The sequence below is a fragment of the Paenibacillus sp. GM2FR genome, assembly GCF_002803325.1.
GTDB classification, from domain to species: Bacteria; Bacillota; Bacilli; order Paenibacillales; family Paenibacillaceae; genus Paenibacillus_AQ; species Paenibacillus_AQ lautus.
Window position 1 is genome coordinate 865,072 of record NZ_MKZM01000009.1, and the last position, 57,671, is coordinate 922,742.

At 51.3% G+C, this 57,671-nt stretch carries 50 protein-coding genes and 1 pseudogene (1 of these 51 running past the window's edge); 37 read left to right on the plus strand and 14 right to left on the minus strand.

Going from position 1 to position 57,671, the window contains the following annotated elements:
* Positions 1 to 219: 219 nt before the first annotated feature.
* Together PAEVO_RS24850 and nadE are read left to right on the plus strand one after the other, a co-directional pair.
* A complete protein-coding gene (locus tag PAEVO_RS24850; protein ID WP_100540171.1) occupies positions 220 to 654 on the plus strand; it encodes a BrxA/BrxB family bacilliredoxin in 435 nt (144 codons plus the stop codon).
* 678 nt (positions 655 to 1,332) lie between these two features.
* Positions 1,333 to 2,142: an ammonia-dependent NAD(+) synthetase gene (gene nadE / locus PAEVO_RS24855; RefSeq protein ID WP_100540172.1), complete on the plus strand. Its 810-nt coding sequence runs from the start codon at positions 1,333 to 1,335 to the stop codon at positions 2,140 to 2,142.
* A gap of 68 nt (positions 2,143 to 2,210) precedes the next feature.
* Here the strand turns inward: nadE and PAEVO_RS24860 are convergent, their stop codons facing one another.
* Entirely contained in the window at positions 2,211 to 2,762 is a 552-nt protein-coding gene (locus tag PAEVO_RS24860) for a dihydrofolate reductase family protein (protein ID WP_100540173.1), read from the minus strand.
* 190 nt (positions 2,763 to 2,952) lie between these two features.
* On the opposite strand from PAEVO_RS24860, the gene acpS reads away from it, so the two are divergent.
* Both acpS and mutY read left to right on the plus strand, forming a co-directional pair.
* Positions 2,953 to 3,348, plus strand: a complete 396-nt coding sequence (gene acpS / locus PAEVO_RS24865) for a holo-ACP synthase (RefSeq protein WP_100540174.1) — start codon at positions 2,953 to 2,955, stop codon at positions 3,346 to 3,348.
* A 24-nt stretch (positions 3,349 to 3,372) separates the two neighbouring features.
* Positions 3,373 to 4,521: an A/G-specific adenine glycosylase gene (mutY, locus tag PAEVO_RS24870; protein WP_100540175.1), complete on the plus strand. Its 1,149-nt coding sequence runs from the start codon at positions 3,373 to 3,375 to the stop codon at positions 4,519 to 4,521.
* Positions 4,522 to 4,789: 268 nt separating this feature from the next.
* On the opposite strand, the gene PAEVO_RS24875 is transcribed toward mutY, so the two are convergent.
* A complete protein-coding gene (locus tag PAEVO_RS24875) occupies positions 4,790 to 5,398 on the minus strand; it encodes a superoxide dismutase (RefSeq protein WP_100540176.1) in 609 nt (202 codons plus the stop codon).
* Positions 5,399 to 5,724: 326 nt separating this feature from the next.
* Between PAEVO_RS24875 and PAEVO_RS24880 the strand changes: the two genes are divergently transcribed.
* The 9 genes from PAEVO_RS24880 to folE all read left to right on the plus strand — a co-directional run bounded on the left by PAEVO_RS24880 (position 5,725) and on the right by folE (position 16,206).
* Positions 5,725 to 8,292 (plus strand): hypothetical protein, encoded by a 2,568-nt coding sequence (locus PAEVO_RS24880; RefSeq protein ID WP_100540177.1) that lies wholly within the window; start codon positions 5,725 to 5,727, stop codon positions 8,290 to 8,292.
* 27 nt (positions 8,293 to 8,319) lie between these two features.
* A complete protein-coding gene (locus PAEVO_RS24885) occupies positions 8,320 to 9,087 on the plus strand; it encodes an ABC transporter ATP-binding protein (protein WP_100540178.1) in 768 nt (255 codons plus the stop codon).
* A gap of 68 nt (positions 9,088 to 9,155) precedes the next feature.
* Positions 9,156 to 10,433: an ABC transporter permease gene (locus PAEVO_RS24890; RefSeq protein WP_243390922.1), complete on the plus strand. Its 1,278-nt coding sequence runs from the start codon at positions 9,156 to 9,158 to the stop codon at positions 10,431 to 10,433.
* A 33-nt stretch (positions 10,434 to 10,466) separates the two neighbouring features.
* The gene (locus tag PAEVO_RS24895; protein WP_100540180.1) at positions 10,467 to 11,555 is read left to right on the plus strand and encodes an efflux RND transporter periplasmic adaptor subunit; all 1,089 of its coding nucleotides are present in this window, start codon (positions 10,467 to 10,469) and stop codon (positions 11,553 to 11,555) included.
* Positions 11,556 to 11,991: 436 nt separating this feature from the next.
* Positions 11,992 to 12,417, plus strand: coding sequence for a GNAT family N-acetyltransferase (locus tag PAEVO_RS24900; RefSeq protein WP_100540181.1), 426 nt, complete (start codon positions 11,992 to 11,994; stop codon positions 12,415 to 12,417).
* 201 nt (positions 12,418 to 12,618) lie between these two features.
* Positions 12,619 to 13,221, plus strand: a complete 603-nt coding sequence (gene lepB, locus PAEVO_RS24905) for a signal peptidase I (RefSeq protein WP_100540182.1) — start codon at positions 12,619 to 12,621, stop codon at positions 13,219 to 13,221.
* 43 nt (positions 13,222 to 13,264) lie between these two features.
* Positions 13,265 to 15,112, plus strand: coding sequence for a tRNA epoxyqueuosine(34) reductase QueG (gene queG, locus PAEVO_RS24910; RefSeq protein ID WP_100540183.1), 1,848 nt, complete (start codon positions 13,265 to 13,267; stop codon positions 15,110 to 15,112).
* 141 nt (positions 15,113 to 15,253) lie between these two features.
* Positions 15,254 to 15,490, plus strand: coding sequence for a YneF family protein (locus PAEVO_RS24915; RefSeq protein WP_009594912.1), 237 nt, complete (start codon positions 15,254 to 15,256; stop codon positions 15,488 to 15,490).
* 122 nt (positions 15,491 to 15,612) lie between these two features.
* Positions 15,613 to 16,206, plus strand: a complete 594-nt coding sequence (folE, locus tag PAEVO_RS24920; protein ID WP_100540184.1) for a GTP cyclohydrolase I FolE — start codon at positions 15,613 to 15,615, stop codon at positions 16,204 to 16,206.
* A gap of 107 nt (positions 16,207 to 16,313) precedes the next feature.
* On the opposite strand, the gene PAEVO_RS24925 is transcribed toward folE, so the two are convergent.
* The 5 genes from PAEVO_RS24925 to PAEVO_RS24945 all read right to left on the minus strand — a co-directional run bounded on the left by PAEVO_RS24925 (position 16,314) and on the right by PAEVO_RS24945 (position 21,037).
* Entirely contained in the window at positions 16,314 to 16,586 is a 273-nt protein-coding gene (locus PAEVO_RS24925) for a hypothetical protein (RefSeq protein WP_100540185.1), read from the minus strand.
* A 33-nt stretch (positions 16,587 to 16,619) separates the two neighbouring features.
* Positions 16,620 to 17,894: a Tle-like phospholipase domain-containing protein gene (locus PAEVO_RS24930; protein ID WP_100540186.1), complete on the minus strand. Its 1,275-nt coding sequence runs from the start codon at positions 17,892 to 17,894 to the stop codon at positions 16,620 to 16,622.
* Positions 17,895 to 17,962: 68 nt separating this feature from the next.
* Positions 17,963 to 18,241: a hypothetical protein gene (locus PAEVO_RS24935; protein WP_076325901.1), complete on the minus strand. Its 279-nt coding sequence runs from the start codon at positions 18,239 to 18,241 to the stop codon at positions 17,963 to 17,965.
* Between the two features lie 466 nt (positions 18,242 to 18,707).
* Positions 18,708 to 19,883 (minus strand): Fe-Mn family superoxide dismutase, encoded by a 1,176-nt coding sequence (locus tag PAEVO_RS24940; protein ID WP_100540187.1) that lies wholly within the window; start codon positions 19,881 to 19,883, stop codon positions 18,708 to 18,710.
* Between the two features lie 161 nt (positions 19,884 to 20,044).
* Entirely contained in the window at positions 20,045 to 21,037 is a 993-nt protein-coding gene (locus PAEVO_RS24945; protein WP_100540188.1) for an alpha/beta fold hydrolase, read from the minus strand.
* A 220-nt stretch (positions 21,038 to 21,257) separates the two neighbouring features.
* Here PAEVO_RS24945 and PAEVO_RS24950 point away from each other — a divergent pair, with 220 nt between their 5' ends.
* Positions 21,258 to 21,998 carry an IclR family transcriptional regulator gene (locus tag PAEVO_RS24950; RefSeq protein ID WP_071220874.1) on the plus strand — a complete coding sequence of 247 codons (741 nt, stop codon included), beginning with the start codon at positions 21,258 to 21,260 and terminating at the stop codon, positions 21,996 to 21,998.
* 173 nt (positions 21,999 to 22,171) lie between these two features.
* Here the strand turns inward: PAEVO_RS24950 and PAEVO_RS33970 are convergent, their stop codons facing one another.
* Together PAEVO_RS33970 and acnA are read right to left on the minus strand one after the other, a co-directional pair.
* On the minus strand, positions 22,172 to 22,327 hold the full coding sequence (locus tag PAEVO_RS33970; RefSeq protein WP_165789747.1) for a hypothetical protein: 156 nt from the start codon (positions 22,325 to 22,327) through the stop codon (positions 22,172 to 22,174).
* A 183-nt stretch (positions 22,328 to 22,510) separates the two neighbouring features.
* Entirely contained in the window at positions 22,511 to 25,228 is a 2,718-nt protein-coding gene (gene acnA / locus PAEVO_RS24955; RefSeq protein WP_100540189.1) for an aconitate hydratase AcnA, read from the minus strand.
* Between the two features lie 316 nt (positions 25,229 to 25,544).
* Here acnA and PAEVO_RS24960 point away from each other — a divergent pair, with 316 nt between their 5' ends.
* The 15 genes from PAEVO_RS24960 to PAEVO_RS25030 all read left to right on the plus strand — a co-directional run bounded on the left by PAEVO_RS24960 (position 25,545) and on the right by PAEVO_RS25030 (position 41,840).
* Positions 25,545 to 26,567: an amidase domain-containing protein gene (locus PAEVO_RS24960; protein WP_100540190.1), complete on the plus strand. Its 1,023-nt coding sequence runs from the start codon at positions 25,545 to 25,547 to the stop codon at positions 26,565 to 26,567.
* Between the two features lie 45 nt (positions 26,568 to 26,612).
* Positions 26,613 to 27,707 carry a D-alanine--D-alanine ligase gene (locus PAEVO_RS24965; RefSeq protein ID WP_100540191.1) on the plus strand — a complete coding sequence of 365 codons (1,095 nt, stop codon included), beginning with the start codon at positions 26,613 to 26,615 and terminating at the stop codon, positions 27,705 to 27,707.
* A 98-nt stretch (positions 27,708 to 27,805) separates the two neighbouring features.
* A complete protein-coding gene (locus tag PAEVO_RS24970) occupies positions 27,806 to 28,123 on the plus strand; it encodes a hypothetical protein (RefSeq protein ID WP_006208215.1) in 318 nt (105 codons plus the stop codon).
* The gene (uvsE, locus tag PAEVO_RS24975) at positions 28,120 to 29,121 is read left to right on the plus strand and encodes a UV DNA damage repair endonuclease UvsE (RefSeq protein ID WP_100540192.1); all 1,002 of its coding nucleotides are present in this window, start codon (positions 28,120 to 28,122) and stop codon (positions 29,119 to 29,121) included. The genes PAEVO_RS24970 and uvsE overlap by 4 nt, the downstream gene beginning before the upstream one ends.
* Before the next feature lie 264 nt (positions 29,122 to 29,385).
* Positions 29,386 to 30,249, plus strand: coding sequence for an inositol monophosphatase family protein (locus PAEVO_RS24980; RefSeq protein WP_100540193.1), 864 nt, complete (start codon positions 29,386 to 29,388; stop codon positions 30,247 to 30,249).
* Between the two features lie 62 nt (positions 30,250 to 30,311).
* Positions 30,312 to 30,578, plus strand: a complete 267-nt coding sequence (locus PAEVO_RS24985) for a hypothetical protein (RefSeq protein WP_100540194.1) — start codon at positions 30,312 to 30,314, stop codon at positions 30,576 to 30,578.
* Between the two features lie 180 nt (positions 30,579 to 30,758).
* A complete protein-coding gene (locus PAEVO_RS24990) occupies positions 30,759 to 31,094 on the plus strand; it encodes a hypothetical protein (RefSeq protein WP_100540195.1) in 336 nt (111 codons plus the stop codon).
* Positions 31,095 to 31,168: 74 nt separating this feature from the next.
* Positions 31,169 to 32,431, plus strand: coding sequence for an SGNH/GDSL hydrolase family protein (locus PAEVO_RS24995; RefSeq protein ID WP_100540196.1), 1,263 nt, complete (start codon positions 31,169 to 31,171; stop codon positions 32,429 to 32,431).
* Positions 32,432 to 32,806: 375 nt separating this feature from the next.
* Positions 32,807 to 34,672: an SLC13 family permease gene (locus tag PAEVO_RS25000; RefSeq protein WP_100540197.1), complete on the plus strand. Its 1,866-nt coding sequence runs from the start codon at positions 32,807 to 32,809 to the stop codon at positions 34,670 to 34,672.
* A 301-nt stretch (positions 34,673 to 34,973) separates the two neighbouring features.
* Positions 34,974 to 36,806, plus strand: coding sequence for a cache domain-containing sensor histidine kinase (locus PAEVO_RS25005; protein WP_100540198.1), 1,833 nt, complete (start codon positions 34,974 to 34,976; stop codon positions 36,804 to 36,806).
* On the plus strand, positions 36,806 to 38,125 hold the full coding sequence (locus PAEVO_RS25010; protein ID WP_100540199.1) for a response regulator transcription factor: 1,320 nt from the start codon (positions 36,806 to 36,808) through the stop codon (positions 38,123 to 38,125). Before PAEVO_RS25005 ends, PAEVO_RS25010 begins: the two co-directional genes overlap by 1 nt.
* Before the next feature lie 96 nt (positions 38,126 to 38,221).
* Positions 38,222 to 39,157 (plus strand): carbohydrate ABC transporter permease, encoded by a 936-nt coding sequence (locus tag PAEVO_RS25015; protein WP_100540200.1) that lies wholly within the window; start codon positions 38,222 to 38,224, stop codon positions 39,155 to 39,157.
* 1 nt (position 39,158) lies between these two features.
* Positions 39,159 to 40,025, plus strand: coding sequence for a carbohydrate ABC transporter permease (locus PAEVO_RS25020; protein ID WP_100540201.1), 867 nt, complete (start codon positions 39,159 to 39,161; stop codon positions 40,023 to 40,025).
* A gap of 130 nt (positions 40,026 to 40,155) precedes the next feature.
* Entirely contained in the window at positions 40,156 to 41,601 is a 1,446-nt protein-coding gene (locus tag PAEVO_RS25025; protein ID WP_100540202.1) for an ABC transporter substrate-binding protein, read from the plus strand.
* 29 nt (positions 41,602 to 41,630) lie between these two features.
* Positions 41,631 to 41,840 carry a hypothetical protein gene (locus tag PAEVO_RS25030; protein ID WP_133120354.1) on the plus strand — a complete coding sequence of 70 codons (210 nt, stop codon included), beginning with the start codon at positions 41,631 to 41,633 and terminating at the stop codon, positions 41,838 to 41,840.
* A 51-nt stretch (positions 41,841 to 41,891) separates the two neighbouring features.
* On the opposite strand, the gene PAEVO_RS25035 is transcribed toward PAEVO_RS25030, so the two are convergent.
* From PAEVO_RS25035 to PAEVO_RS25055, 5 genes and pseudogenes are all read right to left on the minus strand, one after another.
* Entirely contained in the window at positions 41,892 to 42,878 is a 987-nt protein-coding gene (locus PAEVO_RS25035; protein WP_100540204.1) for a DUF4367 domain-containing protein, read from the minus strand.
* Complete coding sequence (locus PAEVO_RS25040) at positions 42,829 to 43,428, minus strand: RNA polymerase sigma factor (protein ID WP_100540205.1); 600 nt, start codon at positions 43,426 to 43,428, stop codon at positions 42,829 to 42,831. The genes PAEVO_RS25035 and PAEVO_RS25040 overlap by 50 nt, the downstream gene beginning before the upstream one ends.
* Before the next feature lie 231 nt (positions 43,429 to 43,659).
* Positions 43,660 to 44,602, minus strand: a pseudogene (locus tag PAEVO_RS25045) (aminoglycoside 6-adenylyltransferase).
* 172 nt (positions 44,603 to 44,774) lie between these two features.
* Complete coding sequence (locus PAEVO_RS25050) at positions 44,775 to 46,091, minus strand: glutamate-1-semialdehyde 2,1-aminomutase (protein ID WP_100540207.1); 1,317 nt, start codon at positions 46,089 to 46,091, stop codon at positions 44,775 to 44,777.
* Positions 46,092 to 46,172: 81 nt separating this feature from the next.
* Positions 46,173 to 47,246 (minus strand): LCP family protein, encoded by a 1,074-nt coding sequence (locus PAEVO_RS25055; protein ID WP_100540208.1) that lies wholly within the window; start codon positions 47,244 to 47,246, stop codon positions 46,173 to 46,175.
* 156 nt (positions 47,247 to 47,402) lie between these two features.
* Between PAEVO_RS25055 and bcp the strand changes: the two genes are divergently transcribed.
* The 8 genes from bcp to PAEVO_RS25100 form a co-directional block, all read left to right on the plus strand.
* Positions 47,403 to 47,858, plus strand: a complete 456-nt coding sequence (gene bcp, locus PAEVO_RS25060) for a thioredoxin-dependent thiol peroxidase (RefSeq protein ID WP_207797525.1) — start codon at positions 47,403 to 47,405, stop codon at positions 47,856 to 47,858.
* 760 nt (positions 47,859 to 48,618) lie between these two features.
* The gene (locus tag PAEVO_RS25070; RefSeq protein ID WP_100540210.1) at positions 48,619 to 49,926 is read left to right on the plus strand and encodes a polysaccharide deacetylase family protein; all 1,308 of its coding nucleotides are present in this window, start codon (positions 48,619 to 48,621) and stop codon (positions 49,924 to 49,926) included.
* A gap of 270 nt (positions 49,927 to 50,196) precedes the next feature.
* The gene (locus tag PAEVO_RS25075; protein WP_100540211.1) at positions 50,197 to 50,667 is read left to right on the plus strand and encodes a DUF1641 domain-containing protein; all 471 of its coding nucleotides are present in this window, start codon (positions 50,197 to 50,199) and stop codon (positions 50,665 to 50,667) included.
* Between the two features lie 32 nt (positions 50,668 to 50,699).
* The gene (locus PAEVO_RS25080; RefSeq protein WP_100540212.1) at positions 50,700 to 51,875 is read left to right on the plus strand and encodes an NAD(P)/FAD-dependent oxidoreductase; all 1,176 of its coding nucleotides are present in this window, start codon (positions 50,700 to 50,702) and stop codon (positions 51,873 to 51,875) included.
* Positions 51,876 to 52,191: 316 nt separating this feature from the next.
* Positions 52,192 to 53,970 carry a sensor histidine kinase gene (locus PAEVO_RS25085; RefSeq protein WP_100540213.1) on the plus strand — a complete coding sequence of 593 codons (1,779 nt, stop codon included), beginning with the start codon at positions 52,192 to 52,194 and terminating at the stop codon, positions 53,968 to 53,970.
* Positions 53,945 to 55,498 carry a response regulator gene (locus PAEVO_RS25090; protein ID WP_100540214.1) on the plus strand — a complete coding sequence of 518 codons (1,554 nt, stop codon included), beginning with the start codon at positions 53,945 to 53,947 and terminating at the stop codon, positions 55,496 to 55,498. The genes PAEVO_RS25085 and PAEVO_RS25090 overlap by 26 nt, the downstream gene beginning before the upstream one ends.
* A gap of 140 nt (positions 55,499 to 55,638) precedes the next feature.
* A complete protein-coding gene (locus PAEVO_RS25095; protein WP_100540215.1) occupies positions 55,639 to 56,961 on the plus strand; it encodes an ABC transporter substrate-binding protein in 1,323 nt (440 codons plus the stop codon).
* Positions 56,962 to 56,991: 30 nt separating this feature from the next.
* On the plus strand, positions 56,992 to 57,671 hold the 5' portion of the coding sequence (locus tag PAEVO_RS25100) for a carbohydrate ABC transporter permease (RefSeq protein WP_100540216.1). The gene runs 274 nt beyond the window's last position; only the first 680 of its 954 coding nucleotides appear in the window; its start codon is at positions 56,992 to 56,994; its stop codon lies beyond the right edge, outside the window.

Here is a 57,671-nt window from a genome sequence, read left to right on the forward strand (position 1 = left end):
GATCGCCGTGGCGAGCCTATCGTCGACAAGAAAAAAGATGGGGTAAACTATCCTGCTACCTAGTTATCCGAATGGAACAATAAAAGACGGGCGGTATCCTATTTTGTGATGCTGCTCGTTTTGTATTTTCTTGCTTTCACTCTTTAGGATTGTATAATATAGATATCGATGAGCTGTTATAATTCGAACAATCTTGTTTATATAAGGAGTGAAGCAGTTATGGGTATGTCTTTTGACCGATATATGCGCGATATGGTTCAACCGATGCGGGATGAGCTGACCAGCCTGGGAATTAAGGAACTGACGACACCAGAAGAGGTGGAGGAAGTGCTTCCAGCAGCGAAAGGCACAACGCTGGTCGTTGTAAACTCCGTATGCGGCTGCGCAGCAGGGCAAGCGCGTCCAGGAGTAGCCAAAGCGCTTGAGAACCAGGTGAAGCCGGATCATTTGTTTACCGTGTTTGCCGGACAGGATAAGGAAGCAACGGCTAAAGCCCGCGAGTATTTTGCTCCGTATCCTCCATCCTCCCCATCGATTGCTCTGCTGAAGGACGGGGAATTGGTGCACTTTATCGAGCGTCATCAAGTGGAGAATCGTTCTGCAGAAGAAATCGCGGCGGATTTGACCGACGCATTCAATCGCTACTGCCAGTAATCGGCAGTTACATAGGCCCCGAAGCATTCGGCATATTCCGAAGCCGCGGGGCTTTTGTTTTAGATATAGAATTTATAAGTTATCAGCTACGCTGATGAAATTCTATATCGCAAGAAAAACTTCCGCCAAATGCGGTCTGTCTTCTAAGAAAGTACGTCTATAGACGTTTTTGTTATAGATATAGAATTTATAAGTTATCAGCTACGCTGATGAAATTCTATATCGCAAGAAAAATTTCCGCTAAATGCGGTCTGTCTTCTAAGAAAGTACGTCGATAGACGTTTTTGTTATAGATATAGAATTTATAAGTTATCAGCTACGCTGATGAAATTCTATATCGCAAGAAAAATTTCCGCTAAATGCGGTCTGTCTTCTAAGAAAGTACGTCTATAGACGTTTTTGTTATAGATATAGAATTTATAAGTTATCAGCTACGCTGATGAAATTCTATATCGCAAGAAAAATTTCCGCTAAATGCGGTCTGTCTTCTAAGAAAGTACGTCGATAGACGTTTTTGTTATAGATATAGAATTTATAAGTTATCAGCTACGCTGATGAAATTCTATATCGCAAGAAAAACTTCCGCTAAATGCGGTCTGTCTTCTGAGAAAGTACGTCGATAGACGTATGAATGAAGTACTTCAGAAAGAGAGAACATACTGAAAGGAGTCATATATCATGAGCCTACAAGAACAAATTATCGCAGAACTGGGTGTCAAACCTACCATTAATGTGGAGGAAGAGGTACGCAAGCGCGTTGATTTTCTGAAAACCTATGTAAAGAACTCGGGCACTTCCGGACTGCTGATCGCGATTAGCGGCGGGATTGATTCCGCTGTGGCTGCCGGTCTGTGCAAGCGGGCTACTGACGAGCTTACAGAGGAGACCGGTAAGGAATACAAGACACTCGGGGTGTTCCAGCCATACGGCGAGCAGGCTGATATTTCCGACAGCTACGCGACGGCGAAAGCCTTCGATTTGAAATATACCGTCGAGACCAATATCGAGGAAGCCGTGAACGAGGTTGCTCTAGAGGTTGAGCACGGCCTGAAAAATATCGGCGTCCATAAGCATATGAGTATTCCCGGTAAAGGCAATGTGAAAGCCAGAGTGCGTATGGTGGTACAATATGCGTTGGCATTCGAACAAAATTTGATCGTTGTCGGCACGGATCATGCTTCCGAGGCGATTACCGGCTTCTATACTAAGTGGGGCGATGGAGCAGTGGATATTACGCCGCTGAGTTCCCTGAACAAGCGTCAGGTCCGTATGCTCGCATCCTATTTGGGGGTTCCGCAATCGATTCTGGACAAAGCGCCTTCTGCCGGCCTTTGGGAAGGTCAGACGGACGAGAAAGAGCTCGGAATCAGCTACGAGGATAACAGCGATTATCTGGAAGGCAAGACGATCAACCCTGATGTTCAGCAGAAGCTCGAGAGTTATTACGTCAAAACCGCGCACAAGCGCAATACGATTCCAGGCATCTAACATACGAATTCCCAAGCATAAAGCCTTCCGGAGAATCCCCTCCGGAAGGCTTTTTATTTAGCGAGGCACTAGGTATACATAATATTGTAGGTCGGTTTGAGAACGCCGTTGGCATATTGCTTCATATCGACCAGTTCGAGTCTTAGTCGCGGCTTGACACTGCCGAACAACGGAACGCCGTCACCAACCATTACCGGGTTCACCTTCAATACAAGCTGATCGATCAGTTGATGCTGAAGCAGGCTTCCTGCTAATTCTCCGCCGCCGCACAGCCACAGCTTGCCGTCCGTCTGTTGTTTGAGATTATGGATGTACGGGACGGCGTCCTCCTTGACTAGTTCAACTTCATCATTGGATTCGAATTCTAATGACCGTGAGAATATATAATGCTTGAGTCCTTTGTAACCAGGCTCCCCCGGCTTAGCACCCATCTTAAATCCAAACTCATACGTTTTACCGCCCATCAGTACAGCCTCAAACTCCTGAATGTCGGCCAAGAAGTCCGGAACATGTTCCCCGTCGAATAAAAAGAGGGTGTGGTCGATTCTTCCATCCATCATGGCTTGATCGGCGATAAAAGAGTCAAGCGAAACGGCAACGTGATAAATCAATGAACCCATAACATGATTCCCCCTTAAGTTATGCTATTTTGTACAGTCTATATGGATAAAATTTGAAATACAACAAATTTATTTAATTCATGGTGTTGTAACACCGTTGGTCTCGCGTTGACGTACATCGACTGATACAATAAGTAGGAGTATATTTTTTGGACAGGAAGACTGGATCCATGAAGGAGAGCGAACGATTGTGATCTACGGAATCGGACATGACGTGCTGGACATGAAGCGAATGGAGATGTTGATGACAGGCCCGCATGGCGAGAGGTTCATGAAGCGCGTGCTTACGCAGGACGAGCAGGTCATCGCGGCCGGCAAGGGGGCGAAACGGACGGAGTTTGTTGCCGGGCGCTTTGCTGCCAAAGAAGCGATATCCAAAGCCTTCGGCTCCGGAATCGGGGGTGTAATCGGGTTCCGTGATATCGAAGTGCTGCCAGGTGCTCTTGGCAGGCCTGAGACCCGTCTATCACGGGAAGCCTGGGACCGTCTCGGAATGGAAGAGTCCGCACATTATGCGATTCATCTGACGATTTCGCATCAGGCCACGCTGGCTTCCGCTTTCGCTGTGGTTGAGAAGATAAAGTAAGGATGACGAAGGAGATTTTTATAGATGCATAATACGGAACACAAACCATACTTCAGCCACGAGCTGCTGAATTGGTATGAGATCAACAAAAGGGATTTGCCATGGCGCAGGCATCGCGATCCCTACTATATATGGGTATCTGAAATTATGCTGCAGCAGACCCGGGTGGACACGGTAATCCCGTATTTCCACCGGTTTATCGAGCGGTTTCCAACGATTCAGTCGCTTGCGGATGCGCCGGAGGACGATGTATTGAAATGCTGGGAGGGCCTCGGCTATTATTCCCGGGCACGCAATCTTCAGGCAGCCGCAAGGCAAGTGACAGAGCAGTATGGGGGCGTTATGCCGAGCGGAAAAGATGAAGTGTCGGGACTTAAGGGCATTGGTCCTTATACCTCGGGCGCCATTCGCAGCATCGCATTCAACATTCCTGCCGCAGCAGTGGACGGCAACGTGATGCGCGTGCTGTCCCGCTATTTTTTGATTGAAGAAGATATTATGAAGGTGAAAACCCGCACCAAGATGGAGGAGCTGGTGCTGACGCTGGTTCCGGACGGTCGAGCCTCGGATTTCACCCAGGCGTTGATGGAACTGGGGGCGTTAATATGTACGCCGAAATCGCCCAAATGTCTGGTATGCCCGGTGATGGAGCATTGTACAGCGCGTCTTGAGGGCAAAGAGGAGTCTCTTCCTATTAAGACGAAGGCCAAGCCGCCGCGTCCCGAACACCGCCTTACGGCGATCGTAGAGGGCACCGGCGTGCATGAAGGGAAGATTCTGATCCGCAAGCGTCCATCGACCGGTTTATTGGCAGGGATGTGGGAGTTGCCGCATGTGATTGTATCGACCGAGGAGAGCGGCGTTCCAGCCGTGATGTCCGAGGAGACGGCAATGAGCCGCTTGAGGGATGCCTTGCTGGAAGAAGGAGTTCCGGTCCTGCCGATCGGCCATGTGATGGACGCCGAGCATACCTTTAGCCATATTCAATGGAATATGGGCGTGTACCGCTGTAAGTGGCAGGATGTGCCGCCGGCAGCCCTGCAAGCAGCCGAGAGTGCAGCGGCGTATGAGACAGGCGAAGAGAACTTTCGCTGGATTCACGTTCACGACATGGAACGCTACGCATTTCCGAATGTGTTCATTCGGATTTTGAACTCGTATTTCTCATCTTAAAGCCGTAATTTCCCATGTAATGGGGGATATAATGATGAAACGGAATGGCTCGTAAGGAGTAGTGGAGCTTTGCATAGCTGGAAGAATGCGCTTCTTTACATTTTTGGCATCGGGGTGTCGAACGCCATTATGGGTCTAACCCTGCAGCAGCGGTAAATAACACGTAACAGCATGAAATAGTGATAGAAAAAGGCTGCTTTAGCGGTAGACAGGGTCTACAGCTGAAAGCAGCCTTTTTGGTATGATATCGGTTTTTAGTTAAGCGATATTATTTCGCGTTATCGTAACGTTTGCCGACTTCTTCCCAGTTCACTACATTCCAGAATGCGGAGATGTAATCAGGGCGTTTGTTTTGATATTTCAGGTAGTAAGCATGCTCCCAAACGTCCAGGCCGAGGAGAGGAGTTTGACCTTCCATGATCGGGCTGTCTTGGTTCGGCGTGCTGGTTACTGCCAGTTTGCCGTCTTTAACAACGAGCCAAGCCCAGCCGCTGCCGAAACGAGTTGTAGCCGCTTTTGCGAAATCTTCTTTAAATTTATCGAAGCCGCCCAGCTCGCTGTTGATAGCATCAGCCAATGCGCCAGTCGGTTGTCCGCCGCCGTTTGGTCCGATAACTTCCCAGAATAGGGAGTGGTTAGCATGGCCGCCGCCGTTGTTGCGAACCGCTGTGCGGATGCTTTCCGGTACAGCGTCAAGGTTAGCGATCAGATCCTCAAGGGATTTCCCTTGAAGCTCAGGAGCGTTCTCAAGAGCAGCGTTCAAGTTGGTTACGTAGGTATTATGGTGGCGATCATGGTGGATCTCCATCGTTTGTGCGTCGATATGAGGCTCGAGCGCGTCGTTTGCGTAAGGAAGTGCTGGTAATTGAAATGCCATAGTAAAAACCTCCTGTAAATTTAGTTTTTGGTTATGATGAAAGGTCTTCCTTCATCAGGAAGTCTTTATCATCCCGGAGCAATGGAATATGTAATCCGGCTACACTACATATATTAAACCGTTTTGGGTGATTAAATCAACTTTTATGTTTGAAAAGTCCGAGAGGGCTGATTTATTGCACGATGGAAAGTTGTTTCAGCGCAATGAATAATAATGGAAAACTTTTCTGTGAAACTTGTCGTTATATATATAGTCTTGAACAAATCTATGATCGAAACGTCGATATAGAAGGGATATGTCGAGGTAGAAAGGAGTCGGTACATAACATGAATAGTACAAAGTTCAGAGTGACTGCCATTCTGATGGCTGCCATTCTGGCTGCGGCACCGCAAGTGGAAGCTGCGGCATCTAAGACGCAGCCATCGCAAATCACGAAGTCGAATGCGCAGAAGGGTGCAGCGCTGGCCTGGAGCGTGAAACTTGGCAACAACGTCACGGCAAAGCTTGACCATGCCGACGTATGGCAGCAAACCGGTACGAATGTGGCGGTATTTACACTGACTTATAAAAACGGGGGGAAAAGCGCAGCGCGTCTGGTATCTTATTTTCCCAAGGTGGTGCTTCCCGGCGGTTCCGTGACGGCAGCCAATCCCATTTCCAAGGATCTGGCCAAGAAGAAGGTAGAACCCGGGCAAAGCCTGAGTGTAACCTATTATGCGAAAACCGACAGCAGCTCCTTGTCCGGCATGAAGCTGGTGATGGATGTATGGAATCCGCAAGTCAAAGGCTACCTGCAGCGTGTCGGAACGTACAGAATGCCCGCCAACTATTCAGCAGCCGTACCATCCGGCTTGACCTCCAAACTGAATCTGGGCGGCACGCCGGTTACCGTACAGGCTGAATCGCTGGAGATCATCAAGTATGACGGCAAAGTCATCGCCAAAGTCGGGATGTATATGACGAACCATGGCGGAAAGGTATGGAATGACCGGGGGTTCGAACCGTACTTGGTGACGGCAAGCGGCAGCTCATTCCCTCTGCGTCATGAGGCAGGGGCCGAGGGTGTGCCTGTTCAGCCGAAAGAAAAGAAACTTGTTTATTACATAACGGAAGTTCCCTCCTATCTTAAAACGGCGGGTTTGCGTTTCTTGTGGACCGAAAACGATGAAACGCTGAAGCTGTCTTTGCCGGTCGCATCCTTCAAGCTCCCTGCGGCAACAGCTCCAAAGTGGGATGTCGCGGCTGGCGCGGCCAAGAAGTTGACCATCAAGGGCATTCCGGTCGATGCCAGAATCCGCCAAGCTTCGCTGCGCGCCGCCGGGGGACAGGGCATATGGAATATCGAGATGGCCTTCAAGAACAAAGGGAAAAAATCGGTGGAGGTTCCGGCCTACGAGTATGCAATTAAAGCATCCGAAGGCTCCTTCCATCCTTATACCCCGGATAACAAAGCGGGTTTGACGCTCCGTCCCGGGGAAGAGAAAACGATGGTAATGGAAATAACGCTTCCGCTTGATCTCAAGCAGGACCGGTTGAAGCTGCAAATGATCGGGGCATCTGGCCCAGTCGGCTCATCCAAACCGCCGGCGAACTCGGATGAACCTGGCGGTGAGTCGACCGTCGAGGTCCAGGAGTCGTTGACCCTGCCGATTGCATACTTTGCCATCCCTTATCAAACGGAACGCAAATCATCGATTGGCGTGGAGTACGATGCGCAGACGGCGAAAGGATTTGCATACACGCTGGAATCCATGCAGCGGCTGCCATGGCAGGATCAGGATCTGATCGTTGCGAAGCTGCGTCTGCGGAATACTCAGGAATCCAAATCGCTGCCGCTGCCTGAGCTTAAAGTGAACGTCACAGCGGACGAAAAGACAACTCTGACCGGTTCGGAGGTTATTGCAGAGGAGCAGGGTTCCCTGATTGCCCCGGGGTCATCAACCGAGGTGTATGTCATGGCTCGGATCCCATATACCAAGGATATCCGTTCGCTCCGCTTCGAGCTGTTTACGCAGCAGGATACAGCCAAAACGTCGTTCCTTACCATGACCACGTCAGGCATGACGCAGTCGATCAGCACATTGGAGAAAGGGAAGCCGTATACAGTTACCGCGATTGGTAAGCGCGCAGAGGCGCAGGAACGGCGGACGGTCATCTATGAAGGCCTGGACTCCGACATTGTCTATTCCGAGTTCTTGCTGACCAGCAATGAACAGCGCCGCGTTCAAGCAGCGGTGCTGAAGGGGTATTTCCAAAGCACGGATGGCAAGATCTATGAAGCGGAAACCATTCAGCCGGAAGCCTCGCTTCAGCCGGGGTCCAAGCAGTCGATCGTCTTTTGGGCCAGAGTGCCGAAGGGGGCTGCAAGCGAACTGGGGCTTGCTCTGGGTACGGCAATGACCGGAGGCAAGCTTGCGGAGACGGGCAAAGACGCTACCGGTGTCATGGGCGTGAAAAAATTGATGCTGAATCCGATCAGACCAGCCGTAAGCTCCGGACTGACGAACCTCGATTGGTATCCTTACCACGTTTCGGTTACGAAAGCGGTAGGACATCTGCAGGAGGGCAGTTCTTCCATTCCGCTGAATATCACGTTTGATGTGAAACGCAGCGAGAGCATCATTGCAGCGGACTCCGGCCACAAGCTGATTTTAATCATCAAGGACAGCCTCGGGCAGACACAGGAGCGTACGCTCACGCCAGGAACCGATATCCAGGTGCCAGGTACCCGGTCGGTGTCGATGGAGCTGTCGGATGAGCAATACAAAAAACTTCGCGGCGGTTGGTTTAACTTAACCCTGGTGGACGAATTCCAGAATGAGCGTATCACGCTCGGCAGCCAAAGCTACAATCTGATATTCACGCCTACCGCAGTTCCCGACGAGGAGAGTTAAATTAAGAACCGGAAAGGAATAGCGAACATGTTGCGTTTGGAAAATGTATCGCACAGCTTTAAGAACGGTAACGAAGTGTTAAAAGTGCTCCATCATATCCAGTTCGAAGTCCAGAAGGGTGAGATGATTGCCCTGCTGGGCAGTTCCGGGTCGGGCAAGTCCACGCTGCTCAACTTGATGGCAGGACTAATGAAGCCGACGGAAGGCCATATTTATATTGCCGATCAGGATATTGTCAAATACGGGGAAAACAAGCTTGCAGTCTTCCGGCGCAAGCATATCGGATTTATTTTTCAGGCCTATGAGCTGATCCCGACGCTCACGGTTCGGGAAAACGTGGAGCTTCCCCTGGTCTTTCAATCCGTTTCTCCGTCCAAGCGCCGCAAGAAAGCGATGGAGCTGCTGGAGATGACGGGGATCGGCGATAAGGCTTCATTGTACCCGTCCCAGCTGTCAGGCGGACAGCAGCAGCGCGTCAGTATTGCTCGCTCATTGATTACCGAGCCTTCCGTTATTTTTGCGGACGAGCCGACGGGCAACCTGGACACCAAGACGGAAGAGGAAATTATCCGAATCATGATGGCGCTGAACGAGTCCATGAAAACGACGTTTGTCATCGTTACCCATGAGATGGAAGTCGCTGCTCAAATGAAAAAAACGATTATGCTCCGTGACGGTTATCTGGTTCAGCCGGAGGACTATACAGCGCCAGCAGCAGGTCAACGGGGGCCAAACGCCCCCTCGCCCCTGCCTGGGGTCCCGGTTCATGCGGAGGAGGCAGGTGAGGTCAGCTGATAATTTTAGACAGCATAAGGCTGGCATGGGGACAGATTAAACGCCGTAAAGTGGTGACAGCCCTGTGCATGACCGGTATTTCGATTGGATGCGCGGCAATTATCGTAGCGATCAGCATTGGCAACGGTGCCCAGAATTATTTGGAGACGGAAATTATAGGCGGCATGAAGCTTGACGAAATTACGGTGACTCCGCAGGGCTCAAGCGGGCAAGGTGAAGGCAGCGGCCCCACGGTCGGAGCTGACCGGGGATTGCTTACGGATGATAAGGTTCAGGTGATTCAGGGCTTTGATCATGTCAAATCCGTTATAGCCACCAAGCAACTCGGGTATTTTAAAGCCATTTCGTCCGACAACCTAATCAACGACGGCTTTAACGTTGTGGCCGTGGACCTGTCAAAGCTCAAAGAGCAGGGTAACAGGTTCAAGGAAGGCGGTCCGCTTGATCAGATCGGTGCTATGGTGCTCAATTACGGAGCAACAACCGGATGGAAGGATGCAGAGACGAGCGAAAGATTGATGAATATGATCAATACCGATCCCAACAATCCGAAGATATGGGAAGAATATCAGATGTATGAGAGCACCGTATCGGAAATGAACGGTAAAAATATTCAGTTGGAGCAGATGGACGCTGACAAGAAACAGCTTAGCCCGCAGCTTTATGTTGGAGGCGTGCTGGACGTGCCTACGGGGAGAGATGCCCAGTTTGCGATCTACGATCGTCAGGCCTATATTTCCTTTGATACGGCGGAATGGCTAACAAACAGTTTGAACTTGCAAAATGGGACAGCTTCGAAACAACGGGTATACGATAATCTAACCGTCAAAGTGGATGATCTGCAGAATATTAAACCGCTCGAGGATTTGATCTCAAAGCTTGCGCTTAATGCGAGCGACAATCTGGCCATGCGTGATCAGGTCGCTTCCCAATTGGATACCTTCAAAGCGATTGCTCTCGGCATCGGCGTATTTATCCTGTTATTGGCCTCGATATCGATCATCGTAGCGATGACGATGTCTACGCATCAGCGCCGTAGACAAATCGGCATCATGAAGGTCCTGGGGGCGAATATGCCGCAAATCCGCAACATGTTCATTGTAGAAGCCAGCCTGCTCGGTTTGCTTGGCGGATTGCTTGGCATCGTATTCGCATTTTTGATCATCAAGGGGCTAAATTCATTCATTATGGCTTCGGCGGGTATGTCTGGGCTGCAAATTGCGGTTACGCTGGAGACGCTGCCGATCGGCATTGCATTCGCTGTGATGACCGGAATCTTCTCAGGGATCTATCCGGCGATCAGTGCAGCTAGAACGAATGCACTTCTGGCCATCAAGCGGGATTAGGATAATGAGTTTCGGAAAGGAAGCTAAATCGGTATGATAAAAAAAATTATAAAATGGACGGTTATCGTTGCCGTGCTGGGCTTGGTGGGATATTGGGGATATGGACAGGTGAAACCGAAAGAACCCGAGATTCCCATGATGGAAGAGCCGCAGGTCATCTCATTTCCCGTAACCGAGGAAACCATCGTCTCGACCGTGCAGGTCAAGGGAACATCCGAATATGGGCGGGAGACCAATGTCTACGCACCTTTTGAAGCGAAAGTGGAGTCATGGAACGTCGAGAACGGCCAGCAGATCAAGAAAGGCGATGCGCTTTTTAAATTGGAGCAAACGGCCATTCGCCAGCAGCTTCAGCAGAAGGAAGCCGAGCTGCAGAAGCGGAAGCTGGAGCAGGAGCTGAAGGAGTTCACGTTAAATCAGGACCTCGATAGCGCCCCGGCGTTAGCAACGGAGGCCGAGCGCCTTAAAATGCTGGCAGACCAGGAGAATGCTCGGCTGAGCAGTCAGCTGGACGAGGTTACCAACGATATTGAGCGCCAGACGCTGGCCGACTTGAATGACAGGCTGAAGAAAGCTACATACCTATCGCCTGCAACAGGCCTGTTTCTGTTCGATCCGACGCAGCAGCGGCCGCAATCCGTGACGGCGAACCAGTATATCGGGAAAATCGTCGACCTGGATTCTCTTCGATTAGTGGCATATGTCGGGGAAAACGATATATTCAGCATTAAGCCGGACATGGCGGTTGAAGTAAAGCTGCCGTCCATCAAGGATCTAAAGCTGAAGGGAAAGGTGCTGGAGGTGGCCAAATTTGCCGAGACGACGGCTCAGGAGAAGCAAACCTCCCAGACACCACAGTTTAAGGTAATCATCTCGCTGCCGAAGGAAGATCGTTTGATCGGCGGGCTGACGCTAAACGGAGATATTGTAACCAAACGGAAGGATAAGGCGGTTGTCGTTCCTAAACTTGCCGTTATGACGGACGGAGGCACCTCCTATGTCATGGTGGACAAGGGAGGCGGCCAGATTGAACGGCAGGATATTGAGACCGGCTTGCAGACGCTGGATAAAGTCGAGGTTTTGTCAGGGCTGAAAGCGGGCGACACCGTCGTTCTTCAATAAATATCATGATCGAAATACAGCGTTCCTCAAAGGCACATTGCCGAGAGGACGCTGTTGTTTTTTTGCTTGCTTTATTAACGGCGGGGCTGGGAAAGTCTGGTCGTTTTATTAAAATATAGATCTCAATCAGGAAGAAAAACCTTGGGAATTAATGGTTGTAATTTTAACAGTGTGCTAATGGTTTAGCAGCAGGAAACAAACCTATCATTCCACAAAAATATGGAATATTATCCAGCTAAAAAGATGAAAACGCTTCATATAAAGCGCTTTCAGAAGAAAACTCGTGAATTTACGAGAAAGATGTGGTTTAATGGACAAGGAAAGAGGATTTTCGGGTTTTTTGTAGTAACCTAAATGTCAGGTTTGCGTTAACGGAATACTAGATTTTTGTAAACCGGGTAAACCGCATCATGCTAACGAAAAGGGAGATTTTGAAATGCATGTTCGTTCCTTTCAGTTGAGTGACTGTAACCCCGTAACCGAGCTGCTGCAGATTGCTTTATCGGAAGAATGCTACGAAAACACGATGGAGCCCTTCTCCAGGCAGCTTGCTTGGGACTCCGATCTGATTATGGTGGCTGAAGAAAACGGTGAAATCGTTGGTGCCTTAATCGGTACGATCGAGCGCAATCATGGTTGTTATTACCGCATTGCCATTCATCCCGACTATCGCAGAAAAGGGATTGGCAAAGCCTTGATTTCGGCAATGGAACAGCGTTTTCAATCACGAAAAGTCAGTCGGATCATGGTAGCCGGAGACGAGCACAACGCCGCAGCCATGCCATTTTATGAAGCCATGGGATACGGTGCCAGCCAAATCCTGCGGTCGTTCCAGAAGCTCAGTATCCTTGGTCAATCGTAGTCATGACATAAGCGGTACATACGAGCGACGCAAACGGCGGCTTTAAGCTTCGACAGAGATAAGAAACGACATTTTTTCGATATGAAGCATATCTTTCAGCCGTTGCAAATGGGTGGGAGATATGCTTTTCTATTAATGTACCTTTTTTGAAGGTGCCGCCTTTGGTACCCGAAGGCGAAATCGAAGTAAAGTAGGTGTAGCATGGGACAAGTGATTTCTCCGGATTCAACTGAGCATGGCGAGAACAACGGACCTCAGAATCAACCTGGCAAGAAGAACGGCTGGGCTGCCGAGCTTTGGGATTGGGTAAAGACGATTGCGATTGCATTTGTTATTATGGTGCTCCTAAATATGTTTGTGTTCAATCTTTCTATGGTTAAAGGTGAATCTATGCAGCCGACGCTGGTAGCATCGGAGCGGCTGTTTATTAATAAAGTGGTATATCGCTTTTCCGAACCGAGCCATGGCGATGTCATTGTGCTTAAGGACCCGAGTGATGGCCCGGATAAGAAGGAGTTTCTTGTAAAGCGTGTCGTGGGCGTACCTGGGGACACCATTGAGGTAAAGGACCAGAAGCTGTACGTGAACGGAGTTGCACAGCAGGAAGGGTATACCGATGTTCCGATCGAGGACCCGGGCTTTGAGCCCATAACCCTGGAAGAGGGCCGCTACTTCGTTATGGGAGATAACCGCCATCTTGGAAAGAGCAAGGACAGCCGCATGTTCGGCAGCGTGAAGGAAAGCGACATCGTCGGCAGGGCGGAATTTATATTCTGGCCGTTGTCCGAGATCAAAAAGCTGTAGCTGAAAAGACAGAACATCATCCCAGGAAAGGAGGCGCTGGAGAATGACCTACACACTCGGCTCGTACGCTCCTCCGCCTTCGGTATGGGAGGAGCTCAAGCAGGAGCTCAAGGCCGTTGCGCCTGAGCTTGGCATTGATGATATTGGCTTCGCTTCGGCGGAGCCGTTCGAATCCTTGAAGAGCATTTTGCAAAATCATCGGGATAAAGGGTATGAGTCGGGCTTTGAGGAGTCGGATCTGGATAAGCGGGTTACTCCGGCCCTCCCCGGTACGGAGCCGAAGTCCCTGATCGCCATTGCCATAACGTACCACTCGAAGATGGAGAACCCGCCCAAATCGGAGCCTGGCAAGTACAGGGGGATTATGGCGCGGTCCGCTTGGGGAAGGGATTATCATCATGTGCTCCGGGAGGCCATGAGCCGTCTGGAGGAATACATTAAAGAACGCGTGCCGGATGCGAAGCTTGAAAGCATGGTGGACACGGGCGCGCTTGTCGACCGGGCGGTTTCGCAGCGAGCCGGAATTGGCTTTAGCGCCAAGAACTGCGCCATCATCTCTCCGAAGTTCGGTTCCTGGATATTCCTCGGCGAAATGGTAACCAATATTCCGTTTCCGCCGGATACGCCGGTAACCGAGGACTGCGGGGAGTGCACCAAGTGCATTGACGCTTGCCCAACCGGCGCGCTTGTCGGTCCCGGGCAGCTGAATGCCCAGCGCTGCGTTTCTTTTCTAACCCAGACCAAAGGGTTTCTGGACGAAGAAGCCATGCGCAAGATCGGTAACCGGCTGTACGGCTGTGATACCTGTCAAATTGTTTGTCCGAAGAACCGGGGCAAGAATTGGACTCATCAAGAGGACTTCAAGCCCGACCCTGAAAAAGCCAAGCCGCTGCTCCTGCCCATCCTGGATATGAGCAACCGCGAATTCAAGGAAACGTTTGGAGATACGTCCGCGGCTTGGCGCGGCCGAAAGCCGATTCAGCGCAATGCTGTCATCGCGCTTGGCAACTTTAAAGATAGTTCAGCTGTGCCGAAGCTAAGCGAGGTACTGCTGAAAGACCCGCGCCCGGAGCTGCGGGGAACCGCTGCATGGGCTCTGGGCCGTATTGGAGGCGAAGAAGCGTTGAACAACTTAGAGAAAAGCATGAAATCAGAAGGGGATTCCCAAGTACGAAATATGCTGCAGCAAGCCTTGAATAAACTGAAGTCTGAACCAAATGAGAATGAGTTATCTGCTGGAGCGCAAGCCGCCGCAGACGACAATAGCAACAAAGTGTCTGATTCTTCGAATGGGGGAACGAAAGCCCAGCCTGAAAGTCCTGTTATTCAGGGAGTTGAGCCGATGGCCATTCCTGAAGGAGGACCGGAAATTTTGTATTACGATGAAATTCAATCACCGATTGGACCTTTGACGGTCTGTGCAACGGAGAAGGGCCTTTGCCTGATTGAGTTTGGCAGCTTTTATGTGAAGGAAGCGGTCATCCAGCAGTGGTCGCGGACCTGGGCCGGTAATGGCGGTTATCAGCGCGATGAAGCAAGATTAGCTCCTATGACATCGCAGTTGAAACAGTACTTTTCCGGTGAGTTGAAGGAGTTTGACATAAAGCTGGATATGCGCGGAACGTCATTCCAATTGCAGGTATGGGAAGCTTTGAAATCCATCCCCTATGGAAATGTTTGTTCTTATAAGGATGTAGCCGAATCCATCGGTCGTCCGAAAGCCGTTCGGGCGGTAGGCGGTGCGAACAACAAAAACCCGGTGCCGATTGTGGTGCCGTGTCATCGGGTGATTGGTACTGACGGTACTTTGATCGGATATGCCGGCGGACCGGAGATCAAGCGCATCCTGCTGACCCTGGAAGGGGTTATGCCGGGACGGAATGGGCAATAAATGATCAAGGTGCATAATTGGGGCGGCTTGCTGCCATGTATCCGTTATTTTCATTTGCTGTGGCGAAAAGGACATGCTATGATAGGTTCGTGTATGCGCCATTAAATGGTAGATATTAGTATAGTAGAAGGTGGTCAAGTGATGGATATAGTCATTCCGATTATTACATTGATCGTGGGTCTGGTTGGCGGATTTTTCATCGGCGTATTTTATCTCCGCAAGCAATTGGAGAAGATGCAGAACGATCCGCAAATGCTGCAGAAGATGGCAAAACAAATGGGCTATAACATGAACAGCAAGCAAATGCAGCGCGCACAGCAAATGATGAAAAATCAGCCTATGCCGGGTAAAGGGCAAGGCCGTAAACGCAAATCATAATGAAAAAAGCCCGCTCCCGTCTAAATGAAATGACGGAGGGGCATTTCTATTTAAAAAGGCCGCTAACAGCGGCTATAAGTTAACCGTTTGCTTTTTCTATGGAACGAAAAGGGGGATGTACTGTGGCGGGTGTAAAGGATTATGTGAACAATAAAGTCGGCGCTAACCGAGAGCAGATCGAGTATCATGTAGAGCAAATATTGAAACTGATCGGTGAAGATCCCCAGCGTGAGGGGCTCCTGGAGACACCGGCCCGTGTGACACGGATGTATGAGGAGATCTTTGCGGGATACGAAGTGGATCCCAAGGATGTTCTCGGGGTTACCTTTGACGAGAATCATGAGGAATTGGTTATCGTGAAGGATATCGTATATTACAGCCAGTGCGAGCACCATATGGCGCCGTTTTTTGGGAAGGTCCATATCGGTTATGTTCCTAGCGGCAAAATCGCCGGCTTGAGCAAGCTGGCACGTCTGGTCGAGGCGGTTACCCGCCGTCTTCAGGTGCAGGAACGCATCACCTCGCAAATCGCGGACATTATGGTGGAGGCGCTGCAGCCAAACGGCGTGATGGTCGTTGTGGAAGGCGAGCATCTGTGCATGTGCGCGCGCGGTGTGAAGAAGCCGGGCAGCAAGACGGTCACGTCAGCTGTACGAGGTACCTTCCAAAGTGATTCGGCGCAGCGTTCGGAATTTCTGTCTTTGATTAAAGACTAAGCATGATCCAGAGGATCAAAAAAGGCTTCGCCCACGGAGGCGAAGCCTTTTTATGTGCTCAATAATGATTGTGAGCTCATATGATAATCGATAGGGGGAAGGGCTCCTCAAGAAGCGCCATCCACTTGTTTCATATATTGCACATACTGGATGAGTGCGTGTTTTTGCTCCTCAATATCCCGGATACGGCGGGACATCTCCATAAAGAAGGTTTCAATCTGATCGCGCAACACATTGGCAGACTGTCCCTTCCAATCCTGCAGACGTGCGTACATGACCCGTGCTTCCTGTTCGTCGGCCCGAATGGCTGCCAGCAATCCTGTCAGCTCGCGTTCGGCTTGAAGCAAATCATCCAGCTCCAGCAGAATCTCTCGACTCATCTCCATCCCTCCCGGTAGCTTTTGTATTGATCTTTACCCGCTGTTGTCTGTCCGTTCAAATAAATCCGCCTTGAATTTAATGTATTGAACGATGTCGGTGGTATGCTGCAGATGCCATTGACTCATCGACATGATGGATGTATCCAGCTGCTGGACAATCGGCTGCAGACGTCTGCTGTGGCTGGAGAACATGTATTTGGAGAGACGCTGCCGGATTCCTTGGATTTCGGCATCACTTTGATGGGCGTGTGCTCTCCATTTCTCGGCTACGCTTCGCAGCTCGGCAGGGGTCACCTGAATGGTTCCGGAGGAGCCTCCGACGGAGCCGCCCAGGGCTCCCAGCGAGCCGCCTAAACCTAAGCCTAAATGGCTCATCGGCCCACCCAGGCCGAACAAGAGACTGCCATGGGCAGGTATTCTGGGCGAATTAACGGCTTTGTCGGTAGCGCCGTCGTACAGAGGATTTGAGATGTAACCATCCTCGAATCGATAGCGGTCAAGCTGATGATAATTGGGGCCGCCCAGTGTATTATCAATTTTTTCCTTTATACTAAGCCCGTCATTGGCGTCTTTATAACTGGAGTCTATGTAATAGGTTGAACCGACGTGGCCATCGAAGCCGCCGAGCGCACCGCTGCCAATAATGTCGCCAGGATGGACGAAATTAGTGATTTGAGAGTCAAATTCCCCGTTCTCTGCCTTTCTTCTGGCTTCAGGGGAGAGGCTCCCGATGACCGACGGAGCACTGAAGGTGACAGCCGACATGCCCGTATAGGCGGCAGCATATTGTGCATTGGCTCCCCCCAGGGAGTGCCCCGTGAGGGTGAAATCAACGCCCTTGTATTTCTCCTTCATTTCCAGCGCATAATCCTCGGCTTGATACAATTGGTTGGTTCCTAATATATCCGTTTTTTTATCGATTTTCCTCGATTGTTCACCGAACCAATCCGTGACATCGTTAATCCCCGTGGCTTCTTTGACTTTGTCTACATGGTCCGCCCAAGGTGGCCGAAATTCCGGAATCTTTCTTTTGATCTCTTCAATGCCAATATCCGCATCGGCTAAATAATCGGGGAGGGCATGGGATAAGTCTTCGCCTGCCTCGGTGCCCCGGTAAGCGATAACGGCCTGATTCGTTTCCTTGTTGTAGAAAGTTACCGCATCAAAACCTGATATGCTGTTGCTCTTATAGTCCTCAAGGACCTCCCATCCAGGCAAGTCCTCAACGGTATCTTCTTTTTTCAGATCGAGATAAGCCGCTTCTGACATCAATCGGTATGTCTCGTCATCCACTTGCGGTGAACTCAATTATACTCCCTCCTTAACATTCAGCAGGATCAGAACCTGTAGCTACAGCCAAAAGGCAGCACAACCCATCACTCACCCTTAATCGCTTTTCTGAGCTCCGGGTTCATCACGAAGTTGGATGTCTCGCCTGTGTTGAAATCAACGGATATTTTAAAGGTTTGTTCAGGATGATCTACGACAAACCCTTCAAGGTTGACCTTGTCCGCTACGATAGAAGGCATCATCTCTTCCTTGGTAATCTCTACATCCAAGTTGTATTTCTCTTTAAAATGCTGAACGGCTGTGGTTTTAGCCTTCGTTATGACCTCGTCCGAGCTGTCGTCTGTAGTAGCTTGGTTATTGTTCACTGGCTGGCATCCTCCAACAATTAAAATGATAAGCACAAAAGCAAAAATAAAAATACGTGATTGGAACTTACTCTTCACACTGACCCATCCCTTCAGTGGTGATGTTCTGCTCTTACAGGCGCGCTGAATCTTGTAGTCTTACATGGAGCCATCATTTCTCTTCGTTTCGCCTTAGGCAATGCAGAGACTGCTTATCAAGCTTACTGTCATATCATAATCCAGCATATGGGAGCGTTCAACCGAATAAATAACCAGATATGTGGTAAAAAAGACCTAACAATAGGCTCGGGTTACTCCTTAGCTTGAATAATCTTGTCCAATTCGGGGCTCAAGACCAAGTGCCCGGTTCATGAGTCACCCCCTGAATATTGATAAACCCTCCTTAAACTCCATAAGGGAAGTAAGGAGGGCTATAGACATCATACCCAATATTAACCAATATGAAGCAGCCCAGCAAGGCTTTGAATTAAAAAGGCTTCCATTTCAGCTTACTGGCATGCTTGAAGCGCTCTGCAACCTCCGGCCAGTAGACCACGTTCCACCAATCCTTGATGTAGTCCTTGCGTTTACTTTGATGTTTAAGGTAGTAGGCATGTTCCCATACGTCCAGAGCCAGGAGAGGGACGACATCCCACTGGGAGAGATTCTGATGTTTCTCAGCCTGCAAAATTTCAAGTCGATGGCTGCGTGGACTCCAGACAAGGATCGCCCAGCCGCCCCCTTCCACTTTGTCTGCCGCCTCGCTAAAGTGCTTTTTAAAGCGATCGAAGCTTCCGAAATCCTTCTTGATCTGTTGGGCCAGCTCACCGCCAGGCTCGCCACCGCCCCTCGGGTTCATAATGTTCCAGAAGATCGTGTGCAGATAGTGGCCGGCACCATGAAAAGCCAGCTCGCGTTCCCAATGCTTCACCAGCTCGAAATCGCCGCTTTTTCGGGCCTCCTCCAATTTCTTCTCCGCCTTGTTCAGACCATCGACATAGCTTTGGTGATGGACGTCGTGATGAATCCGCATGGTTTTCTCGTCAATATGAGGCTCCAGTGCATTATAAGCGTAAGGCAGTGGAGGAAGGCGATGCCCGCCAATCGGTACGGCCTTGCCGCTGTCTCCCATACCTTGAATGGACAGTTCAGCCTCAGGGGGAGATGGGGGAGGGGAGGCGGCCTCGTGAAGCGTCATCGATTGCATCGGCATCTCTACATCCATGAATCTTTCCAGTGCTCCGGCGGAGTTGAGGGTCTCGAGCGTGTTCAGGAAGTATTCGGACTCTCGAATCACATGATGCACGACCGTGCCGGCGAGCGGCACTTTCCGAATGGCCTCACTATTCTCCTTCAATCCGTGGAGCTGGCGGATGAACTCTCTGGACTGCTCGCAGGAAGCGCGCAGCAGCTGCTCGACTTGGGTCAGTACTTGAGGCGAAGGAGGTCCGTCATAACGGAGAATGTGGCGCAAAAGTTCGTCTGCTGCTTTTTCCGTATCAGCGAACACCACCGCCCACTGATCCAGCATTTTGACATAGACCGGCTCCAGATCCGGCGCAATGGCTTTGATGAGCTCAGTATGCTTCCTTTCCTGATGTTTCCAATAGCGAATCTCTTCGAGTAATCGTACCGGGAGCTTCGCTCCGTAAATAAATAACATGTCCGTTCCCTCCAGTATCAGGTTCACTAAACACACTATATTCATATGGCGGCCTGTATTATGAGGGGGAAATAAAAATAACCCCGCTGCATCAAAGCAGCGGGGGAGATGGATCGTATGATGAATGGCTATTTTAATAGTGAGTGCATTTGTTAAAAATATTAGGATTCATCCGGAGTTTCGAGTTTGCCTAGAAAGGTGGATACTCTGCGCAGATATTCTTTAGGGTGCTCACGGAAGATGAGCTCATGATGCGCCTCCTCTACAATCCAGGAATCCGAATCCGTATGGGTTTGATTGGAAGCAATCTTCTCGGCGATCGGGTAAGGTGCCTTATCGTCTTTCGTTCCGTGGATGAACAAGGTCGGGAACGGATAATCGTGCTTCTTCACCTCATTGTAAGGGATCTGATCCAGACTTGTGCCGTTAAGCACCGGGAAGAGCAGCTCCAGAATCTCCAGGGAAGGATGGCGCGGGAGATTAATCTGGTTGTGAATATTGTGATAAAGCGTGTCCGGCTCCAATAAAAAGGCGCTGTCCAGAATCATGGCATCCACATCCTTGGTCTCAAGCCCTGCCTGCAGTGCGGTGCCAGCCCCCATGGAGAAGCCCCAGACGACAATTTGCTTCGCGCCGCGCTGCTTCACATGTTCAATGGCTCCAAGAAGCTGGCGTTTCTCCTCTTTGCCACCGGTCGCCACTTCCTTGCTGGTCTGGGAGGCAAAGCCGTAATCAAACATGAGCACATTAAAATTCATGTTGTGCGCGTAGTGGGCGATATCGTACATCGGTACCCAGGTTTCCTCCCGGTTGGCGCCGTAACCATGGCTGAGCACGATGGTTTTCGAAGAATTTTCGGCCGGTATATACCATCCATTTATATTTCGTTTGCCGTCAATGGAGTGGAATGTGACATTCTCGTAATTCATATCTTTAGCAAGCTTGGGATTGGAATAGAGCGGAGCAACCGTCGGATTCGACAAAACCCAAGCAATATAGGCATGAAGCGCAATAAAACAGAAAACGAGAAAAAAAACGACAGATAATAACAACGCTAATATAATATGCTTTAAACGAACCAAGCCGGTCGACAGCTCGGCCGGCGTGTCATTTAATTGGGAGAGTGGGGCGTTACTACCAGTCGTTGTGCTCATAAGTGGCCCCTCCTTACCATATAGTCTGGATATGTTTCGTTAACATGAAAGAGTTGAAATTATAATAATCGTATGCCCGGAAGCCTATAAAGTCAATGCAAATCCATAGATTGTAAGACAACTGTAAAGTCCCTGTCTCCATGGTTTACTTTTGAGAAGAATTCTCATATAATTCTTGTAACCAGGTTTCATAGAATGAAACAGGAAGGAGCTGGTCGGGATGGAAGACCGTAAATTAACGGTGCGTGCTGTAGAGCGGGCACTTGATATATTGATGTGTTTTACGAAAGACAGTGAACTTGCCCTCACAGAGATTTCTACCCTTATCGGATTACATAAAAGCACCGTCCATCGACTGCTAACAACGCTGGAAGACAAAGGATTCGTTGTGCGTAACAAAGAGACGGAGAAATATCGGCTCGGCTTGAAAATATGGGAGCTGTCCATGCATCTGTCCCAAAGCGACGACCCGGCGATTCGCCTTCTGCCCGCGATGGAAGCCTTACGGGATCGCCTTGGGGAAACGGTGAGTTTGTATTTAAGAGACGGTTCGGATCGTCTTCGGATTCAAGCGGTTCAGAGCAATCAGGGCATTCGGCGGGTCGCCCAGGTCGGAGTACGACTGCCGCTGTCCGTGGGCGCCTCCAGCAAGGTTCTGGTGGCCTTTGCGCCACCGGCCGATCAGGAGGAGCTGCTGAATGCGCCGGATTGGCCGGAATCTGTCGACCGCATCGTTTACCGGCAGCAACTGGCCGAAATATTGGAGAAGGGATACGCGATCAGCATCGAAGAGCGCGAGCCTGGGGCTGCTGCGGTATCGGTACCGATCTTCGACCGGAATGGTCAAGTGGCGGCAGCACTGTCGATGTCAGGGCCAGTCACCCGCCTGTCAGCGGAAACGCTCCGCGAACATGCGCCCATCCTGATGGAGGCGGCACGGGAAATGGGAATGATGATATAATATTCATTCTATTGCCGGAGTGCGGACAGCATCACTATAAGTTATTGAATGACCGGGCGACTCCATGTGATACAGCTTTTTAGAATCAAAAAGGACCGTTCCCTACAATCTTGGCGATTGGGGAAACGGTCCTTTTGTCGTAGCGGCTCATCTATATAATAGGTAAGCATCATTTAGGTCAGCTTCATATTCTTTTCCTCTATTTTCTGATTGAGGATCTCATGAAAGGTGAGGGGTTTATCCTTCGATTCCTCTCTTTTGGGCGCAGCCACCGGCTGCGGCCGCTGGTATTGATAATGGAACGAAGCCATCGTATGTATTTTGATCATAGGTACCTTCCTCCTAGATATAGATTTCCGTTAATGTTTTTTACCAATTAACCTCCGTGGCACCATTCGAAACGGAATATCCAATATTCAGGAGGGAAGTACCAGATCATAACAAAAATCCCCATCATCACTAGTGGATGATGGGGATTTGTTCCTAAGGCTAAAGCGCCTGTAAGGAAGACCTTATTGGTTCGATGCGATCATTTGACGCAGTACCGTTTGGAGGATACCTCCATTATGGTAGTAGTCCACGTCCACCATGCTGTCGAGACGGGCGATGGCTTGGAACTCGAATTGGGTTCCGTCTTCGCGCGTAGCGACAACCGTCAATTCCTGGCCTGGCTTCACGTCGTTGCTGAGGCCTAGAATATCGAATGTCTCGCGGCCGTTCAGACCAAGGCTCTTCCAGCCATGACCTTCCTGGAATTGGAGCGGAAGAACGCCCATGCCCACAAGGTTGGAGCGGTGAATACGCTCGAAGCTTTCAGCCAGTACAGCTTTGACGCCGAGGAGATACGTACCTTTTGCCGCCCAGTCACGGGAGCTTCCTGTGCCGTATTCTTTACCTGCGATAACGACGAGGTTCTGTCCGCCTGCTTGATAATTCATTGAAGCATCATAGATGGACATCACTTCTTCCGTTGGCAGGTAAGTGGTTACGCCGCCTTCCGTACCTGGAGCTACCTGGTTACGGATCCGGATGTTAGCGAAGGTACCGCGCATCATGACTTCGTGGTTACCACGGCGGGAGCCGTAGGAGTTGAAGTCTTTGCGTTCCACGTTGCGGTCGCTCAGATATTTGCCGGCTGGGCTGTTCGTTGCAATGTTACCCGCTGGGGAGATGTGGTCCGTTGTAACGGAATCGCCCAAGAGAGCAAGCACGCGCGCTTCCTTGATGTCCTGGATGTCGTTCAGGCCGTTGGCGAGGCTTTCAAAGAATGGCGGGTTCTGGATGTAAGTGGATTGATCGTCCCACTCGTACAGCTCGCCTTCAGGAACAGGAATCTTGTTCCAACGCTCATTGGCGGTAAACACATTCTCGTACTTCTCACGGAAAGCATCAGGGCTAACGGCTTGACCGATTGCTTCGCGGATTTCCGCGCTCGTTGGCCAGATGTCTTTCAAATATACAGGCTCATTGTTCGGATCGTAGCCGATCGGCTCGTTCTGCAGGTCGATGTTGACTGTGCCTGCCAGGGCGTAAGCTACAACCAGCGGCGGCGAAGCCAGGTAGTTGGCTTTGACTTGAGCATGCACGCGGCCTTCGAAGTTACGGTTACCCGACAATACGGCAGCGACCGTCATGTCGTTGTCGGCAATCGCTTCGCTCACTTCATCCGGCAATGGACCGGAGTTACCGATACAAGTTGCACAGCCATAGCCTGCAACATAGAAGCCGAGAGCTTCAAGGTAGTGCAAGAGACCGGACTTCTCGAGGTAGTCGGTTACGACAAGGGAACCTGGAGTCAAGCTGCTCTTCACATAGCCGGGCTTTGTCAGGCCGCGTTCAACGGCTTTCTTTGCCAGGAGACCTGCGCCGAGCATAACGCTTGGGTTTGACGTGTTCGTACAGCTGGTGATGGCTGCGATAACAACAGCACCCGTTCCCATCTCACTGGTAGAGCCGTCTTTATGATTAACTTTAACGGTTTCTGCAATTTTCTCATCGCTGAGGCCGTATCCACCTTTGTCGATTGGCGTGCGGATGATATCGTTAAAGTTTTGTTTCATGTTGGTAAGCTCGATACGGTCCTGCGGACGCTTCGGACCAGCCAAGCTCGGTACAACCGAAGCGAGATCCAATTCGATCACATCGGAGAACTCAGGGTCCGGCGTATCTGCCGTACGGAACATGTTTTGCGCTTTATAGTAGCTCTCCACGAGTTCAACCTGCTCATCGGTGCGGCCCGTGTTGCGGAGATAAGCCAGCGTTTCACTATCAACCGGGAAGAAGCCGATGGTAGCGCCGTATTCCGGAGCCATGTTGGCCACCGTGGCGCGGTCAGCCAGGCTGATGTTAGCCAGGCCAGGTCCGTAGAATTCTACGAATTTGCCTACAACGCCTTTCTTGCGGAGAAGCTCGGTTACGGTGAGGGCAAGGTCAGTCGCAGTAGCGCCTTCTGCCAGGCTGCCTGTCAGCTTGAAGCCGATAACTTCAGGCGTTACAAAATACAGCGGTTGGCCAAGCATGCCGGCTTCCGCCTCGATACCGCCTACGCCCCAGCCCACAACGCCAAGACCGTTGATCATGGTTGTATGGGAGTCCGTACCTACGAGGGAATCAGGGAAAACAAGCGTTTCGCCGTCAACCGTCTTCGTAGCTGCTACGGAAGCAAGGTATTCCAGGTTAACCTGGTGAACGATACCCGTTCCCGGAGGAACTGCGCGGAAGTTGTTGAATGCCGTTTGAGCCCAGCGGAGGAAGCGGTAACGCTCTTCGTTTCGCTCAAATTCAAGCTTCATATTTGTTTCCAGGGCTTGGTCGGTACCAAAAGCGTCAACCATGACGGAGTGGTCAATAACGAGGTCAACCGGAACGAGAGGGTTGATCTGTTTAGGATCGCCGCCGGATTTTTTAACGGTGTCACGCATAGCTGCAAGGTCTACGACAACCGGAACGCCGGTGAAGTCCTGCAATACGATACGGGCAGGAATGAACGGAATTTCCTTGTTGTTGTCGCGTCCTTCATTCCACTTGGACAAGAGTTTTACATGATCTTCGGTAATTGCGCGTCCGTCGAACTGACGCACGGCTGCTTCCAGCAGTACCCGAATGGAGAAAGGAAGCTTGGATACACTGCCGTATCCTTGCTCTTCGAGCGCCTGCAGGCTGAAATAACGGTAACTTTTACCGCCCACCTCTAGGTTGCGGGAGATGGAGAATTGATCCTTTGCTGGCATTGATGAACCTCCTTAAGTCATTTCATAAATCGAATAAAAACAGTTTGAGTTAAATCCTCTGTGGTTTCACTAGATGAAACCTAATTTCATAAATTAACTACCTTAAGTATACCGTTTTCAACTCGCTGCGTAAAGCATTTTTTATAGAAGAAAAGTATTTCAAAAAGGTGAAAACAAGCCCGTTTTTTATCCGAATGCAGTCGCTGTAATCCCGGTGTTTCTGTATTCTCTTGACCGAAGTTCATAGCCTGAACATTTTCTTCATATAGTTGTGATAGGGAACAGCGTGAAAGGCAAGGTTAGAGGAGGAGAGTAGATGAACAGTCTGAAGCAAGCAGAGAAGCCTTGGAAGCAAGCTCTATATATTTACGTCAATCAATATAACCAAAATCGCGTGGACTATTCTTCAGGCCTGAAAGAGCAGATTGTAGCGGATCTGAATTTCCTGGTAGAGAGAGGAGAAAGGCAGTTTCGGCTGCAGTCGTGGTATGCGCAGCGGGAGGTTACGCCGCTAAAGAGCGAGACTCGTGCCCGCCTCCTGCGTATTCTGAGGGAAACGGAGGATGATGTGATCGCGGACGTGCGGCTCCACAGCGTATTTTATTATGAAAAAAGAGGGATGACGCACCGGGAAGATACGGTTTTTAGGGAGCGACTGACGCTGATCCGGGACGGGGATGCGTGGTTGATCGTTGGCATCGAACGTCTGCAGGATGAACGCCATCCCCTGCAAAGAACCGATGTTCCGGCAGCAGGCGCGGATGGGGCCGGAAGAGAGCCGTCCATTCCCTTTATGAACGGCCGCGTATACGCCGCCGGAAGCAGCCCGCGGTCCGGCCGTTACGAGCGTGAAGCCGCAGCTGCTTATGCCGACCGTTGGTGGGATTCCGGGAATCCGGAGTTTGAGGAATTTGACGTGGATTGCACGAATTATATCTCCCAGTGCCTCTTTGCAGGCAAAGCTCCAATCCACTATACTGGTAAAAGAGAAACGGGATGGTGGTACAAGGGATACGTAAACAAACGGGAATGGTGGAGCTACAGCTGGGCGGTATCGAACAGCTTTGCGCATTATTTGAACGCCAGTACCTCGGGGCTGCGGGCCGAGCGGGTGGAGCGTCCCGAGCAGCTGATGCTGGGGGATGTCATCGTGTACGACTGGGACGGTGACGGCGCGTTTCAGCACAGCACCATCGTCACGGCGTTTGACGCGGGCGGCATGCCGCTGGTTAATGCGCATACGGTGTCCAGCCGTCATCGCTATTGGGACTACCGGGATTCCTACGCTTGGAACGATAACACCGAATATCGGTTTTATCATATCCCCGATTATTTTTAAGATGACAGCATGTCATGCTGCAATACGGACAAGAGAGAGGTTAACATGGGACAGGATAAATTAACGGTAGGTTTAGTATACGGGGGGAAATCCGGCGAGCATGAGGTGTCATTATCCACGGCATTCGCGGTCATGAACGCTTTTGATTTTGATAAATATGAGATTGTTCCGTTTTATATTTCCAAGCAGGGTACATGGAGAATCGGCAGCAAGCTGTCGGCTCCTCTTGCCCAGTTGGAAGAATTGAAGCTGGCTGAAGGGGATGGCACGCAAACAGCGCTGAACGCCGTGTTCAGCAGATTGTATGGCCAAGAGACGCAGACGGTGGATATTATGTTCCCGCTGCTTCACGGGACGTTCGGGGAGGACGGAACGATTCAGGGACTGTTCGAAATGGCGGACATTCCTTATGTGGGAACCGGTGTGCTTGCGTCGGCAGCGGGGATGGATAAAGTCGTGATGAAGAAGCTCTTCGCCCAGGCGGGATTACCGCAATGCGAGTACTGTTATTTCAATCGTACCCAGTGGGAGCGGAGCCAGCATGAAGTGCTGAAGGATATCGAGGACAAACTCGGATTCCCGAGCTTCGTCAAGCCGGCTAACCTGGGTTCAAGCGTTGGGATATCCAAGGCTAAGGATCGGGAGCAGCTTAAGGCGGCGATTGAATCCGCGCTTCGGTTCGATGACAAGATCATCGTTGAAGAGTTCGTGGATGCACGCGAAGTGGAGGTCAGCGTGCTCGGCAATGATGAGCCGATGGCATCCGTTCCGGGTGAAATTGTCTCTTCCAGTGAATACTACGACTATGCGGCTAAATATACGGATGGACAGTCACAAATGCAAATTCCGGCCGAAATCGAACCGGATACGGCTGATCGTCTGCGCGACCTCGCCATTACCGCGTTCAAAGCGATTGAAGGCGGCGGCATCACGCGGGCCGACTTCTTTGTCCGCCGCTCGGACGGCGCGATTTTGATCAATGAAGTGAACACGATGCCGGGCTTTACGCCGTTCAGCATGTACCCGCTCTTGTGGCGGGAAACGGGCGTATCCTACCGCGAGCTGCTTGACCGGATGATCGAGCTGGGCCTTGAGCGGTACAACCGTAAGCAATCCCTAATTTATGAGAATCAGGCGTAAGCCGTCACAATAGGATATGAAACACCAGGGGGAGTCCGCGCTATTCAATACGGCTCCCCTTGAGTCTAATATTTTGGGATGAAAGGAAGATACGTGAGATGGGATTTCAAACCGAGTTCAATTCCGTTTGTAAGTTTAAGAGTGAGCAGGAGCTCTATGAGCTGCTGGAATACGGCCGCGGCAAAATGCTGAAGGATGGCCTTCGGGTATTTCCGACAGGACAGAAGGTCATTGCTTATACGCCGGATAACCAGGCGGTGGCGATCGTCCTGATCACCGCGTGCGTATCGGAGATTAACTTCCAGGGCCGCGAGGTCACTTCGGTCGAGCTGCAGCTGATTCGCAAATTGACCGATGAGGAAGCACGCGTACAGACAGCACTCGCTCACGAAATGTTTTTTGGAGACCATGCATGATTGTTCGTTTCGGTTATGTAGCCATGTCCACGGTTGTGCAGAATGCTTCTCCTTCCAAGACGATGACCATGAAGAGTTTTATGAAGCTGAATGACCGTGAGGCCGGCCTGCACAAACTGGAGCGGATCGCGAATGAGAATCTACATAATACCCTTCGGCTTCTGAAGCATAACGCGGCTCACGATATCAAGGTGTACCGCTTCTCGTCCAAGCTGATTCCGCTGGCCACGCATCAAGATATGCAGGATTGGGATCCGTTCCCGGCTTTGCGGGAAGGCTTTCAGGGCATTGGGGATTTTGTGAAAAAATACGGGATGCGGGTATCTTTTCATCCGGATCATTTCACGGTGCTGAGCACGCCGCGTCCTGAGGTGCTGGTCAACTCGATCCGTGATCTGGAGTCGCACGTCCATATGCTGCAGGCGATGGAGCTGCCTGCTTCCATGAAAAATAACATTCACATCGGCGGCGCCTATGGAGACAAGCCTTCGGCCTCGGCCCGATTCGTGGAACACTTCCATGAGCTTGAACCGCATATTAAGGAACGGCTGACTCTTGAAAATGACGACAAAACCTTTACGGCGCAGGAAACGCTGGCCGTATGCCAGCAAACGGGGCTGCCCATGGTGCTCGATATCCACCATCAGTGGGTCAACAACGATGGCGAGGCGCCTTGGGAATTGTGGCCGGATATTCTTCGCACCTGGGAGACGCCGCTTGCGCAGGCGGATTCGGACGAGGCGCAGCCGCTGCCGCCCAAGATTCACGTATCCAGTCCCAAGAGCCCTACCGATATCCGCAGCCATGCGGATGGGGTGGATGTCGTGCCATTGCTGGCGTTTTTACGAAATATTGCGGGGGCTACGCCTAAGGTGGACGTTATGATTGAAGCAAAGATGAAGGACGGCGCTTTGTTTGATCTGATGAAGGATTTGGGAGATTATACGGCAGAGGGCGTAACCATTCTTGACGGTGCCTCCATCCAAGTGAACCCTTAACCCGATAAGATGAGCTTGTTAACACTTGCAAGTTGATGGATTTTGGGTTACGTTGGAAGTATCCAAACAGAGATTCCCCTTAACACATGACATCGGATAAAAAAGTTCGTTCTCGCCAAGCATTCAGGTGCACAGCATAGGACGGACTTTTATTGAAATAGGCGGAAATTTCGCTTAGCTGCCCTTTCGATTACTACAATGACTGAATAGGATGTAGGGATTGTCAAAAATCACTAGATTTATATAGAAAGTAGAGTGAGTGCTTTGAACGAGAATGAAAAGATTCCTTATGTTGTCAGCAGTAAGAGTTACACCGCCGTTGCCATTAATTGCGCCGCCAAAGCGGGTGAGTGGATTAAGAGCAAGCTCGGTACCGTCAAGCAGTTGAGCACCAAGTCTTCGGCACAGGATATCGTAACCGAGGTGGACAAAGGTGCCGAGCAGATGATCCGCAAGCTGATTTTGACGCACTTTCCGGATCATGCGATCCTTGGAGAAGAAGGGGTTGCCCCGGGTACCGATGCCTACGCGAAGGCACTCGAGGACGCCAAGGACGAAGAGTATCTCTGGATTATCGACCCTGTGGACGGAACGACGAACTATGTTCATGGATTTCCGTTTTACTCCGTGTCGATTGCACTGGCTAATCATGGAGAAGTCATTGTCGGCGTTATTTACGACCCTTCCCGGGACGAGTTGTTTGTTGCGGAAAAAGGAAAAGGGGCCTACGTTCACGGCAACCCTACCTATGTTTCCAAGGAAGATCAATTGTCGGACAGCTTGCTGGCCACGGGCTTCCCGCTGGACAGCACGGTCAACCTGCCGCTGAATATGGCGGAGCTGCAGGTGCTGCTGCCGATGGTCCGTAATGTAAGAGCCGGCGGATCCGCTGCGCTTCATCTTGCTTATGTGGCTGCCGGCCGGCTCAGCGGATACTGGGAGCACGGCTTGAGTGCTTGGGACGTTGCCGCAGGCGCGCTATTGGTTCAGGAGTCCGGCGGTAAAGTAACCGATACGGAAGGAAAGTCATACGACCTGTCGGTCCGTCATTTGGCGGCAACCAACGGGCTGATTCATCAGCGTTTTCTGGATACACTAAAGGACGCGGGCGAAGCTTTGGTTCGCTAAAGGCCCGGGACAACAGAGGATGCAGATCACTTACAACCGCTTGATAAAGGAGTGTGCTTACGATGAATGAGAAGTCGGATCAGGATTTGGAGCGCCAGCTCAGCGAGATGTTAACGGACGGTGAAATGCAGAAGAAGGATCGGGAGAAGGAGGAGCGCAGGCTTCTCTCTCCGAAATACGAGATCCGGATTCAGACGCAGCTCGATCCCATTGTGGAAGAGACGCAGAAATACCGCAGCATGGCGAAGGAAGTGGATGATCGCTATGACAAGTACATGGAGAAGGCAGTTAAGAAGGATAAGCCTGAGGATTCAGGTGAAGAAGCTTGATAACGCTTTAAGGGATGATTCCGAAGCGGGCGCATATCTATTCATTAAAGGCCGAATCAGGAATGGACAGCATAGAGTGAGCTGTCCATTTTTTTTATGATAACTAGCCAAGATAACAATGCTCAAGATGGCTCAAGTTGGAGTCACGAGGTTTGACCTTGTCCATAGGGGGAGAGCGCGGTGCGAGTTCGGCTTCGAATTTATCATGTTCTGGGAGGCGCATCAGGGGCAGCCTCCATGATGCTGTGGTGCATCCTGATCTTCTTCAACCCCTATTCCGATGAGATCAGCTGGAAACCGGCCTTAACTACGTTCGTCATGCTGTTTCTTCCAGCCAGTTTGGCGATGCTCGCGGTGATGTATTCATACCGATTGCTGCTGCTGGTTGCCTTTGGATGGTCGATCCTGCCAAGCCTGTATTTTGCAGCCACGCCTGGAATATTTGCTTGGTTTGGAGTTACCTCCCTCGGCTATTTATTCACTTTTCTTATCATGAAACCTTATCCTCCTGGTTGATTCGGTACCATTCGCAGGTTGCCGGTGGTAAAATAAGGCTGTATCAAGATAATTGACGTTAAGGGAGTGAAGGTATGTTCAAACAATGGAAGAAGGGGCTGGCGGCAGTAACCGGCACCTTGACGCTCGCGGTGGCACTGGTTGGACCGGGCGTTGCGCCGGCTTATGCCGATGAGATTACAGCCAAGGATACATATCATATTGTAGCGTTGGGGGACTCGCTGACCGTTGGGTATGAGCCGGGAATGGATCTGAACAGCAAGCCCTACGGTTTTGTTGACCGGCTGTATGAGCAGGGTTTGTTCCACGGCCGGACCGAGGTAACGAATCTGGGGATCGGCGGCCTGAAAACCGAGGGGCTGAATCATTACGTCAAGGCCGTCTTGGATGAACGCGCGATTACGGCGGAGGAACTGCAGCCGGGGCTCAGCGGCATCGATCCGCGCACCAAGCAGATTGGCGCTGACGCAGCGAAAGCCAAGCCGGTTATCGCCAATGCGGATCTGATTACCATTACCATCGGCGGCAATGACATGATGAGTCTGGTCAGTACCGTGGAAACATTAAGCGACGAACAGCTGAAAGCAAAGATGCAGGAACTGTTCAAGATCTATACCGATAATGTCTCATCCGTCATTACCAACTTGCAAGCCATCAATCCGGATGCCGCAATTGTGGTGGCGGACCAGTACAACCCGGTGCCCAAAGTCGCTGACGAGGTCGCATACGCTAAACTGCTTGCAGCATCTGGAGAGTTTACGAAGCTGGTGGAAGGCGTAGCTGACAGTTTTGCGTCTCAGGGCGTGGATATCAAGGTGGCCCATGTTGCGAAGGAATTCGTGGGCTCCGAGCTGACGATGACCCATATCCTAAAAGATGATATTCATCCGAACCAATATGGATACGAGACGATGGCCAGCGTGTTCGCAGAGACGATCTGGGGCAGCTACAAGAATCCCGCTGTTCAAGAACAGGGGCAGCCGATGCGTATCATCGTGAAGGGGCAGGAGCTGAACACGCCGTATAAGCCGATCCTTCGCGATAACCTGAATTACGTAGCGATACAGGATATCGTAAATGCTGTGGGGGCGACGACCAAGTGGGAAAATAAAACGTCCAGTGCAACGATTACGTTGGGAGATCAGACGGTGGTGGTGAAGATTGGCGCCAAAACCATTCAAGTTAACGGAACAGCTGTACCGATCGATACGCCGGCTTTCCTGCAAAAAGTAGGGAAAGAAGATAAAACCTACGTTCCGCTCGCCGTGATTGCATCCGGTCTAGGTTTTGATGTTCAATACAGCACCAAATTGCGTACCGCATTCATTAACCTGTAATTCCATAAGCAAGCTGCACCGGCTGGAAGGAGCCGATGCAGCTTTTTTTGTGATTACACCGGTTGCGGTGATGGCCTAGGAGAGATATCCATTTGATTTCCCCTGTTTGGTTGACGGCCCAATAGAGAACATGCTGGAGATATAGGTTTAGGGATGCACTTGCACAGCATGTGATGTTTCTAACATGAGTAACTCCAAGCAGGTGGTACAATACGACATCATTTCCTTTCATGAATGGTTTGACATCAGATCAGAAGTTGAACCCAAATCCTGACAGGATGGAAGAGTGGAGATGCGTTAAAGTGGCAGGGAAAGGGATGTTGAATGTCGAATCTTGGAAGAAACATAGATAGGGCAATATAGGGGGAACTAGGAATGAATGGACCGATGATCGTTACATTGTCTGTCTTGGCCGTGGCATCCGCATTGTTCATGTCGGGGAAAGTGCGGTCGGATTTGGTCGCGATCGGCGTGTTGATGGTACTGATGTTAACGGACATTTTAAGTCCGGCTGAAGCCCTTTCGGGCTTTTCCAATTCGGTTGTCATCATGATGATTGGTTTGTTTGTTGTGGGCGGCGGCATTTTTCAGACCGGATTAGCCAAGATGGCAAGCGGAAAGCTGCTGAAGCTTGGCGGCGGAAGCGAGACCCGGCTCTTGATTATGATCATGCTGGTGACGTCGCTCATTGGCGGATTCGTCAGTAATACCGGCACGGTAGCAGTGATGCTGCCCATTGTTGTCAGCCTGGCATTCAGCACAGAGATCAATCCGGGGCGGCTGCTGATGCCGCTTGCTTTTGCGAGCAGCCTGGGCGGCATGCTTACGTTAATCGGTACGCCGCCGAATCTCGTGATTCAGGAGACGTTGATCAACGCAGGTTACGAACGGCTGTCGTTCTTTGCTTTTTTGCCGATCGGCCTGGTGTGTTTGGCAACGGGGATCATCGCGATATTGTTCCTTCGCCGTTTTCTTCCCAGCGATGAAGAAGGGGGAGCAGGTAAACAGGGCGGGCGCTCGCTTCGAGAACTTGCCAAACAGTATCAGCTGACTCAGAACCTGTATCGGATTCAGGTTGGAGCCGATTCCTCCATTCGATCCAAGACATTGCGGGAGCTGGACATTCCGGCGAAGTTCGAGATTAACGTCATTGAAATCCGCCGTAAAATGTCGGCCAAGAATCAATTCTTCAAAACGATCAACCAGGAGATCGCAGGTCCCGAGACCGTGATTGAGGAAGACGATATTCTGTATGTGAACGGCCCGTTCGAGCGGGCCTCGGAGCTTGCGGAGACGTATGGGCTTGTCATGCTGGACCAGCGTGTACCCGAGCATCGGAAACGTGCCGAAGAGTCGCAGTACGCCACGAGTGACGTCGGCATTGCCGAGGTGATGCTGACGCCGTCCTCGCGCCTGATTGGCCGGCTCGTCAAGCATTCGGGCTTCCGCGAGAAGTATCGGGTGAACATTTTGGGAATTCAACGAAAAGAACAGTATCTTCTGCATCATCTGAAGGAAGAGAAAATGCGCTTTGGTGATGCCCTGCTCGTTCAGGGCACCTGGAAGGATATAGCACTCCTGGCTGCCGAGCAAACGGATGTCGTGGTGGTAGGGCAGCCCGTGGAGGAGTCGCGCAAATTGACGATGGACCACAAAGCGCCGATTGCGGCCGGGATCATGCTCTTGATGGTGATCCTGCTGGTGACCGAATGGATTCCGGCGGTTGCCTCCGTGATGGTTGCTGCGGTATTGATGGTGGTGTTCGGATGCGTGCGCAACATGGAGGAGGCCTATAAGACGGTCAACTGGGAGAGCATTGTGCTCATTGGCGGCATGATTCCGATGTCCATTGCCATCGAGAAGACGGGAGCCGCCACGCTGATCTCGGATATGCTGGTCCATTCGCTGGGCAGCTATGGCCCGCTTGCCCTGCTGGCAGGGGTATACTTCACCACCTCGCTGTTGACGCTGTTCATCAGCAATACGGCCTGCGCCGTATTATTCGCGCCGATTGCACTCTCGGCTGCGATCCAGATGGGAGCCAGCCCGTATCCGTTTCTGTTCGCCGTCTCCATTGGGGCGAGCATGTGCTTTGCATCACCGTTCTCCACGCCGCCGAACGCGCTCGTCATGTCGGCAGGCCGTTATAAATTCAGCCACTACGTGAAGGTCGGATTGCCGCTTCAACTGGTGATTGGCATGGTCATGATGGCGGTACTGCCGCTGTTCTTTCCCTTCTAAAGGGGATTTGCATATGAACACCTCTATGTTGGGTCCGGTAGGGTCCGACATGGGGGTGTTATTCAATTTGGCTGTAATGCATACTGGATCTTACTTACCTATCAGGCGAATTTGCTCATGGAAAGTCAGTTAACCATTGGCATGCCAGCCTTACAAGCAGGAAATCCCCCGACCCGAGGTTAATAGTTGAATTTGTGACTTCCTGCCTCATCGTAAAAATACGCATCATTTGCGTAGAAATGACTACGCTGGTGCCGCTGGATTGTTGCTATGCTTGAGAAAGCCGGAGGTGCAAGGACCGATGAAGAACCGCTTTAAAAATCCGCTGGGACGCATGAATATCAAACAGCAGATGATTCTGCTGTTCCTGGTGCTGGTCATCCCGTTGTTTGCGCTAAATGCCTACGGGAATTCCATGGCCGGTCAAATCCTGAAGCGTCATGTGACCAATGCTTATATCGAACTGAACAAGCAGAACTTCAAGCTGATTAACCGTGATATTGAAACCGTTAACAAAGTAACCTCCACGGTCATCCAAAATTCGCAGATCCAGCAGCTGGATCCCTTTGCCGAGGGCACCGTTCTGGAGCGCGTCAAAAACTACGAGCGGCTTGAAAAGATGCTGTTGTCCTTCTCCCAAGAGACGGATGAACGCGAACCGGTCTATTACTCGCTCTATGTGTACGACCCGGACAACAGCTACTTCTTTGCTCCCTATTACCCTGACCGCAGAAAAGCGGGGGTGTATTTTTTCTCCGACGAGAAGGAGAAGCCAGCATGGTTCGATGAAGCCGTGGCAATGAAAGGGAACGGGTATCTCAAGCGCATAGCGAATTTGTCACCGCCGGTACAAGGACGCCAGGATCAAGAGACCTTAAGCTATGTGCGGGCCGTTAACAATATTTATCGGGGCGGTACCATCGGCGTTTTGGTCGTAACCAATCTGGACGCGCGGATCGGCGAGTCGTTATCGACGGTATCGATACCGGATGGGGAACTGTATTTTACCGATTGGAACGACCATATCCTGACTTCGTCGGTACAAGGCATGGCAGGAAGGCTTGAATTGCCGCCTGAAGCGGATCCGGGCCATTCCACCATCGGTGTCATGGACGTGATTACGTCGGATTTTATCTATGTCATCGATTATAACTACGTGCTTCAGCAGAAGCTGGTCTACAAGGTGCCCGTCAAAACGCTGCTCGCCCAGCAAAGCGAGATGAAGCGCGTCATCCAGGTTATCTCCATCGCTTACTTTGCCGTGGGGCTCATTATCGTTTTTTACTTCTGGCAGTCGCTGATGACGCCGCTCCAGAAGCTGGCGCATTTCGTGAGAAGGTACGAACCGGGGAACGTCGTGCCGGAAACCCCCTATCGGCGCAGAAAAGATGAAGTTAGCGTCCTCATCTCTACGATCTATGACATGGCCCGCCGATTGAATGATCTGATCCACTACAAATACCGTATGGATCTGAAGCAGAAGGAAGCACAGCTGCAGCTGCTTTATCAGCAGATTAACCCCCATTTGCTGTACAACACCCTGGAAAGCATTTATTGGAAGAGCACGATGGAAGGCAATACCGAGTCAGCCAAGATGATCAAGGATTTGTCCAAATTGATGAAGATCAGTCTCAGCCGGGGCCGGGATCTTATCACGCTCGGGGAAGAGCTCGAGCATGCGGGGGCTTATATCAATCTTCAGTTGAATCGTTACGACTATCAGTTTACCGTCCGCTGGGAAGTGCCCGAGTCCTTGCTGGTGAACCATGTGCCGAAGATTACGCTGCAGCCGCTGCTGGAGAACGCGATTATTCATGGCATTAAAAATATGGGCGAGGATGGAATCATTCGGATTTCAGGACATCTAGAGGATGGACACTGCCTACTCGTCATTGAAGATAACGGCTTCCGCCCCGTTAACTACGAGTCCATCCACAGGCTGCTCCATAGTGAAGCGCCGGACCCTTCGCTGGGCTACGGCATCCGCAATATCCAGGAGCGGATCCGGCTGCATTTTGGAAGCCGCTATGGGCTGGAATATGAACCAAGAGAAGAAGGGGGAACCCGTGTGACCATTACGATCCCCCGAACAGAAGTTGCAACCATTACCGCAACCGGACAGGAGGTTTCCTGATGTATAACGTTTTGGTGGTAGATGACGAACCTTTGATCTGCAAGGGCTTAGCCGGGCTGTTAACGTCCTCGGGCCTAGCCATCGATGGGATTACTACGGCCTACAGCGGGCAGGAAGCGCTGGATTACATACGGATGGGGGATATCGATCTGCTGGTTACCGATATCCAGATGGGCGAGATGAACGGCATTGAGCTGATGCAGCAGGCAAAGATCGTAAAGCCGTGGGTTCAGACGATCATTATTTCAGCCCATGAAACATTTCAATATGCGCAGCGGGCGCTTCAGCTCGGAGCCAAGGATTATTTGATTAAACCGCTGAACAGCGAGCAGTTTCTGGATTCGGTCCGCAGCGTGCTGCTCAAGATGGAACGACCGGCACCTCAGGTGGAGCATTTTCTCATGGCCGATAATGAGCATTTTCGGATGGAGGAGCCTCCGTCCGAGCGAATAGAGCGGCTGAACCAGCGGCTCTCCACGGAGCTGGATCAGCCGGAGCTGGTCGGTCTAGACGAGTCGGAGCTGGGCTTGATCGGTCCTTATTTTGCGGTGATCAAGATGAAGCTGGGCCTAACGAAAGACAGCGGCGCTTCTTTTTCCAGGCAAGATCTACACCTGATTCAATATGCCGCGCTGAATATTGCCAAGGAGCTGCTGGAGCAAGAGCCGCACACCTTCGTATTCTATTCGCCGGAGCGGGACATCAACATCATCCTCCAATGGAGCGAGCAGGAGATGGAGGAGAATGCGAGCGGCAAGATCCACTATCTGGAGATGATTGGCCGGAGCCTGCACCACCATGTGGAGCTATACCTGAAACGAAGCTGTACCGTAGGGATCAGCCAAATATTGAGGGGGCCGGAATTTTTGAGCGTGCTTAGCCGTCAGGCGGACAAAGCGATGCTGTGGAGCGAGCAGCTGCATGATTTCCACGTGTTTTATTACGGGGATTTCAATTGGCATAACTATGCCCAGGAGACGTCGCAGGAGGTGCTCTCGAGCCAGAGCAACCGGATCGTGGAGAATACGAGACAATATATCGAGGAGCATTACCGCCAGAAGGGATTGACGATTCACGAGGTAGCCAAAAGCAATCATGTAAGCCCGAACTATTTGAGTTATCTGTTCAAAAAATATACCGGCAGCAGCCTGTGGGAGTATGTCGTGAAGCTGCGGATGGAGGAGAGCAGGTCTCTGATCCTGAGCACGGATCTCCGCCGATACGAAATCGCGGAGCGAGTCGGCTATGAATCCCCGGAGCATTTCAGCAAAATCTTCAAAAAATACTACGGCGTCAGTCCAAGCGAGCTAAAGAAGTAAGAACGGTTATACTTCACATAGTTTTAGACATGTTCGAAGACTCCCCGCCTTTTTACAATTAAAGCTGGACATTTAATAAAGGAATGAGGGAGTCAGATGGAAGAAACGGCCATGCCGCAAGGCCAGGCTCGGATCGAGCCCGGTCATCGCACCCGAAAGGAGCATAAGCGCAAGCCGCTGTGGAAGAAGTATTTATGGGGGTATTTGTTCCTCGTTCCGGCGATTGCGATCTTTATCGTCTTTTTGTGGGTGCCGATCTTTAAAGGGATCTTTTACAGCTTTTTTCATATCGATTTCGTAAAAGGAAACACCTTCGTCGGGTTTGATAATTATGCCAACGTTCTGAGCAATCCCGACCTGCTGCTTTCCGTTCGAAATACATTGTATTTCATGCTGTTAACGCTGGTCATCGGCTTCTGGGTGCCCATTGCGGCCTCCATCGCCATCTCGGAGCTGAAGCTGTTCCAGGGCTTCGCCCGGATTGCGGCGTATCTCCCGTTTGTCGTACCCGGCGTCGTGCTCTACGGCATGTGGAGGTGGATGTATGACCCGGTAGGTCCGATCAACGCCCTGTTCGGCTTCTTCGGGGCAGAACCGGTATCGTTTATTTCGGATAGCCGTTTTTCCATGGTGTCGCTTGTCGTGATGGAGACATGGCAGCAATTCGGCTCGGCGATGCTAATCTATCTGGCCGGCGTGCTCAGCATACCGAAGGATTGGTATGAAGCCGCCGAAATCGACGGTGCGGGCGTATGGGCCCGGATTAAATACATTACGCTCCCCTCGATGCGCAATTTGATTATGCTTATGCTGATTCTGCAGCTGATCGGCACTTCGCAGGCGTATCAGTCGCAGCTTGCGATGCTGGATGGCGGACCGAACAAGGCCACGCTCACCTATGCGCTTCTAACCGTAAAATACGCGTTTAACCAGCTGGATTACGGGGCAGGAACCGCTATGGGCATTTTGATGTTTCTGGTGCTGAGTTTGCTGGGCATCCTGCAATTCAAGATGAACAGGGAGGAGTACTAGGATGAAAGAGAGAGGCATACTGTCCGCTTCGGATTTGAGAAAACCGTGGAACAAGGCGGTATACGGGGTTATGGTGCTGTGCATCGCGGTGATGGTCTTTACGATGCTGTACCCGATCGGCATGACGATGTTTAACGGGCTGAAAAGCAATCAGGAGATCAACACGTTTCCGCCGCGCTTTTTTCCGTCGGAATGGCATTGGGGTAACTTCCCGAAGGGGTGGGAATACATCGATCTGCCGATGTTTCTGAAGAATACGCTGCTTATTTTTGGCGGCAATCTGCTGGTGACGATTCTGGTACTGGGCTTGGCGGCATTCAGCATATCCCGGATCCGGGTTCCCTATCACCGGGCCATCTATTTCTTTATTCTCATGACCTTGTTTATTCCGGCGTCGAGTTACATGATTCCGAACTTCGTCAATTTGAAGGAGCTTGGGCTGCTGAATTCCTATTGGGCCTTCTGGCTGCCGGCCGGAGCGAACGCATACTTCTTCCTGCTGATCAAAAACTTCTTCGATGGCATTCATCCGGAGATCTTCGAGGCAGCTCGCATTGACGGCGCTTCGGAGTTGAGCAGCTTCCTGCGGATTGCCGTTCCGCTGTCCGTTCCGATCTTCGCAACGCTGGCAATCTTTATTTTCTCCACGGCATGGAATGACTGGTTCTGGCCGTCGCTGGTCATGCAGACGCAGGACAAGTACACGCTGGCTACGGCCATCTACAAATATGTCATCAACGCAAGGAGCCTGGACAGCAGCATGAAATTCGCGATTCTGTTCATGGTCATGGTGCCGCCGATCTTCGTATTTCTGGTGTTCCAGAAATTCATTATGCGCAGCGTCAGTCTCTCGGCCGTTAAAGGATAGGGCAGCGTGTACAGCATCGTAGCCCTGCACATGATCGTCATATGAATGCACATCGTCCTTTCCGGGTTTCGATTCTATGATGGAGATAAGAAAGGACATTATTATTTCAATAAGGAAAAGGGGAGTATCCATGCGCAAGTTCTCAGCACTACTGATCTGCCTTATGCTGTTCAGCTCCTTGCTCGCCGCATGCGGCGGCAAAGCAGCGCCGGAGGTCGGCAATAAAGACGGAGGGACCGCCAATTCGGGCGGAACGACTACAACGCAGACAGAGGAACCGAAAGAGGATATCGCGGATCAAAAGATAACGATTAAGATCCACTATCCGCTGCCGGATGACACAACGCTGCGTCAGCAGGAGGATGATAAAATCGCCCGTTTCCAGGCGAAATATCCGAACGTGACCATCGTGAAGGATGACTGGCAGTACAGCGTCAACGAAATTGGGGTCAAGATGGCTTCGAACGAAGCACCGACGTTTTATAACACTTGGGCTACGGAAGCACAGCTGCTCGTGGAGCGGGGTTGGGTGGCCGACATTACGGAGTTCTGGAACGACTGGGAGTACAAGGACGACATGAACCCCGTGCTGCAGGATCAATTCATCGTGGACGGCAAGGTGTACGGCGTTACGCAGAACGGGTACATCACGTCAACGATTGTGAACAAGAAGCTCCTGGATGCGAAGGGCGTGCCCGTTCCGCCAATGGATTGGACATGGGACGACATGTATAACACAGCGAAGGGCGCCGCAGATCCGAAGGCCGGCATTTCCGGAATCGCGCCGATGGGTAAAGGCAATGAAGCGGGTTGGAACTGGACCAATTTCCTGTTTGAAGCTGGCGGGGACATTGAAGTGAACGAAGACGGTAAAGTGAAAGCGGTGTTTAACTCGGAAGCCGGCGTGAAGGCGCTGGACTTCTACAAGAAGCTGAGATGGGAAGCGAATGCCATTCCGCAGGACTGGGCCCTTGGTTGGGGCGATGCCGTCAGCTCGTTCCAGCAGGGACGTACGGCGATGGTCATTGCGGGCGCATTTGACGTGATCCAGCCGGCATTGAATGAAGGGGGCATGAAGCCTGAGGATGTGCTTGCGTATCCGATGCCTGCGATGGAGAAAGGCGGAGCACATCACGGCATTTTGGGCGGCAATTACTTGGTCATCAACCCGAATGCCATGAAGGAAGAGCAGGAAATGGCATTCCGTTACATCACGTTTGATTATTTTACGGACGATGCGCTGAAATCGGTGGAAGATACGATTAATGCCCGCAAAGCCGAAGGCAAATACTTTGTACCGACCCCGCTGGAATATTTCAGCGATGATTCCGAGTATGCCGCGAAGGTGAAAGCCATCTACGATAAGTACGACAACGTCTACAAATATGATCCGCAGCTCTTCAGCCTGTTGGAAGGCAAGCCGGAAGCGCAATTCGGCACCCAGGATTATTATGCCGCGATGTCCAATGTCGTGCAGGAATCGTTCTCGAAGGAAGGCACGGATTCCAAGAAACAGCTGGACGATACGGCCAAGTTGGTTCAGGAGAATTTCTTCGATAAGATCGAGCAGAAGTAAGGGTACTGCCCCGGATGGGATTGGGGAACATGGCAGCACAAAAGAGAGACGCCGGAGCGGCGTCTCTCTTTGCTTTGCTTTTTCATATCCTTGGTTATAGTTGCAAAAGCCGGGCGAAAGGTCAGCCCTTATCAAGCACGGCCGCTGATTCGTACCCGGATCCCGACACGAATCAGGCGGCTTTTTTGTATAATTTTTCATTTTTACAGCGTTCCTACGAAAAAGAGCCATATTGGTGATTACGATTGGCTATGATTATGACGGCCTTAAGCCAAGTGACACAACGCTGCTTACTTGGAATCCGCCTTTGGAATGATCGTCTTGGCGATGCGGATCAGCTCTTCGGCAGCGATGTCACCCGTGGTAGCGTTGAGCGAAAACATGTAGTGATGTCCGGTGGTTGGTTCTTCATAGACCCAGTCCAGCTGTGCCAGCTGCGCCGAGTTTCCGCCGTTCCACGTTTTTTGCAGCACATCCTGCCCGTTGATCTCGATTTTCCGGCTGGTCATGCCCGTGCTCTCATCCCAGTAGGAAGTCACGCTTCCGTGGTCCCCGTTATTCAGAATGGTAAGGGAGACTTTTTTATTGCCGCTGGCATAATATACCGTCGAAAGCCAGAATTGATCGGTGAACTTCACCGGCATCAGGGCGTAGTCCTTCCCGGAGGCTTTGGCTTTCTCAAGCAGCTTTTTGGCGATGTCGGCTTTTTCCTGCTCGGTCAGCGGGTTCACGTCAGTCTCGCGCTCCATGTGCACGCTGGCGTTATTGAACGTGTATGTGCCCGAACCGGAAAGCTCCTTGGCCAGCGGCAAACCGGGCACGTTCACCATGCTTTGCAGCTTGGCGAAATCCTTGACGGCATGTGGAGTGGATTTGATGTCGATGGCATGCTTCGGATTATCCGGTACGACATAAATGATGGCGGCTTCGCCCGGCTTGATCTGTTCGTCCCAGATGGTGTTCATCAGATGTATACGGTTCAGTTCCTCTTTTGAATAGTCCTTACGCGAAGGCGACTCTGCGTTCGATTTCTCCTCATAGACTACCTCTCCCTTGCCGTTGGTTAAAGAGTGGTACTTTACTGCTGCGAAACCGGTCGATGCGGTAAGCAGCATGCCGGTAATTAAGAGAATGCTCACTTTGTTTTTCACGAAAAATCGCTCCCTTTTAAGATGTTTTTCCCGAATTTGGTTCATGACGCGTTCCTGGAGGGCCGCCCCGAGCGGCTCAACCCTTTGAAAGAGTGGTTTCAGGTCCTGGTCGTTGTCCATGCTCATTCGTTTCTTCCCCCTCGGCCATGGCATAATGTTTGCGGAACTTGGCTGCGGCCCGCTGAAATTTTTTCCTAAGATAGGTCGTGCTTGATTGCAAAATAAGGCTGATCTCGTGATAGCTCTTGTCCTCGACGCAGCGCAGGATGAGCAGGCTTCGTTCCTCGGCGGTCAGCCTGGCCAGCGCACTGAGCACGGACGGATTGTAGTATTTGTGCTCGATGACCTGATCGACATGCCTGTTATCCTGATCCTTCTGATACAGAAAGGGGAGGTATCGGGATAGCTTTCGCTTGCGGAGGTAGTCGATGCACTGGTTGGAGGCGATGCGGTACAGCCAGGCTTCGAAGGGCTTGTCCGGTTCGAATTTAGATAGATTGCGATAAGCTTTCAAAAAAGCTTCCTGGGTGCAATCTTCGGCTTCGGCATAGTCGCCAAGCATATGATAGCAATAGTTGAAGATGGCTTTGTGGCAGCGGTTCATGATCAGCTCATATTTGTCGATCTCTCCCTTTAAAACATCAGCAACGATCTGATGGAATGCTGGTTCATCCAAGTGGTTTCACCCCTTTACAATTTGTATTACGCTTGGGCAAAGCACAAATGTGACAAATGGATTTAATAAATCTTGTTTGCAGGAGAGGGCATTCGGCAAAATCGAGTTGGAGTAAGCGGTGCCCTGTATGGGTTGGGGAGAATTCTGCAACAAAAAAAGAGAGACGCCGGAGCGGCGTCTCTCTTTGCTGATTCATTTTCTTAGCAATCGTGGCTTCATTTGGACCAGTGGTTAATCCTCTTCGATCCCGGCTGCCTGGATTCGATATTTGGAATCAAGGGAACCACAGCTTCCCGCAATCTTAATAGATCGCCTTAGCATCCGCCGGCAGCTGCCGGACATGCTGCAGGAAGGAGGTCACGCGCTGATCCTGCCCCATATCGTATTCGAAGCCCAGCTGTTCAGCGACATAAAGCGCGGTTCTGCGGAACAGCGCTCCCATCGTAAACAGCGCCTCCCACACCTCTTCGTAGGTTCCGCGAGGGTAGGTGGACATCAGCTCGTTCCAGCTGTCCGATGACAGGTAGTTTTTCAAGTACTTGCCGTTCTTGCCTATGCTGAGCGAGAAACCGGTCTGGGTACCTACCTGCCACCCCAGCATTTTCATCAGCATCGGACGCATGATGTTGTGAAAGTGGTCTTGGGCATACAGTATTTCTTCCCGCCACAAGCCCTTGGCTACATACGTGGATACCCACCAGAATTCATTGCAGCAATCCTCGAAAAAGGCTGCCGACGGGCGCTTTACCCAGAAATCCTCGTCGGACGGAGCAGAAACCTTAGGGAAGGTCTGGTCTTTATCCATTAAGATCTGGATCAGTTTGTCTTCTATGCAGTATTTCTCCTTCTCCTCAATGGGAATCAGGGTCATGTCAATCCGGTTGCCGTCGGTAAATAACATCAGGTACGAGAACCAGCCTCCAAGATCCGGGGGAAACAAGGCCATGTCTTCCGGCGTCTGCAGAATCAACCGTTCCCCGAAAACGTCAATCCAGTTCGGATCCTGAATAAAGCTGTCCATGTCCGTTACGTGAAAGCTGATATCGTAATCCTGGAAAATATCCTTCGGCACGTTGGGATTCGTTCTGGAGCCCTCCAGGGTCACGGCCCGAACCCGTTCGTCGCGGGCTGCGTAGCCCAATACCAAATCCATCATTTCTTGTTCGCTTCTCATGTTATCCAGCCTCCGCATTCATATTTAGATGACTCAGGTTTTGAATCGGACAGGTCAGGAGGTCCACGAATCCGGACCGTAGAAGCATGGCATGGATATGGAGCATGTTATAACTTGTTCAAGCGCTTTTTCATGGGGAAAACTCCTTTTCGTGATTTCTAATATATCTAAATTAATTCTTCATGGCCTTAAAAGATTCCTCCGCAGCTTCAAGCGTAGCCTCGATGTCGTCATCCGTATGGGCGGTGGTCATGAACCAGGCCTCGTATTTGGAAGGAGCCAGGTTCACGCCGCGGTCCAGCATATGGCGGAAGAATGCGGCAAAGGCTTCGCCGTCGGTGTCCTGCGCTTCATCATAGTTCGTGACCGGATGATCGCAGAAGTGAGTGGAGAAGGAACCCCGGATGCGGTTGATCGTGAGCGGAATGCCGTGGCGGTCAGCGGATGCCTGCAAACCTTCCGTCAGCTTGATGGTCAAGCGCTCCATTTCTTCATATACGCCTTCACCCTGCAGAACCTCCAAGCAAGCGATTCCGGCAGCGATGGAGGCGGGATTACCCGCCATAGTTCCTGCTTGATAAGCTGGGCCGAGCGGTGCGACCTGTTCCATCACGTGTTTACGGCCGCCATAGGCGCCGATAGGCAGACCGCCGCCTATGATTTTGCCAAGAGCCGTAAGATCCGGCTGAATCGCTTCATGATTGGCCAGACCCGCATAGGTTTGGGTAGATCCGTAGTGGAAGCGGAAAGCGCTGATGACTTCGTCATAGATGACCAGCGAGCCGTTGTCGTGCGTCATCTGGCATAAGCCTTCGAGGAATCCCGGTTTCGGCATCACCATGCCGAAGTTGCCAACGATGGGCTCCACCATAACGGCAGCCACATCATCGCCCCATGCGTCGAGGGCAGCGCGCAGGCCTTCCAGATCGTTGAACGGAACGGTAATGACTTCCGTTGCAATGCTTGCCGGGATCCCGGCACTGTCCGGAATGCCGAGCGTGGAAGGGCCGGAGCCTGCAGCTACGAGGACAAGATCGGAATGGCCGTGGTAGCAGCCGGCGAACTTGATGATTTTGTTGCGCTTGGTGTAGGCGCGGGCCACCCGGATCGTGGTCATGACCGCCTCGGTGCCGGAATTGACGAAACGCACCTTATCCATGGACGGGATGGCGGCCTTCAGCATTTTGGCCAAGGTGATCTCAAGCTCGGTCGGCGTCCCGTAGAGGGTACCGTTTTGAGCTGCCGACGTGATTGCAGCTGTAATATGCGGATGGGCATGTCCGGTTATGATCGGGCCGTAGGCTGCTAAATAATCGATATAGCGGTTGCCGTCCTCGTCCCAGAAGTGGGATCCGCTTGCACGTTTCATGAAAACGGGGGCACCGCCGCCTACGGCCTTGAACGAACGGGAGGGGCTGTTTACGCCGCCTACGATATGCTGCAGCGCTTCTTGATATAGAGTTTCGGAACGGTTTCTGGATGTTGACATTATAGTTAAACTTCCTTTCTTCATGAAGCAGGACAGGAAGCTAAAATGACGTAGCGCCCTGTCCTGATTGCTGTATGTGTATTAGTTACGATCCGTTGTTGCAGATGGAACAGTGGAGCTTTCAGCGTCGCTCTTCTCGGTATCGCTGTTCTCGGAATCACCTTCCGTGCCTTCGCTGCCTTCGGTCTCAGGGTCAGGCGTTGGCGGGTTCATGATATCCTGGATATACTGTTTCAGCGTATCCGGATTGCCCACCGTTAGAACGGCAGCGCCGCCGATATGTTCTTCCTTCAGGAGTTTCATCGGCGGTACCTGTTCGCTGCCGCTCATTTTACTCTTGTAGGCAACGTTCGCAAGCTTCCACATATCCTCGACATCGAGATTGGTATCAATGTACGGGCTGACGGACTTCAGAATGTCCGGAAGCTTCATGATGGACGTGGTGGTCTGCATTTTCTTGGCTACGGCCTTCAAGAGCTCGCGCTGACGCTCGGTGCGGGTAAAGTCGCCCATCGCATCGTAGCGGAACCGGACATATTGCAGCGCCGCGTTGCCATCCAGATGCTGCATGCCTTGCTTCAATTCGATGTCGTATTCGTTTTTGTCTGCTTTACTGGCATAATTCATGTCCTTCTCAACATAGAAATCAACCCCGCCGACGGAATCAACCAGCTTCATGAAACCCTGGAAATCCGTATAGACGTAGTATTGAACCGGAATGCCCAGCAGATCGCCTACCGCCTTCATCGCCGTATTCGGGCCGTGCGTGATGGCCGTATTGATTCGGTTGCGGTCATATCCGGGTATTTCTACGTAAGTATCGCGCAAAATAGAGAATAAGTGCATTTTTTTCTTCACCGGATCAATCGAGGCAACAAGCATACTGTCGGAACGAGGAATTTCCCCTTCCTCAAAACCGCGTGCATCCACGCCCATCAGCAGAATGTTAACCGTCTCCGTTCCTTCCCACTCGGGCGGCGCCGGCACTTTGGCATCTACCTTTTCAATTTCACGAAAAGGGGAGGATTCACCTGATTTCTGAAGACTTTGTAAGCCGTCGTAGAACGATGCCGCATAATAAATGCCATAACCAATAATAGCGGCGAGGATGAGGCTGACACTCCATATAATCGTCTTCTTTGTTTTTTTGGTCATTGTGTTCTTCCTTTCGGATTACGCTGATGAATAAATTCGATAGAACATTTGAACATTCGACATTCATTCTATTATAATTTTTTTCGAAAAGACAATCAATTTTCGGGACTAAAGTCCGTAAAGTAGGAGTGGAGCCTTATCGCAGATCAAACACAGTTGACAGTCGGAAGCCAAGTGCCGGATTTTTCACTTCCGGCTTCGAACGGAGAGAAGGTAGCTTTAAGCGATTTTCGTGGACGTAAAGTCGTGCTGTTCTTCTATCCGAAAAATATGACCCCAACCTGCACCGAGGAGGCTTGCAGCTTCCGGGACCATTACGGAGCCTTGGAGCAGGCGGGCGCAGTCGTGATCGGGATTAGCCCGGATCCGCTGAAATCCCATGCCAAATTCATCGATAAGCATAGCCTGCCCTACTTGCTCTTGTCTGATGAGGAGCATAAGGTTAGCGAAATGTTTGACGTCTGGCAGATGAAGAAGATGTTCGGCCGCGAGTATATGGGTATTGTACGCTCTACCTTCTTGATTGATGAGCAGGGACAACTGGCAGGCGAGTGGCGGAAAGTGAAAGTGAAAGGTCATGTCGAAGCGGTTCTCGCAGCCGTGCTGTCATAGCTATATGAAGAACGGTCCCTCAGCATGCCTGGAAAGGCATGATAAGGGACCGTTTTTTTAGAGAAATAAGACCAAAGGTATAGGCCGGCGAAGGGACCGCAGGAGGCCACCGGCTCCCTCAGCTGCTCGCCCGCGTTTGGCTATTTACCGAAAACGAGCTGTTTCGGGCCGGCAGACATAGGATCCCCTGTAAGCTGTAAAAACGAGCTGTTTTTGAGCCCATTTGGACACTCGATCCGCTATTTACCGAAAACCGATCCATTTGGGTGCCCTCCGGACAGAGGATCCGTTAATGCACCCAAAATCACGAATTTAGCCCGCAATATCTTGCAATAGCGGATCTCATGTCCTCATACCTCCATTAAAGGGCAGAAAACAAAGGAATAGCGGAACCACAGTCCTCGAATATCATCAAATATCGCTAATCCAGGAGAATCGAGCTGTTTGGGAGTACCATGCGGATCCTGTTGCCCGTCATTCGCTTGGCTCTCCGTCGATTCCAGGGCCCAGCCACAACACCTGGCTTTTAGCCGCGTTCACGGCATTGCCCCAAAGGTTCCGCTCCTCTCAAGGGTGGCGGATACGACATTGCCAGAAGAACCGGTGAAGACTCGCACGACCGCACCATTTTCTTGTCTGACGGGATGTTCTATCATCCCTTCCGGTTGTAAAATATCAAATCCTAGTCTTTTTTTGAAACGCCCCCCATATAATCTATCAGGAAGCCGAACTCATAGAAATGATGGAGGTAGAGTTGATAATGAAAAATATGGTGCGGGTAACATCAATTGCGGTATTTTTCGGCGTATTGGCATTGCTGATTATGATCGGTATGGGGCTTGAGGTCCAGCGGCCGATAGACATATATGTGGAACAGGCTCCTCTGGCATCGCCGCCAATGACAGTAACTCGGCAGGATGTACAGGTGAAGCCGGAAGAGGCAAGCAAGCCAATCGTCACGACTGCATTCAAGAAACCATCGGCCGTGAACGCCGCACCTGTTCAATATAAGAAACCAAGTGACAAAACGGTATACCTGACATTTGATGACGGGCCATCGGATCTGACGCTTGATGTGTTGGATATTTTGAAGCGGGAAGGAATTAAAGGCACGTTTTTTGTACTGGGCAAGGAAGCAGAGACCCGTCCCGAGATTATTAACCGCATCTACGAGGAAGGCCATGTGATCGGGAATCATACATATGATCATCGTTATGACAAGCTCTACGGACATTTTCAGGATTTCTGGGGACAGATTAAGAGAACGGAGGAAATCATTCGTTTAATTACGGGTGAGCGGCCGCAGCTGGTCAGAGCTCCCGGGGGGACGGCCGGCCATTTTGACGAAGCCTATTTTCAATTCATGAAGCAGGGGGGCTATCATGTATTTGATTGGAACGTCGACAGCGGCGACTCCAGGTATCGAGGCGTCCCGGTTAAAGACATCGTCAAAGGGGCAACCACGAAAGTGAACGGCAACGAGGCCATTGTGCTTCTTCATGACGGTAAAGGGCATGCCGAAAGCGTAAAGGCTCTGCCGGACATTATTTCATATTATAAAAAGCAAGGCTATGCCTTTGATGTACTGTCTCCGGAAATCCAGCCCGTACAATTTCGTGCCCAGCAGAGTGCACGGAAGGCTTCGCAGCCTTCAAAGCAGTGGATTCGCGAGCATGTCGCAGCCAACGCCGCGCTATTTGAGACTGGGCGAACGCTGGCCGTGGAATTCGGAGGAATGGAGACTGCGTTTTCGGCAGGGGAATACAAAATGGTGGACGGCCGGTTGATGGTACCGCTGCGTTCCCTGGTGGAGCGGCTCGGCGGAAGCGTGTCTTGGAAGTCTCACAACAAGACCGTGCAGGTGACACTGGCAGGGAATCGCTGGGAAGCAGATCCGCTTAACGGCTTGCTATTCCCCATGCAAACAGGGGGCAAACCGGTGTCTTCGGATGTTCATTTAATCGGCGGCACCGCTTGGATTCCGCTTCGGGAAGCGCTTGACTTTTCCGGCCGACCTGTTACAAGAGTGACATATGAGGAAAGCGAGTATCGCGTTCTAACTTTGTAGTCGAAAATTGCATTTTATGTTTGTAATTATGCTTCACAAGTTATAGACTAGTACTTAGAGATATTTATCACAATCCCTAAGATTGTTTCAGATTAAAGGAGGGGGAGGCTTCCCCCTGCTTTATTTTTGGCGATAGTGAGTCACCCATAAGTTCGCACTTTTGTAAGTGATGCATAATAGATACCGGTTATCCCAAAATTAAAACTAGCCGGTTCGATCGTCGCCAAGTCCATCTTGGGAATTCACTTAAAGAAAAGGAGGCAATTCTTTATGACAGAAACATCTTCTCCACAGCCGTCCGAAACTCCGGAAAATGTTGTAGGAAACCAAGAAGCTGCGGCGTCCAGCCGTCCTGATGTGCTGCTCGAACAACTGCTCAAGCCCGAGGTTCAGGAATCCCTCACAACTCTCGTGGACAATCTTCCAAAACTTACGGAAATGCTGACCGTCATGACTAAGGCATATGACTTCGGTAAATCCGTAGCTACGGATCCCGTGCTTGCGGAAGACACCATGGCTTCCCTTAGCGGATTCGCGAAGCCAATCACGACAGCAGCAAAAGGCGTTGCATCTGCAGCCATCGAAGCCGGAGACCGTGTACACGCTCAAGGCGACCAAGCTCAGATCGGCGTATTTGGTCTGATGAAAATGCTGAAAGATCCTCAGGTTCAAAAGGGTCTTCGCTATGCTCAGGCTTTTTTGGACGTTCTTAACGAACGTGACCAACAAAACAAGCGTTAATCCATAAATCATACGAAGAACGGAGGATGGTCATGTCTAAACATATTTTAATTTTGGGCGGAGGCTACGGCGGCTTGCTTAGTGCGCTTTCTGCACGCGAGCATTTTGGTGCTGCTGCAAAAATCACGCTGATCAACCGTTTCCCAACCCATCAGATCATTACGGAATTGCACCGTCTGGCAGCAGGCAACATCGCAGAGAAAGCAGTAGCTTTGCCGCTCGACAAGCTTCTGCGCGGCGCGAACGTTGACCTGCGCATCGGCAACGTTAAGGAAATCAAGCCGGATGAGCGTTCGGTTTCCCTCGATGACGGCGGAAACTTCACATATGATGCCCTGGTTATCGCACTGGGCAGCGAAACGGCATTCTTCGGTATTCCGGGATTGCAAGAGAACAGCTTCATTCTGAAGTCCGTTAACGATGCGAATCGTCTGCGTGCTCATGTGGAGTCCCGCATTGCGGAATACAGCAAAACGAAAAACAAAGCGGACGCTACCATCGTGGTTGGCGGCGGCGGTTTGACAGGCGTTGAGCTTGTTGGTGAATATGCCGATATGAGAAGCGAGCTGGCTCGCAAATACGGTATCGACCCACAAGAAATCACGCTTTATTGTGTTGAAGCAGCTCCTTCCATTCTGCCAGGCTTCCCTGCTGAATTGGTTGACCGCGCGACAACAAGCCTGCAGAAACGCGGCGTGAACTTCCTGACCGGATTGCCGATTACTAAAATGGACGGTACAACCGTTGAACTGAAAGACGGCAGCACGATCGAAACCAGCACCTTGGTATGGACGGGCGGCGTACAGGGCAACTCCGTTGTGGCGAACTGCGGCATCGAAGTCAATCGTGGACGTGCGGTTGTTAACGAATTCCTGCAATCCGCATCTCACCCTGATGTTTACATTGCAGGCGACAGCGCGGTGGTCATGGGACCAGAAGGTCGTCCATACCCGCCAACTGCACAGCTGGCATGGCAAATGGGCGAGCTGATCGGCTACAACATCTTCGCTCATTTGAATGGCGGCGCACCAGCTTCGTTCACCCCGGTATTCTCCGGTACGCTCGGCAGCTTGGGACGTAAAGATGCCATCGGTACCATTGGTGCTAACAAGACTCAATTGAAAGGTCTGCCTGCAACCTTGATGAAAGAAGCAAGTAACATGCGTTACCTGTCCCACATCAACGGTTTGTTTACACTGGCTTACTAAGCCTAGAAGGCGGCATTATATCAACATATAAAGAGATGGGCCCGGAGTTTTTCGGGTCCATCTTTTTTTTGCGCAGTCAAACATAAGCAGATGGACTTAGGGACATCGACATGAAAACATAATACGATGATTACACCCGGGAGCGAGGAAGGCAATATGATCTTCAAACGCGTGCTCCGGAGGGGATGTTAGAGAAGGAGGTAAGGGAAAGGCAGAAGGTGAGAGTCCAAATGGTAGAAGAAAGAAGGGCAAACAGTTATGTAAGCGCTATCGTAAAAGGTCCGCAATTTTCATTTTATGAACGGAGGGAGCATGTATGCGGGGATATCATCGTCTTCATTCCATTGTCATTCAACTGTTTTTGTTTTTTTTCATCGGCACAACACTCCCGGTTCTCATTATGGGGTTCCTGTCGTATAACAAATCGGCCTCAATCGTGGAGGAACAGGTCAGTAAAGTGGCTTCCCTCACCATCACCCAAGTCAGTGACAAGCTGAATATGTTCTTCAAGAAACTGGACGATTCCTCGATGATGGTGCTGAACAGCAAGGTGGTTCACGGCATTCTGGAGGATCAGGATATCAGTAAATATGACCTGACGTTGAAGGTAAAGGAGGGGAAGGACCTGCTGACCTCCATCATGATTAACTCGCCGGAGATATTGGACGTGTACGTGTTTGACGTGCAGCGGAACAATTCGGTCCTGAGCGCCGATTCCTTGATGTCCATCCCGGACCAGTGGGATTCTTCTTGGTATCGATTGATACTGGAGGCGAACGGGCAGGCAGTATGGTTCGGTTTGTCCGATACCTCCTACCTGAAGCAAACGGGAATGGGATTTCCCGTGTTCGGGCTGGGCCGGGCAATCCGAAGCTGGGATACGGGGGAGATTGTCGGGGTGATGTTCATCGAGATTATGGGAGACGTCCTAATCGATGAATTAAACCATGTCCAGTTCGGCGACACAGGGTATATGTACGTGGCCAATGACGAGAACCGTTACTTTTACCATCCCGATCCTTCAATGTACGGGAAGCAGTCCCCGATCAAGCTGCCCTCGGGTTTGACGGAATATAACCTGAACAACAAAAAAACGCTGATGATCCCTTCGCGCCTGAACAACGGCTGGCATGTGGTCGGCATGGTGCCGCTGAAGGAACTGACGGCAGATTCGGCGAGCATTCGGAGTTTCACGGTCTGGATTGTATTCGGATCGATCCTGGCGGCGATCGGCATCGGTTATTTCATGACGCGGAGGATTGGCAATCCGCTCGTTCATTTAAGCCGCTTGATGCGCAGAAGCGAAGCAGGCGATTTGTCGGTCCGCAGCAAGAATGTGGGGCCCAGTGAAATCGGCCAGTTGGGCCGAAGCTTCAACAAAATGATTGAGCAGATCGATTTGCTCATCAGGCGAATCGCTGCGGAGGAATCCGAGAAGAAGAAGGCGGAAATCCGTGCGCTGCGGTATCAGATCAATCCCCATTTTCTTTACAATACATTGAATTCGATTCGCTGGATGGCCAAGCTTAATCGGACGAATGACGTGGATCGATCGGTCACGGCCCTTGTTCATCTGCTGGAGGGGAGCCTGGAGCGAAACGGCGTGTTTATAAGGCTTGGAGATGAACTTGAGCTGCTTCGGAAATATATGATCATCCAGAATTACCGTTATGACCATCAAATTGAGCTGAGGATCGACTGCCCCGAGGAAATGGAGGACCTTTATGTTCCCCGGATGCTGCTGCAGCCGATTGTGGAGAATGCAATCTTTCACGGGATTGCCCCGCTTGATGAAGCCGGCGTCATTACGATTCGGGTAACTTCACACCAGCAGGATGTCATGGTTCGGATCGAGGATAATGGAATCGGCATCAAGCCTGAACGAATAGAGGGACTGCTGTCGTATGAACAGGATCACTCCAAGCACGGCATGACCCGCATCGGGCTGCGTCATGTTCACCAAACAGTCCAGCTGTATTACGGCAGCCGCTATGGGGTATGGGTGGAAAGCCCGGAAGGCGGAGGAACGCGGGTCACGATAACGTTTGCGAGGCAAAGGGGTGAAGATTATGTACAGAGTGCTGCTCGTGGATGACGAAGCGATCGCACGTACAGGACTGCGCTCGACCTTCGACTGGGAGAAATATGGTTACCGGCTTGTGGGAGAAGCCTCCAATGGACAACGGGCAATGAAATGGATTCTGAACGGGGATCTGGACATTCTGATCACGGATATCGCGATGCCGGTCATGGATGGCTTGGAACTGACCCGCCGGACAAGAGAGCTTTGTCCTTGGGTAAAGGTACTGCTGCTCAGCTGTCATAGCGATTTCGCATTCGTGCGCGAAGGCATAAGGCTTGGCGCTTCGGATTATATTCTCAAGCCGACGCTGGATGCGGAATCTTTGGGTGCTGTGCTGGATCACATGCGTTCGAAGCTCGAAGAGGAGAAGCAAATGCAGCGGATTCTGACCGAGCATGAGCACCAGCAGCGTATGAATCAGAAGAAAGCCGCTGAGAAAATCCTCTTTCAGGCGCTGTCCGGAGAACCGGGGGCAATCGCCAATCTGGAAGCCCAAAATCTAAATGGCGCTTATATGCTGGCCGTGCTCCAGCTTGACTCTGATTCAGGGGCTGGTGCAGCCGGGGTGCAGCCCAAGGATTGGCATGACGAGATTGAGCGATTGATGGGGCTGTTATATGACCAGGTGCCGGAGGCGCTGGCAGTTCGGCTGGAGACGGACCGGATCGCTGCCTACGTGCCTCTACGGCATGCAGGAAGGGTGCCTGCTTCAGAGCATGAAGCAGCAATCCATCTGCCGGCCCGATGCACCATGGGGCTCAGCAGGAGATATAACGGCATGGATAAGCTGCAGGAAGCGTTTCGAGAAGCTAGCGAGAGCCTGGAAGGCCTCTTTTTTCATAAAGATAAACAGATACTGCGGGCAGAGGAGCTCCCCTTGACCGATGCCGATTCGGCTCAGGAGAGGCCGGCTGCCGAGCTGCATGCCCTAAGAGCCGCGCTGACGGTTGGGAACATGGACATAAGCGGAGAGCGCCTGCAGTCCATCATGCTGCGCTGGCAGCCCGGAAGGATGAAGAAACCGTCGGTCATCCGAGAAGCAGAGGAGCTTCTGAGCTTGCTCGCTATGTTTCATCTTCCCGGCGGCCCGCCGCTTCCACAGATCGGGGAAGTGGGCAAGCTTCGCTCGGTGGGGGAAGTGAAGGAGCTGGTCCTTCAAGGCTTCCATACGCTGCGGGACGAGGCCATGCGTCACCCTGTACCGGAATCTACGCTGCATGAGCGAATCGTGCTGCAGGCCGTTCAATATATTAACGCACGCTTTACCGAGCCGATCTCCCTGCAGGAGGTGGCGGACGAAGTGGCCGTCAGCCGCAACTATTTTAGCGAATTGTTTAAACGTGTCACGGGACACAACTTCATTGACTATGTGATTGATCTGAGGTTGAAACGGGCCAAGGAGCTGCTCTCCACGACATCGCTGCGAGTGTATGAAGTGGCGGACCACTCCGGATTTAATGACGTGAAATACTTCAGCAAGCTGTTCAAGAAGATGGTAGGCATGACGCCTGCGGAGTACCAGGGACAGCAGCGGAAATAATGGAAATTCATAGGATCGGAAAAGAATCCACTTTTTCGGAACATAATCCGTTCAAAAGCTTTTTGTCAAAATTTTATAATTAAAGCGTTTACAAGAGCTGTGCCAGCGAGTCCAAATCTGGTTTGAATGGAGGAAATGAAATGACAAGGAAACAGGTGAGAGGGTCATTGCTTGTAATCATTCTTCTACTATCATCCATACTCCAAGCGTGTGGAGGCGGCGGAACATCAGAGGGTGGGGAGTCCGGAAGCGGTGAGAAGGTCAAGATTAAATGGGCAACCTGGGGAAATCCCGGAGAGCTTAGCCGCTTTCAGGAGCTCACGAAGGACTTTAATAAGAAGCACTCGGACATTGAGGTCGAATTTATTCCGATTCCGGGCGAGTATGATCAGAAAATATTAACCCAATTAACAGGTGGGACCGCTCCGGATGTCTTCTACGCAGGGGACGCCCTGGTCGTGAAACTGATCGAGAATCAGAGCATTGAGAATTTGACGACGTATATGGAAGCACCGGAAAGCGTGATCAAGAAAGAGGATTATTTTGAAGGCTTGTGGGGCGCAGCCGTGCGGGATGGTCAGACCTTCGGGGTACCGGTGGACTGTAATCCGATGGTGCTGTGGTACAACAAGAAGGTGCTGAAGGAAGCAGGGATTACCGAGATGCCGGCCGATCTTCAGGCGAACGGTCAGTGGACCTGGGACAAATTCAAGGAGATGTCGGACAAGATCCGGGACAGCAAAAAGTACGGCTACGTGCTGGATAACTCTTGGAACAGCTACCACAGCTGGGTTACTTCCAACGGCGGTCGGGTGTACGACGACGAAGGGAATTTCGTGGCAGCTTCGGATCCGAAAGCAATGGAGGCGTTCCGCTTCCTGTACGACAACGTGAAATCCAAAAACATCACCTTCTCCGGCACGCTTCCCAAAGGGCAAGGCGGAGATGCCATGTTTATGTCCAACCAGGTCGGATTCGTTGCTGCAGGCCGCTGGTACCTGCCGTTGTTCAAGAAGAATCAAGGACTTGAGTATGACGTGGTCACATGGCCAACCAATACCGGCAATAAAATCGAGCCGGCCGGTATCCCGACCGCATACATGGTGATGAACAAGGCATCGAAGAATAAGGAAGCGGCATACACCTTCTTCTCCGAGTACGTAAGCAAAGAGGGTCAACGTTTCCGCCTGCAGGGCGGCGGCAATGCGGTCCCGTCGGTACAGGGAACGGATGAAGTAGTGCTGGAAGGGAATCTGCCGGAGCATGCCCAGTTATTCCTGGACGCGCGTGAGATCGGGTATTCCCTGACTCCGTTCGAAGCCGGCATTCCCGGGCTTAGCCAGGATATTACGTCCAAGTTCGAGGCGTTGTGGCTGAAAGATCAGGATCTGGAAAGCTCCTTGAAGGATATTCAGGATATGGCCAACAAGAAAATTCAGGATTACAAGAGCGGCAAGAATTGATCCAGCTCTGGGGAGGAACGGTGAGATGAAATGAACACGCAGCCTGCAGGAAGCTCCGGAGCCGCTCCTTCTCCGGAGCGGTTTCCGGAGAGGAGAACGACTGCCTTAAAGAGCAAGACGTCCGACGGTTTATGGGGCTACTTTTTTATCTTTCCCCAGATGATCGGCTTGATCGCTTTTTCATTGGTCCCTCTCATCTCGGCTTTTGTCATCAGCATGATGAACTGGGACGGCATGGGAGCCAAGAAGTTTATCGGTCTCCAAAATTTCGTGTCCCAGCTTCAGGATGAGGAGTTCCACATCGCACTGGTGAACACGGTGTATTACACGATTCTGTCGGTACCGACAGGCATCGTTCTCGCCATGCTGGTGGCGGTAGGCTTAAACCGGGTTCGCGGGAAAATTCTGTACCGGCTGATCTACTTCATGCCCAACATTACGATGTCCGTCGCCGTCGCCGTTGTGTTTATGTGGCTGTTCAACGCCGACTTCGGCCTTATTAACATGTACCTGCAGCAGTGGTTCGGGATAACGGGTCCTTCCTGGCTGACGGATTCCAGGTACGTGATGCCTTCGATTGCCCTGCTGAGCGTCTGGATGGGGCTGGGAGGCAACATGGTCCTGTTCCTTGCCGGGCTCCAGGGCATATCAAGAAGTTATTACGAGGCAGCCGAGATTGACGGCGCCGGCAAATGGCAGCAGCTGATCCA

Bases quoted from the DNA above. Each gene is read 5' to 3' on its own strand.
- PAEVO_RS25075 (WP_100540211.1), top strand. From the start codon at position 50,197: ATGACAGAAACATCTTCTCCACAGCCGTCCGAAACTCCGGAAAATGTT.
- PAEVO_RS24950 (WP_071220874.1), top strand. From the start codon at position 21,258: ATGGAAGACCGTAAATTAACGGTGCGTGCTGTAGAGCGGGCACTTGAT.
- PAEVO_RS25035 (WP_100540204.1), bottom strand. From the start codon at position 42,878: ATGAGCATGGACAACGACCAGGACCTGAAACCACTCTTTCAAAGGGTT.
- PAEVO_RS25000 (WP_100540197.1), top strand. From the start codon at position 32,807: ATGAATGGACCGATGATCGTTACATTGTCTGTCTTGGCCGTGGCATCC.
- PAEVO_RS24985 (WP_100540194.1), top strand. From the start codon at position 30,312: ATGAATGAGAAGTCGGATCAGGATTTGGAGCGCCAGCTCAGCGAGATG.
- PAEVO_RS24890 (WP_243390922.1), top strand. From the start codon at position 9,156: ATGACCGGTATTTCGATTGGATGCGCGGCAATTATCGTAGCGATCAGC.
- PAEVO_RS25085 (WP_100540213.1), top strand. From the start codon at position 52,192: ATGCGGGGATATCATCGTCTTCATTCCATTGTCATTCAACTGTTTTTG.
- PAEVO_RS24860 (WP_100540173.1), bottom strand. From the start codon at position 2,762: ATGGGTTCATTGATTTATCACGTTGCCGTTTCGCTTGACTCTTTTATC.
- PAEVO_RS25025 (WP_100540202.1), top strand. From the start codon at position 40,156: ATGCGCAAGTTCTCAGCACTACTGATCTGCCTTATGCTGTTCAGCTCC.
- PAEVO_RS24875 (WP_100540176.1), bottom strand. From the start codon at position 5,398: ATGGCATTTCAATTACCAGCACTTCCTTACGCAAACGACGCGCTCGAG.
- uvsE (WP_100540192.1), top strand. From the start codon at position 28,120: ATGATTGTTCGTTTCGGTTATGTAGCCATGTCCACGGTTGTGCAGAAT.
- PAEVO_RS24915 (WP_009594912.1), top strand. From the start codon at position 15,254: ATGGATATAGTCATTCCGATTATTACATTGATCGTGGGTCTGGTTGGC.
- lepB (WP_100540182.1), top strand. From the start codon at position 12,619: ATGGGACAAGTGATTTCTCCGGATTCAACTGAGCATGGCGAGAACAAC.
- queG (WP_100540183.1), top strand. From the start codon at position 13,265: ATGACCTACACACTCGGCTCGTACGCTCCTCCGCCTTCGGTATGGGAG.
- PAEVO_RS25095 (WP_100540215.1), top strand. From the start codon at position 55,639: ATGACAAGGAAACAGGTGAGAGGGTCATTGCTTGTAATCATTCTTCTA.
- PAEVO_RS25010 (WP_100540199.1), top strand. From the start codon at position 36,806: ATGTATAACGTTTTGGTGGTAGATGACGAACCTTTGATCTGCAAGGGC.
- PAEVO_RS25050 (WP_100540207.1), bottom strand. From the start codon at position 46,091: ATGTCAACATCCAGAAACCGTTCCGAAACTCTATATCAAGAAGCGCTG.
- PAEVO_RS24995 (WP_100540196.1), top strand. From the start codon at position 31,169: ATGTTCAAACAATGGAAGAAGGGGCTGGCGGCAGTAACCGGCACCTTG.
- PAEVO_RS25005 (WP_100540198.1), top strand. From the start codon at position 34,974: ATGAAGAACCGCTTTAAAAATCCGCTGGGACGCATGAATATCAAACAG.
- PAEVO_RS24895 (WP_100540180.1), top strand. From the start codon at position 10,467: ATGATAAAAAAAATTATAAAATGGACGGTTATCGTTGCCGTGCTGGGC.
- PAEVO_RS24885 (WP_100540178.1), top strand. From the start codon at position 8,320: ATGTTGCGTTTGGAAAATGTATCGCACAGCTTTAAGAACGGTAACGAA.
- PAEVO_RS24970 (WP_006208215.1), top strand. From the start codon at position 27,806: ATGGGATTTCAAACCGAGTTCAATTCCGTTTGTAAGTTTAAGAGTGAG.
- PAEVO_RS24850 (WP_100540171.1), top strand. From the start codon at position 220: ATGGGTATGTCTTTTGACCGATATATGCGCGATATGGTTCAACCGATG.
- PAEVO_RS25015 (WP_100540200.1), top strand. From the start codon at position 38,222: ATGGAAGAAACGGCCATGCCGCAAGGCCAGGCTCGGATCGAGCCCGGT.
- PAEVO_RS25030 (WP_133120354.1), top strand. From the start codon at position 41,631: ATGGCAGCACAAAAGAGAGACGCCGGAGCGGCGTCTCTCTTTGCTTTG.
- PAEVO_RS24925 (WP_100540185.1), bottom strand. From the start codon at position 16,586: ATGAGTCGAGAGATTCTGCTGGAGCTGGATGATTTGCTTCAAGCCGAA.
- PAEVO_RS24965 (WP_100540191.1), top strand. From the start codon at position 26,613: ATGGGACAGGATAAATTAACGGTAGGTTTAGTATACGGGGGGAAATCC.
- mutY (WP_100540175.1), top strand. From the start codon at position 3,373: ATGCATAATACGGAACACAAACCATACTTCAGCCACGAGCTGCTGAAT.
- PAEVO_RS24940 (WP_100540187.1), bottom strand. From the start codon at position 19,883: ATGTTATTTATTTACGGAGCGAAGCTCCCGGTACGATTACTCGAAGAG.
- PAEVO_RS24880 (WP_100540177.1), top strand. From the start codon at position 5,725: ATGAATAGTACAAAGTTCAGAGTGACTGCCATTCTGATGGCTGCCATT.
- PAEVO_RS33970 (WP_165789747.1), bottom strand. From the start codon at position 22,327: ATGATCAAAATACATACGATGGCTTCGTTCCATTATCAATACCAGCGG.
- PAEVO_RS25080 (WP_100540212.1), top strand. From the start codon at position 50,700: ATGTCTAAACATATTTTAATTTTGGGCGGAGGCTACGGCGGCTTGCTT.
- PAEVO_RS24945 (WP_100540188.1), bottom strand. From the start codon at position 21,037: ATGAGCACAACGACTGGTAGTAACGCCCCACTCTCCCAATTAAATGAC.
- PAEVO_RS25020 (WP_100540201.1), top strand. From the start codon at position 39,159: ATGAAAGAGAGAGGCATACTGTCCGCTTCGGATTTGAGAAAACCGTGG.
- PAEVO_RS24900 (WP_100540181.1), top strand. From the start codon at position 11,992: ATGCATGTTCGTTCCTTTCAGTTGAGTGACTGTAACCCCGTAACCGAG.
- PAEVO_RS25055 (WP_100540208.1), bottom strand. From the start codon at position 47,246: ATGACCAAAAAAACAAAGAAGACGATTATATGGAGTGTCAGCCTCATC.
- PAEVO_RS25070 (WP_100540210.1), top strand. From the start codon at position 48,619: ATGAAAAATATGGTGCGGGTAACATCAATTGCGGTATTTTTCGGCGTA.
- nadE (WP_100540172.1), top strand. From the start codon at position 1,333: ATGAGCCTACAAGAACAAATTATCGCAGAACTGGGTGTCAAACCTACC.
- PAEVO_RS25090 (WP_100540214.1), top strand. From the start codon at position 53,945: ATGTACAGAGTGCTGCTCGTGGATGACGAAGCGATCGCACGTACAGGA.
- acnA (WP_100540189.1), bottom strand. From the start codon at position 25,228: ATGCCAGCAAAGGATCAATTCTCCATCTCCCGCAACCTAGAGGTGGGC.
- PAEVO_RS24960 (WP_100540190.1), top strand. From the start codon at position 25,545: ATGAACAGTCTGAAGCAAGCAGAGAAGCCTTGGAAGCAAGCTCTATAT.